General features: G+C 26.2%; 52 protein-coding genes, 2 tRNA genes and 1 other annotated feature (2 of these 55 running past the window's edge). Of the genes, 40 read left to right on the top strand and 14 right to left on the bottom strand.

What is annotated here, in order from left to right; genetic code table 11:
* From AC07E4_RS04980 to AC07E4_RS05000, 5 genes are all read left to right on the top strand, one after another.
* Positions 1 to 1,345: the 3' portion of an ATP-dependent nuclease gene (locus AC07E4_RS04980; RefSeq protein ID WP_478215848.1), read on the top strand. Its footprint begins 716 nt before the window's first position; 1,345 of the gene's 2,061 nt are visible here — the last part of the coding sequence; its start codon lies off the left edge, out of view; its stop codon occupies positions 1,343 to 1,345.
* A 2-nt stretch (positions 1,346 to 1,347) separates the two neighbouring features.
* Positions 1,348 to 3,294, top strand: a complete 1,947-nt coding sequence (locus AC07E4_RS04985) for a UvrD-helicase domain-containing protein (RefSeq protein WP_478215849.1) — start codon at positions 1,348 to 1,350, stop codon at positions 3,292 to 3,294.
* Positions 3,295 to 3,667: 373 nt separating this feature from the next.
* Positions 3,668 to 5,494 (top strand): hypothetical protein, encoded by a 1,827-nt coding sequence (locus AC07E4_RS04990; RefSeq protein WP_478215850.1) that lies wholly within the window; start codon positions 3,668 to 3,670, stop codon positions 5,492 to 5,494.
* Between the two features lie 137 nt (positions 5,495 to 5,631).
* The gene (locus AC07E4_RS04995) at positions 5,632 to 5,775 is read left to right on the top strand and encodes a GMP synthase (glutamine-hydrolyzing) (protein ID WP_478215851.1); all 144 of its coding nucleotides are present in this window, start codon (positions 5,632 to 5,634) and stop codon (positions 5,773 to 5,775) included.
* Positions 5,739 to 5,954 carry a hypothetical protein gene (locus AC07E4_RS05000; protein WP_478215852.1) on the top strand — a complete coding sequence of 72 codons (216 nt, stop codon included), beginning with the start codon at positions 5,739 to 5,741 and terminating at the stop codon, positions 5,952 to 5,954. The genes AC07E4_RS04995 and AC07E4_RS05000 overlap by 37 nt, the downstream gene beginning before the upstream one ends.
* Before the next feature lie 137 nt (positions 5,955 to 6,091).
* Here the strand turns inward: AC07E4_RS05000 and AC07E4_RS05005 are convergent, their stop codons facing one another.
* Entirely contained in the window at positions 6,092 to 6,991 is a 900-nt protein-coding gene (locus AC07E4_RS05005; protein WP_478215853.1) for an AraC family transcriptional regulator, read from the bottom strand.
* Positions 6,992 to 7,272: 281 nt separating this feature from the next.
* Between AC07E4_RS05005 and AC07E4_RS05010 the strand changes: the two genes are divergently transcribed.
* From AC07E4_RS05010 to AC07E4_RS05045, 8 genes are all read left to right on the top strand, one after another.
* Positions 7,273 to 8,157 (top strand): Rpn family recombination-promoting nuclease/putative transposase, encoded by an 885-nt coding sequence (locus tag AC07E4_RS05010; protein WP_478215854.1) that lies wholly within the window; start codon positions 7,273 to 7,275, stop codon positions 8,155 to 8,157.
* A 287-nt stretch (positions 8,158 to 8,444) separates the two neighbouring features.
* Positions 8,445 to 9,335, top strand: coding sequence for an alpha/beta hydrolase (locus AC07E4_RS05015; RefSeq protein WP_478215855.1), 891 nt, complete (start codon positions 8,445 to 8,447; stop codon positions 9,333 to 9,335).
* Positions 9,336 to 9,479: 144 nt separating this feature from the next.
* A complete protein-coding gene (locus tag AC07E4_RS05020; RefSeq protein WP_478216029.1) occupies positions 9,480 to 10,658 on the top strand; it encodes an AI-2E family transporter in 1,179 nt (392 codons plus the stop codon).
* A gap of 159 nt (positions 10,659 to 10,817) precedes the next feature.
* Positions 10,818 to 11,636 (top strand): histidinol-phosphatase HisJ family protein, encoded by an 819-nt coding sequence (locus tag AC07E4_RS05025; RefSeq protein ID WP_478215856.1) that lies wholly within the window; start codon positions 10,818 to 10,820, stop codon positions 11,634 to 11,636.
* A 501-nt stretch (positions 11,637 to 12,137) separates the two neighbouring features.
* Positions 12,138 to 12,551, top strand: coding sequence for an NUDIX hydrolase (locus AC07E4_RS05030; RefSeq protein WP_478215857.1), 414 nt, complete (start codon positions 12,138 to 12,140; stop codon positions 12,549 to 12,551).
* Between the two features lie 65 nt (positions 12,552 to 12,616).
* Entirely contained in the window at positions 12,617 to 14,404 is a 1,788-nt protein-coding gene (locus tag AC07E4_RS05035) for an ABC transporter ATP-binding protein (RefSeq protein ID WP_430829057.1), read from the top strand.
* A complete protein-coding gene (locus AC07E4_RS05040) occupies positions 14,404 to 16,224 on the top strand; it encodes an ABC transporter ATP-binding protein (protein WP_478215858.1) in 1,821 nt (606 codons plus the stop codon). Before AC07E4_RS05035 ends, AC07E4_RS05040 begins: the two co-directional genes overlap by 1 nt.
* The gene (locus AC07E4_RS05045) at positions 16,214 to 16,789 is read left to right on the top strand and encodes a GNAT family N-acetyltransferase (RefSeq protein ID WP_478215859.1); all 576 of its coding nucleotides are present in this window, start codon (positions 16,214 to 16,216) and stop codon (positions 16,787 to 16,789) included. Before AC07E4_RS05040 ends, AC07E4_RS05045 begins: the two co-directional genes overlap by 11 nt.
* 20 nt (positions 16,790 to 16,809) lie before the next feature.
* Here AC07E4_RS05045 and AC07E4_RS05050 read toward each other — a convergent pair whose 3' ends face one another.
* Both AC07E4_RS05050 and AC07E4_RS05055 read right to left on the bottom strand, forming a co-directional pair.
* The gene (locus tag AC07E4_RS05050; protein ID WP_478215860.1) at positions 16,810 to 17,310 is read right to left on the bottom strand and encodes a hypothetical protein; all 501 of its coding nucleotides are present in this window, start codon (positions 17,308 to 17,310) and stop codon (positions 16,810 to 16,812) included.
* Between the two features lie 23 nt (positions 17,311 to 17,333).
* Positions 17,334 to 17,813: a hypothetical protein gene (locus AC07E4_RS05055; RefSeq protein ID WP_040327656.1), complete on the bottom strand. Its 480-nt coding sequence runs from the start codon at positions 17,811 to 17,813 to the stop codon at positions 17,334 to 17,336.
* Positions 17,814 to 18,477: 664 nt separating this feature from the next.
* On the opposite strand from AC07E4_RS05055, the gene AC07E4_RS05060 reads away from it, so the two are divergent.
* The 3 genes from AC07E4_RS05060 (at position 18,478) to AC07E4_RS05070 (ending at position 20,049) form a co-directional block, all read left to right on the top strand.
* Complete coding sequence (locus AC07E4_RS05060) at positions 18,478 to 18,969, top strand: NUDIX hydrolase (protein ID WP_040327658.1); 492 nt, start codon at positions 18,478 to 18,480, stop codon at positions 18,967 to 18,969.
* Between the two features lie 355 nt (positions 18,970 to 19,324).
* Positions 19,325 to 19,558 carry a DUF6199 family natural product biosynthesis protein gene (locus tag AC07E4_RS05065; RefSeq protein ID WP_040327660.1) on the top strand — a complete coding sequence of 78 codons (234 nt, stop codon included), beginning with the start codon at positions 19,325 to 19,327 and terminating at the stop codon, positions 19,556 to 19,558.
* Positions 19,559 to 19,575: 17 nt separating this feature from the next.
* Positions 19,576 to 20,049, top strand: coding sequence for a GNAT family N-acetyltransferase (locus AC07E4_RS05070; RefSeq protein WP_242838405.1), 474 nt, complete (start codon positions 19,576 to 19,578; stop codon positions 20,047 to 20,049).
* A 217-nt stretch (positions 20,050 to 20,266) separates the two neighbouring features.
* On the opposite strand, the gene brnQ is transcribed toward AC07E4_RS05070, so the two are convergent.
* A complete protein-coding gene (gene brnQ, locus AC07E4_RS05075) occupies positions 20,267 to 21,562 on the bottom strand; it encodes a branched-chain amino acid transport system II carrier protein (RefSeq protein ID WP_040327664.1) in 1,296 nt (431 codons plus the stop codon).
* Positions 21,563 to 22,049: 487 nt separating this feature from the next.
* On the opposite strand from brnQ, the gene AC07E4_RS05080 reads away from it, so the two are divergent.
* From AC07E4_RS05080 to AC07E4_RS05095, 4 genes are all read left to right on the top strand, one after another.
* Positions 22,050 to 22,934, top strand: coding sequence for a metallophosphoesterase (locus tag AC07E4_RS05080; RefSeq protein WP_478215861.1), 885 nt, complete (start codon positions 22,050 to 22,052; stop codon positions 22,932 to 22,934).
* Between the two features lie 197 nt (positions 22,935 to 23,131).
* Positions 23,132 to 24,334 carry an HD-GYP domain-containing protein gene (locus tag AC07E4_RS05085; RefSeq protein ID WP_478215862.1) on the top strand — a complete coding sequence of 401 codons (1,203 nt, stop codon included), beginning with the start codon at positions 23,132 to 23,134 and terminating at the stop codon, positions 24,332 to 24,334.
* 158 nt (positions 24,335 to 24,492) lie between these two features.
* On the top strand, positions 24,493 to 25,281 hold the full coding sequence (locus AC07E4_RS05090) for a response regulator (RefSeq protein WP_478215863.1): 789 nt from the start codon (positions 24,493 to 24,495) through the stop codon (positions 25,279 to 25,281).
* 68 nt (positions 25,282 to 25,349) lie between these two features.
* The gene (locus AC07E4_RS05095; protein ID WP_478215864.1) at positions 25,350 to 25,784 is read left to right on the top strand and encodes a hypothetical protein; all 435 of its coding nucleotides are present in this window, start codon (positions 25,350 to 25,352) and stop codon (positions 25,782 to 25,784) included.
* An 84-nt stretch (positions 25,785 to 25,868) separates the two neighbouring features.
* On the opposite strand, the gene AC07E4_RS05100 is transcribed toward AC07E4_RS05095, so the two are convergent.
* A complete protein-coding gene (locus AC07E4_RS05100; RefSeq protein ID WP_478215865.1) occupies positions 25,869 to 26,777 on the bottom strand; it encodes a polysaccharide deacetylase family protein in 909 nt (302 codons plus the stop codon).
* 120 nt (positions 26,778 to 26,897) lie between these two features.
* Entirely contained in the window at positions 26,898 to 27,764 is an 867-nt protein-coding gene (locus tag AC07E4_RS05105) for a 50S ribosomal protein L11 methyltransferase (RefSeq protein ID WP_478215866.1), read from the bottom strand.
* A 382-nt stretch (positions 27,765 to 28,146) separates the two neighbouring features.
* Here AC07E4_RS05105 and AC07E4_RS05110 point away from each other — a divergent pair, with 382 nt between their 5' ends.
* Positions 28,147 to 28,971: an Mrp/NBP35 family ATP-binding protein gene (locus AC07E4_RS05110; protein ID WP_040327671.1), complete on the top strand. Its 825-nt coding sequence runs from the start codon at positions 28,147 to 28,149 to the stop codon at positions 28,969 to 28,971.
* Between the two features lie 55 nt (positions 28,972 to 29,026).
* Here AC07E4_RS05110 and AC07E4_RS05115 read toward each other — a convergent pair whose 3' ends face one another.
* Positions 29,027 to 30,619, bottom strand: coding sequence for an RsiV family protein (locus AC07E4_RS05115; protein ID WP_051540163.1), 1,593 nt, complete (start codon positions 30,617 to 30,619; stop codon positions 29,027 to 29,029).
* Positions 30,620 to 30,811: 192 nt separating this feature from the next.
* On the opposite strand from AC07E4_RS05115, the gene AC07E4_RS05120 reads away from it, so the two are divergent.
* Positions 30,812 to 30,949, top strand: a complete 138-nt coding sequence (locus AC07E4_RS05120) for a hypothetical protein (RefSeq protein ID WP_158644464.1) — start codon at positions 30,812 to 30,814, stop codon at positions 30,947 to 30,949.
* A gap of 48 nt (positions 30,950 to 30,997) precedes the next feature.
* Here the strand turns inward: AC07E4_RS05120 and AC07E4_RS05125 are convergent, their stop codons facing one another.
* Positions 30,998 to 31,444, bottom strand: a complete 447-nt coding sequence (locus AC07E4_RS05125) for a hypothetical protein (protein ID WP_478215867.1) — start codon at positions 31,442 to 31,444, stop codon at positions 30,998 to 31,000.
* A 63-nt stretch (positions 31,445 to 31,507) separates the two neighbouring features.
* Positions 31,508 to 32,380 carry a hypothetical protein gene (locus AC07E4_RS05130; protein WP_040327673.1) on the bottom strand — a complete coding sequence of 291 codons (873 nt, stop codon included), beginning with the start codon at positions 32,378 to 32,380 and terminating at the stop codon, positions 31,508 to 31,510.
* Between the two features lie 266 nt (positions 32,381 to 32,646).
* Here AC07E4_RS05130 and AC07E4_RS05135 point away from each other — a divergent pair, with 266 nt between their 5' ends.
* The 4 genes from AC07E4_RS05135 (at position 32,647) to AC07E4_RS05150 (ending at position 36,050) form a co-directional block, all read left to right on the top strand.
* Positions 32,647 to 33,075, top strand: coding sequence for a flavodoxin (locus AC07E4_RS05135; protein WP_478215868.1), 429 nt, complete (start codon positions 32,647 to 32,649; stop codon positions 33,073 to 33,075).
* A 21-nt stretch (positions 33,076 to 33,096) separates the two neighbouring features.
* Positions 33,097 to 33,705 (top strand): DUF3793 family protein, encoded by a 609-nt coding sequence (locus tag AC07E4_RS05140; RefSeq protein ID WP_478215869.1) that lies wholly within the window; start codon positions 33,097 to 33,099, stop codon positions 33,703 to 33,705.
* A gap of 541 nt (positions 33,706 to 34,246) precedes the next feature.
* Positions 34,247 to 35,233 (top strand): C39 family peptidase, encoded by a 987-nt coding sequence (locus AC07E4_RS05145; RefSeq protein ID WP_478215870.1) that lies wholly within the window; start codon positions 34,247 to 34,249, stop codon positions 35,231 to 35,233.
* A gap of 259 nt (positions 35,234 to 35,492) precedes the next feature.
* Positions 35,493 to 36,050 (top strand): 5-formyltetrahydrofolate cyclo-ligase, encoded by a 558-nt coding sequence (locus AC07E4_RS05150; RefSeq protein WP_478215871.1) that lies wholly within the window; start codon positions 35,493 to 35,495, stop codon positions 36,048 to 36,050.
* Positions 36,051 to 36,253: 203 nt separating this feature from the next.
* Here the strand turns inward: AC07E4_RS05150 and AC07E4_RS05155 are convergent, their stop codons facing one another.
* On the bottom strand, positions 36,254 to 36,853 hold the full coding sequence (locus AC07E4_RS05155; RefSeq protein WP_478215872.1) for a hypothetical protein: 600 nt from the start codon (positions 36,851 to 36,853) through the stop codon (positions 36,254 to 36,256).
* A 384-nt stretch (positions 36,854 to 37,237) separates the two neighbouring features.
* Between AC07E4_RS05155 and AC07E4_RS05160 the strand changes: the two genes are divergently transcribed.
* Positions 37,238 to 38,524, top strand: a complete 1,287-nt coding sequence (locus tag AC07E4_RS05160) for an L-cysteine desulfidase family protein (RefSeq protein ID WP_034439728.1) — start codon at positions 37,238 to 37,240, stop codon at positions 38,522 to 38,524.
* Positions 38,525 to 38,728: 204 nt separating this feature from the next.
* Here the strand turns inward: AC07E4_RS05160 and AC07E4_RS05165 are convergent, their stop codons facing one another.
* The gene (locus tag AC07E4_RS05165; protein WP_478215873.1) at positions 38,729 to 40,159 is read right to left on the bottom strand and encodes a Sapep family Mn(2+)-dependent dipeptidase; all 1,431 of its coding nucleotides are present in this window, start codon (positions 40,157 to 40,159) and stop codon (positions 38,729 to 38,731) included.
* Positions 40,160 to 40,475: 316 nt separating this feature from the next.
* On the opposite strand from AC07E4_RS05165, the gene AC07E4_RS05170 reads away from it, so the two are divergent.
* Positions 40,476 to 42,260, top strand: coding sequence for a methyl-accepting chemotaxis protein (locus tag AC07E4_RS05170; protein ID WP_478215874.1), 1,785 nt, complete (start codon positions 40,476 to 40,478; stop codon positions 42,258 to 42,260).
* A gap of 46 nt (positions 42,261 to 42,306) precedes the next feature.
* On the opposite strand, the gene thrS is transcribed toward AC07E4_RS05170, so the two are convergent.
* Positions 42,307 to 44,244, bottom strand: a complete 1,938-nt coding sequence (gene thrS / locus AC07E4_RS05175; RefSeq protein WP_478215875.1) for a threonine--tRNA ligase — start codon at positions 44,242 to 44,244, stop codon at positions 42,307 to 42,309.
* Between the two features lie 124 nt (positions 44,245 to 44,368).
* Positions 44,369 to 44,574, bottom strand: a binding site (T-box leader).
* A gap of 220 nt (positions 44,575 to 44,794) precedes the next feature.
* On the opposite strand from thrS, the gene AC07E4_RS05180 reads away from it, so the two are divergent.
* The 10 genes from AC07E4_RS05180 (at position 44,795) to AC07E4_RS05225 (ending at position 54,653) form a co-directional block, all read left to right on the top strand.
* Complete coding sequence (locus AC07E4_RS05180; protein ID WP_478215876.1) at positions 44,795 to 46,102, top strand: SH3 domain-containing protein; 1,308 nt, start codon at positions 44,795 to 44,797, stop codon at positions 46,100 to 46,102.
* 91 nt (positions 46,103 to 46,193) lie between these two features.
* Positions 46,194 to 46,727 carry a phosphatase PAP2 family protein gene (locus tag AC07E4_RS05185; protein ID WP_051540002.1) on the top strand — a complete coding sequence of 178 codons (534 nt, stop codon included), beginning with the start codon at positions 46,194 to 46,196 and terminating at the stop codon, positions 46,725 to 46,727.
* Positions 46,728 to 46,771: 44 nt separating this feature from the next.
* Positions 46,772 to 46,990, top strand: coding sequence for a hypothetical protein (locus AC07E4_RS05190; RefSeq protein ID WP_034439738.1), 219 nt, complete (start codon positions 46,772 to 46,774; stop codon positions 46,988 to 46,990).
* A 164-nt stretch (positions 46,991 to 47,154) separates the two neighbouring features.
* On the top strand, positions 47,155 to 47,889 hold the full coding sequence (locus AC07E4_RS05195) for an ABC transporter ATP-binding protein (RefSeq protein ID WP_430829037.1): 735 nt from the start codon (positions 47,155 to 47,157) through the stop codon (positions 47,887 to 47,889).
* Positions 47,873 to 49,078 (top strand): ABC transporter permease, encoded by a 1,206-nt coding sequence (locus AC07E4_RS05200; RefSeq protein ID WP_478215877.1) that lies wholly within the window; start codon positions 47,873 to 47,875, stop codon positions 49,076 to 49,078. Before AC07E4_RS05195 ends, AC07E4_RS05200 begins: the two co-directional genes overlap by 17 nt.
* 641 nt (positions 49,079 to 49,719) lie before the next feature.
* Positions 49,720 to 51,237 (top strand): lysine--tRNA ligase, encoded by a 1,518-nt coding sequence (lysS, locus tag AC07E4_RS05205; protein ID WP_034439745.1) that lies wholly within the window; start codon positions 49,720 to 49,722, stop codon positions 51,235 to 51,237.
* 71 nt (positions 51,238 to 51,308) lie between these two features.
* Complete coding sequence (locus tag AC07E4_RS05210) at positions 51,309 to 51,620, top strand: DUF1540 domain-containing protein (protein WP_478215878.1); 312 nt, start codon at positions 51,309 to 51,311, stop codon at positions 51,618 to 51,620.
* A 200-nt stretch (positions 51,621 to 51,820) separates the two neighbouring features.
* Positions 51,821 to 51,895: transfer RNA gene (locus AC07E4_RS05215), tRNA-Glu, on the top strand.
* A 118-nt stretch (positions 51,896 to 52,013) separates the two neighbouring features.
* A complete protein-coding gene (locus AC07E4_RS05220) occupies positions 52,014 to 52,967 on the top strand; it encodes a transposase (RefSeq protein WP_478215879.1) in 954 nt (317 codons plus the stop codon).
* 387 nt (positions 52,968 to 53,354) lie between these two features.
* A complete protein-coding gene (locus AC07E4_RS05225; RefSeq protein ID WP_478216030.1) occupies positions 53,355 to 54,653 on the top strand; it encodes a DEAD/DEAH box helicase in 1,299 nt (432 codons plus the stop codon).
* Positions 54,654 to 54,904: 251 nt separating this feature from the next.
* Here AC07E4_RS05225 and AC07E4_RS05230 read toward each other — a convergent pair.
* Positions 54,905 to 54,980 (bottom strand) — tRNA-Met (locus AC07E4_RS05230).
* Positions 54,981 to 55,538: 558 nt separating this feature from the next.
* Here AC07E4_RS05230 and AC07E4_RS05235 point away from each other — a divergent pair.
* Positions 55,539 to 55,841, top strand: coding sequence for a hypothetical protein (locus tag AC07E4_RS05235; protein ID WP_040330659.1), 303 nt, complete (start codon positions 55,539 to 55,541; stop codon positions 55,839 to 55,841).
* A gap of 83 nt (positions 55,842 to 55,924) precedes the next feature.
* On the opposite strand, the gene AC07E4_RS05240 is transcribed toward AC07E4_RS05235, so the two are convergent.
* A complete protein-coding gene (locus tag AC07E4_RS05240) occupies positions 55,925 to 56,386 on the bottom strand; it encodes a DUF3887 domain-containing protein (protein ID WP_430829032.1) in 462 nt (153 codons plus the stop codon).
* A 351-nt stretch (positions 56,387 to 56,737) separates the two neighbouring features.
* Between AC07E4_RS05240 and AC07E4_RS05245 the strand changes: the two genes are divergently transcribed.
* Positions 56,738 to 57,671 carry the 5' portion of a histidine kinase N-terminal domain-containing protein gene (locus AC07E4_RS05245; protein WP_478215880.1) on the top strand. 839 nt of this gene lie beyond the right edge of the window, so 934 of the gene's 1,773 nt are visible here — the first part of the coding sequence; its start codon is at positions 56,738 to 56,740; its stop codon lies off the right edge, out of view.

The following is a 57,671-nucleotide window of genomic DNA, read 5'->3' on the forward strand; positions in this document are numbered from 1 at the left end:
TATGGGAAGTAGTTATTCAGAACAGGGGTATTCACCTAAAGTAACAATAAGCCAAAATCAGTTAACTAGTATATTAAGAAAATTAAGTTTGGTAATTACAGATAATAAAATTGGACTTGGTTCATTAAATCAATTGTTTATAGCACTTGAGTTATTACTATTTGATATAGAAGATAGTTATAATTTGGCTCTTATTGAAGAGGTTGAGGCACATTTACATCCTCAAGCTCAGTTGAGATTAATTGAATACTTACAAGAAAGAATGGAAAATAAAAAATTACAGTTTATTATAACAACACATAGCATAACACTAGCTTCAAAAATAAAGTTGGATAATTTAATTTATGTAAAAAATAATTTAACATATCCATTAGATTCAGGGAATACAGGATTAAGTGCTGGTGATTATAAATACTTAGAAAGATTCCTAGATGCAACAAAATCAAATTTATTTTTCGCAAAAGGTATTATATTTGTTGAAGGAGATGCTGAAAACTTAATTGTGCCAGTAGTTGCAAAAATTATTAATTTTCCATTAGAGAAGTATGGAGTATCAGTTGTTAATGTTGGAAGTTTGGCATTTTTGAGGTATGCTAACATATTTAAAAGAACTGATGGAACAGTTATTGATATACCTTTATCTATAATAACTGATTTGGATATTCGACCAGATTGTTACTATTCAGAGAAAAGTGAGATAAATACTAATACCTTTATAGTAATTCAAGATGATTTATCTGATTTAGAAGAGAAGTATAAGTTAGAACTAAAATGTATTAAAGATAAATACTTCTTAGATAAAGATGAACTATTTTGTGAGATTAAAAAATCAAATGGAGTGGAAAACTTTAATAGTCATAGAGGGTTTAAAGCAGCTTTAGAAGGAAGAATGAAAACAGTTATTGATACAAAACGTTTAATGGGAATAAGGAAGAATATAAAGGAAAAAAAATATTGTACTGAAAAAGCAAAATTATATACTAATGATTGGACTTTGGAGTATGATATTGCATTAAGTGGATTAAGGGAATATCTTTATGCATCTATATGTATAGCGAAAAAATTAAAAGTGGATGAAGAAATAAGTATAGATGTTACAGATGAAGTTAAGTGTGCCAAAGAAAATATTAAAAAGTGGAGTGAAAGTGGTGATCATGATGATTTGATTGCCTATAAAATATATAAGGATTTGCTAGATAAAAATGCATCTAAAGCAATAGCAGCACAATACTTTGCAGATATGCTAGTAACTAATAGTAGTTCTGTTAAACAAATTATAGAGTCTGATACACATTTATGTTATTTAGTAAACGCAATAAAACATGCTTGTAGACAGGAGGAATAGTTATGGGGTTAGTACAGTTATCTGATAATGATATTTCTTATGCTGAAAAACTATTGATAGGAGATAAAAAGTTTGATATAGATGAGAAAATACCAATAATTAAGTGTATGGATAAATCTATAGATGTTATGGCATGCCCAGGGAGTGGAAAGACAACAACTTTATTAGGAAAAGTTATAGCATTACTAAACCACATGCCACTACAAGACAGTAAAGGGGTATGTATTATTACTCATACGAATGTAGCCATAAATGAGATAAAGAATAAGTTAGGAAACAAAAGTGATGTATTGTTTCAGTATCCTAATTTTATTGGAACCATTCAATCATTTACAGATAAATTTTTAGCAGGACCTTTTATTAAGCTGAACTATGGAAAAAGTATTTCATCTATAAATGATGATTTTTATTATAAAAATATGTTTTCTAATATGGAATATATAATGACATTAAGAAAATTCGCATATGGAAAAAGAAAAAGTCAATTAGGAAATGGAATTAGTTGGGCAGAGCAAAATAAAATAAAAGATGAATATATTAAATCAATTAATGTTAGAAGAGTAGCTGGAAAGTTTGATTTCTTTTCAGGTGAAGTATCATTAAATTTAAAAAATCCAAAAACAGAAACGTATAAGGCACTAAATGGTCTATTCATAAATAATTTATTAGAACAAGGCATCCTTAGATATAGTGATACCTATTTATTAGCACAGATGTATATAGAGAGATATCCTATGATATCAACATATTTTGCTGAACGATTTCAATATGTTTTTATGGATGAAGTCCAAGATAATAGTTGGATTCAAAATGATATATTTAGTAAAATTTTTTCTTCAGATAAAATTATTGTTCAGAAGTTTGGCGATTTAAACCAAGCGATTTATGAGGATAATAATACAAATAATCCAGATAAAGAAGTATTAAAATTCGAGATATCACATAGTATGAGGTTTTCTCAATCTATAGCTAATTTTATTGGAAAGTTTAGAGTAGAAAAATCAGATAAACCGCTAATTGGAAATGGTTCTAGTAATTCTATAGTACCGCATGTTCTAGTATATGAGCCAGAAAAAATTAATGAAGTAAAAAATAAATATATAGAATTAATTAAACAATATAGCTTAGACAAAGAGAATGATATTTTAAAATGTTGTGGTTGGGTTGGATATAAAGAAAAAGATGAACAATTATCTGTAAAAAGCTATTTTTCGGATTATCAATCTAATAAGGACAAGAGTGAAAAATATAAGGGACTTAGTCTGAAATCTATTCTTTCTGAGAATATTAAATCTGGGATATCAGTTAGATTAATATATAAATCCGTAATAGAATGCATGTCTAGATTTTTGAATTTAAATGGAGTAGAAATGGACGGCAAGAAAATTAATGTCACTATGTTAGAAAGATATATGGTTGAGAATTTACAAGATCAATTAAAATTATTAAGGATTTGTGTTGTAAAACAAGTAAAGGAAATAACTTTATATAATAAAAGCGCATTTGTTGAAATTGGAAAGTGTGCTTATAGCTTAATAAAAGAGATTAGCGCAGATATTACTGAAGAGAATTTTATAAAATTATTTGAGTTACAAGATGGGGATAAAGTAATAAAAGATTCTTTATTAAATAAATATAATAAGGATGGAGTAACTATACTTTTTGATACAGTACATGGAGTAAAAGGTGAAACACATACATCAACTTTATATTTAGAAACATATTATAAAAATAAGACAGATTTAATGAGGATTTTTAAGTTTATTACTAAGGATAATATTGAGATAAAAAATGAAGATGATAGAAAGTCATTAAAAGTTGCATATGTTGGAATGAGTAGAGCAACAGATTTATTATGTATTGCTACATGTGAAGATACATTTAAAAAGAATGAAAAAGATCTTATTAACTTAGAGGGAAGTGGAATAATAAAGATAGTTCAAGTATAAGTATTAGTTGTTGTAATTAATTTATAAATAAAAGAATGGTTATTTCTTAAGAACATAAAGAACAAATTAGTAAAGCTAATTCTCTTAAGGTAGTATGCTTAGAGAATCGTGATGGGCTTACAATTTTACACGATTAAGTAAGAAATGCAAGTAAGATTGTGGGAGTTCATATTTCAACTATGTCCAAGGCATGTAAGGGTGTAAATAAGACAGCAGGTGTATTTTAATGAATATCAAAAGTGTCAAAATAGTAATACTGCGTAAATTAGAATAGAAAGGTTGTTTTTTAAAATTAACATATTTATAATTTAAGATAGAGTTAGGAAAATATGTATAATTGGATATCTAGGATAGAAAGGGTGGGAGAATAAAATTGAGCGATTTAGAAGCACTTAAGGATTTCTTAATAAGTACATATGGAATACAGTTTTTCTTACAGTATCTAGGTGGTAAGGCTATAGATAAATTAACTGATTTAAAGGTAAAGAAAAAGTTAACTATTGAGGAAAAATGGTTACTATTATTTGATAGAACTTTAGAATGTTTATGCCAAAAAAGAGAATGGGAATATGATGATAATGCCGTAAATACTTTTTTTAGTAATGAAGAAGTATCATTTGATAAATTAAATGATAGGAAATATGCATCTGAGTGTTTATGCAAGTTATTGGGAAAAAATTATATGCTAGATTATGGTGAGGGTATTGTAAGTGATTGGCAAAATTGTATGCAGGAATGCCTAGTTCAAAAAGAATTTGATGCGTTGTTTAAGAACTATGGATTGACCAAATTAAGTGAAATAGAGGATTTTAATAAAGAAATATTAAAATTTAAAAATGATGTTTTGAAGAAAATAAGTACATTAGAAGGTGATAAAGATAGATGGAAAGAGAGGGAAGAGTATAGAATAGCTAAAGAAAAGGAAGAAGAATTACAAGTTGCTTTGCAGGAAGTAGAAAATGGAGAATATGAAAAAGCAATAGAGGGATTAAAAAAAGTTAATGTGTGGACTAAAGATCAGGGTATAAAGTATACTTGTTATTACAAAATTGCATGTTGTTATTGGCACTTAGCTAGAAATACAAGTGACTATAAAGCCGTAATTAAGTGGTTTGAAAAGGCCGAAAATATTAGTGATCCTGAGAGGGATGATGTAGTATTGTTGTATAGAAATATTGCACTGTCATATATTGATATTGGTATGGATGAGAATAAGATTTATAATTACAATAAGTCTAATCAATATATGAAGAAAGCACTACAATTTTTATCAGAAAATGATCAATATTTTTTTAACGATATAATTATTCATATTGCAAGAAACTATATGGATATGTGTGATGAAATATCTGTAAATAAGGTTAATGAATATTTAGAAATAGCAATGGCATTAATGTCTAGTATATTTTTAAATTCTGACAAACTTACAGAAGGACAAGCATATATTTTATTTCATAATATGGCTAGAACTTATTATCATAAGGGAGAAAAAGAAGGGAAAAATGAATATTTTAATATGGCACAAGAGCTATATTTATCAGTTTTAGATATGGATTTTGCAAAAGCAGATAACTTAAGATTAGCTATGGTTAATGTAAATATAGCTATGTCATATCAATATGACAATTCAGATTGGGAAGGAAATAAGCGAAAAGCAATTCGCTATTATAAAATTGCTAAAGGATTGTATCAGAAAGACAAGTATCATGATTGTAAAAGTAATATTGATAATATAAATCTCGATATAGCGTCTGCATATGAAGGATTATATAAATTAAAGAATATTTATGAGGATTATAAAGAATCAGAAAAGATACTTGATAAGCTAATAGAGCAACTTGATTATATGCCTAAAAATTCATTCCCTATTCGAGTTTATTTAGAAAAAATGCATTTAAATATTACAGGGGCTATGATTAATTTTGGAAATAATAAAGAATATATAGAAAAAGCAGAAGATAGTAAAGAAATGTTAGAAATTTTACTTAATCAAGTAAGTTATGAAAAATACAAATATACATTTGAAATTTTTAAATGTGAGCTAAAATTACTGCAAATTAATGAAAATACAAAGAGATATGAAATAGAGGAAGTTATTGATAAGTTAGAAGAGATTAAAAGTGCAACTAAGACTGGCAATGTAAATATCTCAGAATATGCTGATGATTTACTTAACGAGTGTCATGAAATATTGGAGTAATAGAAGATACTTGAATATAGTTATTACTATTTATTGTAATATGAAAGCCACTAATAGAAATAAAGAGCGAGTGGCTACCTACTAAAAGAATGAACTATTAATTATATAGAAATATAGTGAAATTAAAAGTTAGAGCAGTGCTTACAAGTGATTTCATGATAGCAGAATCTGCTGAGCTTCCATGGAAAGTTCTTGGAAAAATAACAACTAGAATGGTAAATGAAGTTAACCGTGTACTATATGATTGTACAATGAAAATACCTGCAATATTGAAAATTTAATTTTAGAAATTGATAAACTGACAAGTATTGTAGTTACCCATAAATTAAATGCAACACTGTTAAAGAAGTATGATGAAATAATAGTAATGTCAGATGGAATTATTGCTGAATATGATAGTTTTGATAATTTAATAAATAAAAAAGGATTATTTTATAATTTATATAAGTATGGATTATAAAATTAAATGATATAAAGAATGAAATTTAAAACATTTATTAGTTGTTTTAATAGAAGTTATTAAATATATTTAAAGAATATACTTTTGAAGAACAATTGAAAGAACCTTCTGAGCAAGAAGGTTCTTTTTATAACTTTTTATTTTCTTATAATGGGTGCGTAAATTTGAATTTTGGATGTTTCATCTTTAAAGTTAACATCATAGACTTCAAAGTTAGGAAGTTTTGTATAGATATTTTTATTTTTGGTACAAATAGATTGAGGTTGTTTTAGATTTTGTTCAGATAACCATGTTTTATAAAAGTATCTCCAAAATTCTCCGCTAGTTTCCATATCTAGGGTAGTTTCAAATACAGCATATTCGAAGGTGTCAAATTTACGAGCAATGAAGCCAGAAGGTAAGTTTTTTAATGTGGAAACTTCTACACCAATCATATATTTTGCTGTGTCATTTTCATCTGATTCATGAGTCATTCCATATACTACTGGATAGTTTATTTGATCAGGAATTAGTTCTACTAAATTTTCATTATTCCATTTATCATATAAATTTCCTATATTATTAGTACCTAGATTATAGTCAATGTCAGTTTCAATTCCTACTACTAGGAAACTTTCCTTTGTGATAAATTTTACATTTTCAAAGCAGTGTTTTAAATCCATAATTATACCTCTTTCCATGAATATATTTTCAGGAGGAAATGGATTAATAGGTGGATTTATTTTTCTGAAATGTGCTGGTGGAAGTTTGTATTGTTTTACAAATTTTTTTGTAAGTGCTTGTTGAGATGAAAATCCCGACTCAAAGGCTATAAAGATGATTTTTTTATCAGTTTCTTTGAGTGCAATTGCTGCTTTGTATAAACGATATTGATTTAAATACTCTTTCACAGTATAATCTGTAATAATTCTAAAAACCATTGAAAAATAAGATGGTGAAAGATATACATATTCAGCTATATCAACAACTAAAATATTTTCAGTATAATTTTGATGAATAAACTCTGTTGCTTCAAGTATAGTATTTAGATAATCCATGTTAATCCCTCCTTCCAATATTATATTACTATATTTTGTATCAAGAAGTTTTGTCAAAATCAACTAACTTATAAGTTAAAATTTAGCATAAAGCATTAAACACTAGCTTAGTGACAGTCATTATGTATATTTTATTTATTGTTATAAAAATATATTTTAGGATATAATATATTTAAGTATATAATAATTTAAAGGACGTGAAAAATTTGAATAAACAACATGATTTTGATGCCGCATGAAAATCTATACTAGAAGCATTCGAGGTAGAAATCACAGAATTATTGTTTCCAGAACTCTTTGATAAAATAGCATGGGAATTAGGCACAGAATCTTTAGATAAGGAATTACTAGAAATACAAAAAGAAATTTTTGATAAAGATAGTAGTGAAAAAATAATATCAGATAAAATAATAAAAGTAAGATTAAAAAACAATGAAAATAAAATAATATTTATTCATGTAGAAGTACAAAGTTATAGTAGTGACAAGGAAGTATTTGGAGAACGAATGTTTAGATATTTCTACAGAATATGGGATAAGTTTAGATATAAATACAACGATAAATCAGAAATAATAGCAGCAGCTATTTATACATATAAAGGTAGTAGAGGAAAAGATAAAAGTTACATATATAAACTACCAGAGATAGAAAAAGAAATATTAACATATAATTTTAAAACTATAGATGTAGAAACATTAGATTTAAATAAGATAAGTGAAGAAAATCCATTAAAATTAGTTTTTAAAATGGCAAAAATTTTACTTGAAACAGGTGCAAAAGATGAGGACATATTTAATGCAAAAATAAACTTGGCAGAAGAATTAAAGGATTATGATAAAGTTAAAAATAATGAGCAAATAAAAGCACTGGTAGATTTTCTAGAATATCTATTTCTGATCAATGATGAAGAATTAGATGAAAAATATAATGAATATAAAAGAATAAGTGGGGGTGTATATAAAATGACAATAGAAGAAATAAGAAAGAAATATTATACACAAAAAGGAAGAGAAGAAGGAATAGAAAAAGGGAGAGAAGAAGGGATAGAAAAAGGAAAAATAGAAATGGCAATAGAAATGCTAAAAGATGGAGAGCCAATAGAGAAAATAGTTAGATATTCAAAACTTACAGAGGAAGAAGTAAAGGAACTAAAGAAAAACTTATAGAAATATATATTAGCAAGGGTTAAGTAAGTATATATAATTACAATAGAAGAAATGAGAAGGAAGTATTTTATATAAAAAGGAAGATAAGAAAAAATTTAGAAGAGAGTTTGAGACAGGTAATTAACCTGTCTTATTTTTATATCAAATAAAGATTAATAATAAATTACATTTAAAGAATAATTTCACCATACATATATTTACAAAAATAAGTAAAAGAGTATGATAAAATAAATAAGAGATTTTAGAAGAGGGAATTGAGTTTAGAATATAAGATAGGGGACAATGATATGGAAAAAATAATCGATATTGGAGAAGGAAAAATAGAAGCTTGTATTAAAGGAAGTGGAGAAGTTACAGTAGTTATTGAATTGGGGATATGTACTCATTTTAGTGATTGGGATATTGTAATAGATGAACTTTCTAAAAAAATTAGAGTAATTGCTTATCATAGAGCAGGCTATGGAAATAGCAGAAGTGAATGTAAAAAACGTACGGGTAGACAAATTGTAAAAGAATTAAATATGTTGTTAGAAAAAGAAAATATTGAAAAAAACATTATATTAATTGGTCATTCTTTTGGTGGTTTATGTGTTCAACATTTTGCTCAATTATATCCTGAAAAAGTAATTGGAATGATTTTAGTAGATCCAAATACAATTTATCAGAAAGAAATGGACAAGTTACCAACAATTAAAGAAAAATTTTCAAGAAGCAAAGATATTAAAAATTGGGAGCAATTATCAAAGAAAAACAAAGAAGAACTTATATTAGAAATTAATCCTAAAATAAGCAAAGAGCAAATGATGTTATCAAAAGAATCAAAACAAAGAATTTTGGATTTTTTAGTAGAGCCACAAACATACAAAACAATGATGCTAGAATACTACAGCCTTGATGAAACTATTAATGAGATAAGAGCTTTAGAGAGAAAGTATAAATGTCCAGTGATAGTAATGACAAGAGATAAGGAATTAATGATTTCAAATTTAATAAAATGTGGAATTGAAAAAGAAGAAGCTATAACCATGGAAAATACATGGCAGAAGATAATTAAGGAAATTGCTGAAGTATCACAAAATGGAACATTCATAGAAGTTAAAGGGGCTACACATTGTATATATCGTTTAAAACCAGAATTGATAGTAAATGAAGCATTTAAATTAATAAAAAATATCTAAAATAAAGAGATTAAAGAAATATATATCATTCTTAATTTAAATAAAATATATAATTAAATTTACCTTAAGTATTTGTTTATAATTTTATTAAATAATGGGAACTTTAAAATTAAAGATATAGACAAAGGTGGATAGGTGAATGAGATGATTGAAAGATTAAAGAAAGATAATAGATATATTAAATATGGAATGATTATATTTATAGCTATTGTGGTTGTTTTAGCAGTTAAAGCTATTGCATATGGTGATGATATTTTGGCATGGTTATTTTTTCAGTTAAGAAGATTTATTAAGGTTATATCACCAATAATATATGCAATAATAATTTCATATTTGTTATATAAACCGATTAAATGGATTGAAAGTTTGATTTATAGAGGCTTAAATTATGTGTTAAAGAAGAATGATGCAGATAAGTATAGTAAAACAGTTAGAGTTATTAGTATATTTATTTTATTTTTTATGATTATATTAGGACTTATAATCATATATAAATTTTTAGTGCCACCACTTATGGAGAACTTTAACGATATAATAGATGCACTACCAATGTTTCAAGCGAAGTTAAAGCAATGGGCAATTAATATAGCTGAGAAGTTTGATATTAAAAGTATACACTTTGAAAATACTAATAAGATATCAATAGATATTATGAATAAGTTAAAAAATGTACTAGAAGGATTGTTAGCAAAAATTATAATAACACTTAGCAATATATCTTCATTTTTATTGAATTTTATAATGACAATGATATTAACAGCATATTTTCTAATTGATAAGGAGAGAATTGTAAAACAGGTAAAAGAAATTATAGATGTGTTATTACCTAAAAAGGCATCAAGAGCTTTAAAAACATTTTTTTATGATGTAGATTATGTAGTTGGTGGATATATAGTTGGTGAATTGCTGGACTGTATTATTGTAGGAATAGCATCAACTATATTGTTAATGATAGTTAAGCACCCTTATGCAGTAATAATAGGAGTTATAGCAGGTGTCACAAATATAATTCCATATGTAGGTCCAATAATTGGGGCTGTCTTAGCTTTTTTCTTTGGAATGTTTACAAGTCTTTCTTTAGCAATAACAGGAACAATACTGTTATTAATATATCAACAAGTGGATGGAAATTTTATTCAACCTAAAATAGTTGGAGATAAAATAGGTCTTTCAGCGGTTTGGGTGTTTATTGCAGTTCTTATTGGTGGAAGTTATTTTGGAGCATTAGGAATGGTAATATCAATACCGGTAGCTGGACTTGTAAGAGTATATTTTAATAGATATAAAGAATATAAAAAATTAAAAAGTGAAAATGACATATGATAAAAATGGAGCCGTTGAACTAAATAGTTATTGCACAGCTCCTTTTTAATATAACATAAAATAAATAATTTACGTGGATTTTACATGACCTTAATTTAAGCATTACAAATATGTATTAATATATAAATATAAGATAAATAAGAAAAGTGAGGAAAAAATATGAATATATTAGACAATCATGTACACACACATTTCTCAAGTGATGGGAAGGATAATATGGAGGATGTTATAAAAAGAGCTATACAAATAGGTGTTAAGCATATTACATTTACAGATCACTTAGAGTATAACACAGACAGATTTAGTCTTAATTGCAAGGAGTACTGTGACACTATCTATAGATATAAAGAAAAATATAAAAAGGATATAGAAATATTACTAGGTGTGGAAGTTGGGTATCAAAACCATGTGAAAGATGAAATTGAAGAGATAGTAAATTCTAATCCATTTGATTTTGTATTATGTTCAACACATTCAGTAGATAAAATAAATGTACCAGATAAAAAATACTTTGAAGGATATACTAAAAAAGAAGTATATACAAGATATTTTGAAAGTATGTTAGAAACTACTAAGAACTTTAAAAACTTCAATTCTTATGGACATTTAGATTACATTATAAGGTATGGAAACTTTGAAAACAATAAAGTAATATATAGTGATTATAAATGTATTTTAGATGAGATACTAAAGAATATTATAAACAATGGAAGTGGAATAGAGCTAAACACATCAGGATATAGATATGGTTTAGATACAATACACCCTAATATGGATATTTTAAAAAGATATAAAGAATTAGGTGGAGAAGTTATAACAATTGGTTCAGATTCTCACAGAGCAAATGATGTGTGTAAGGATTTTGATAAAGCATATGAAATGTTAGAATATGTAGGATTTAAATATGTATGTATATTCAGAGATAGAAAGCCCGAATTCATATGTATAGATGAAAAACAATTTAAAAAAGTTATATAATTAATGTTAAGACTCATTGAAATATAAAGCATATTCAATGAGATTTTGTGCTTTCAGTGTTTATAAAGTTGTACATATATTTAATTTTCAGCTTAGGAATACAGTAATATAAAGTATAATTAAAATTTAAAAAAAGTAAATGTGTATAACTTTATGAATATATATGACAAAGTTTTAAATAGATTTGTGACAAATATTATTTGTTTACAAGTCATAAAAATAAAAGTCTAAATAAAATTTTTGTAAAATTGAAATTAGATGATAAAAAAATAGTGCAAGTTAAAGAATTTGCTAATAGTTGTATAGATGAGGAAATGATAATTTATTTAAATGAATTAGCAATAAAAAATAATTGTAAAATAAAATCAAATTTATAATTGGAATTTTAAAAACACATTAAATTTTAAAGAGTTTAATGTGTTTTTTAGTTAAAATTTTAGAAAAAATGTAAGAGGAAAAGTAATGAAAATGAAGAATTTATAAATCTAAGGTGGTGAATTTATGAAAGGTTGTAATGTTATAGCAGTATACGATAAAAATTGTGAAAAAATTTTAATGTGTAAAAGAAGAAAGAATCCATACAAAGGGTTAATTAATTTTGTTGGTGGAAAAATTGAACTTAATGAAAAGGGTGTAGATGCAGCTTATAGGGAATTGAGAGAAGAAACAGGAATTTCAAATAGTGACATTATATTAACTCACTTTATGGATTTTACTTACTATACTTATGATTGCTATGTAGAAGTTTATGTTGGAAAGTTAAATAATGATATAGAAGTTTATGATTACGAAAATGAGTTATTTTGGAGTAATTTAGATGAAAATTTTTTTGATGTCAATAAATATGCTGGTGAAGGAAATCTAGGACATATAATTGAGCATATAAAATTGGCTAAAGATACACTTCTAAAATGATATCTATATTTATGAAATGATTTAATAAATAATAGAAGTATTATGGTTTATAGTGGGTGGTTTTAATGAAACTTGAGAAGAAAAAATATAATATTTTAGATATAATAAGAATTCCACTAATATATTCATCAAGAGAATCAATCTTAGTAGGCATAAAATATATTTTAGATGGAATAATTCCAATTTTACAAGTTCTAGTAACGGCTAAATTTTTAGATATTGCTATTCAAATATTTAATCATAAAAAGCAATTTGATGATATTATTAAACCAATAATATTTATGATAGTTTTATTATCATATATATGGTTTTCAAAAAATATATCAGAATATTTGGAAATATGTATGAGCAATAAACTTAGGAGAACATTTAGGGTTGATTTAATTGAGAAGGTAGCATCTTTAAAATACAAGTATATAGAAAATGAAAATAGTTCGAATTTAATTTCAAAAGTTATGAAAGAGCCAGAAGTCCAATGTAGTGATGCATATATTTTAATTTTGGATATGGTTCAATTGATAATAGAAGTAATGGGAATATTAATTATTCTATTTTCCAAGGTTTGGTGGTCAGCTGTATTAATAGTTTTAATTTCTATTCCATTATTTAAGTTATCGTTAAAAAGTGGAAGTGAAATTTATGAAACTAATAGAAAAGTAGAAGGAAATAAAAGAAGAGCAAAATACTTACTGGAAGTTTTAAATAATAGAGAATTCGTAGAGGAAAGAGAATTATTTCAGTACTCTAAGGATATAAATAAAGATTGGTTTGAGCAATTTGAGATTTCTAGAAAGTCAGAATTAAAAGTAAGTGTAAAATGGTTTATAAATATGAAACTAGGTGGGGCTATTATATCGATACTTTCTATAGTAATAGTTTTTATATTAATATTTCCAGTTGTTGAAGGCAAGATTACAATTGGATTTTTTATTTCTATAGTCAATAGTATTTTTAGTTTAATTAATTATATGGCATGGACACTTCCACAATATGGTGATAATTTAGCCCAAAATAAAGAATTTTTAGCAGATTTAAGTGAGTTCATGTTTTTAGATGAAAACCCAGAATACCTATCAATACCGAGCAAAGAAAGAGTAAATCTGAAAAAATTAGAGTTTAAAAATGTTTTTTTTAAGTATCCAGGTACTAAGAATTATATTTTAAAAGATTTATCTTTTGTTATAGAAGGTGGTAAAAATTATGCGTTTGTTGGAAGTAATGGAGCTGGAAAGACAACTATAACAAAACTTATAACAGGTTTATATGAGGAGTTTGAAGGTGAGATTTTAATTAATGATCAATCAATAAAGATTTATAACCAGGAAGAATTAAAATCCATGTTTTCTGTGGTATATCAAGATTTTGCAAGATATTATATATCAGTTAAAGATAATATCTTATTGGGAGATGTAAGTAATGATATAAGTTTAGAAAAACTTTATATAGCAATAAATAACATGGATTTAAATGAAAGTATAGAAAATCTAAATAATGGATTAGATTCAAATTTAGGTAAAATTAAAATTGATGGAGTAGATTTATCAGGTGGACAATGGCAAAGAATAGCAATGGCGAGATCAATAATTAATTGTGCATCTTTAAGAATTCTAGACGAGCCTACAGCTGCATTAGATCCAATAAGTGAAAGTAATATTTATGAAAAATTTCATAAAATAAGCAAAAATAGTACAACCATTTTTATAAGTCATAGGTTAGGATCAACTAAACTGGCTGATAAAATTTTTGTTATGGAAGATGGAAAGATAGTAGAAAGTGGGTCTTATAAAAACTTAATAGCAAATGATGGAGTTTATGCAAAAATGTATGAAAGTCAAAGGAGTTGGTATAAATAATGAAAATCAATTCAAAAAATACATCTTTTGTAAAGATAGTTAAGATAATAGTACCAATGTTTTTTAAAGCATGTCCTAAACTTATAATTTTAATGATATTGCTAAATATCTTACATGGAATATCATTAGGAATTAATACTTTGGCTATTCAAAAATTTTTTGACTATACTACATTGATGATAAAAGAAGAGAGCAATATAAAGATGGTATTATTAAGCTTAACTTTGTTATGCATAGCCATATTATTTAATCAAATTATGAATGGTCTAGCAAACTTTATGTCTAGTAAGCTTGTAACCAATAAAGCTATTGGCATATTGGGAAAAATTTTAAATGAGAAAAGTAGTAAATTGAATGCAATTGATTTTGAGAATACTAATATTTTAGATGATATAAACAAGGCTCAACAAGGACTTGAAAATAGCATATTTATTAACATAAGAATAATATCAATAGCAACTTTTTATCTGCCATATTTCTTATTTATGGGTATATATTTATATAAGTTAAAGCCAATATTATCAATAGCTATAATATTAATATTTGCACCAATAACATTAGGGCAAATAGTTAAGGTGAAGCTATTTGGACATTTAGAAGAAAAAATTGCGCCAGTTAGAAGGGAATATGAATATTATGAAAGATGTATTATAGATAAAGAATTTTATAAGGAGACACGATTATTAGGGGCATTTCAATATTTCAAGAAAATTTATAAAAGCAGTTTATTAATTATGAATAATGAAATATTAAGAGTTGAAAAGAAAACTGGACTAATTGAAATATTTATGAAAAGTTTAACTTTACTAGGATATGTTGCTGTTTTAATTTTATTAATTAAAGCACTTTTAGATGAATCTATATCAGTAGGGGCTTTTGGTGCCGTATTTACATCTATAGGAACAATGTTTAAATTGATGGAAGAAATAGTGTGTAGGCACATAGGAAGAATAAATAAAAGATTGGGAACTGTAAAAAATTTTATTTTCTTTTTAGATTTGGATGAAATAAGTGGAGAAAATATTGAGATAAATGAATCACCAGGTATTGAGATAAAAAATGTAGATTTTATATACCCTTGTTGTAAAAATTTATCTCTAAAAAATATAAATTTAAAAATCAATAAAAATGAAACTATTGCAATAGTTGGAGAAAATGGTTCAGGTAAAAGCACTTTAGTTAAACTGATTATAGGGATGTACAAGCCAATTAGAGGAGAGGTTTTAGTTAATGGCATAGATACTAAAAGTATAAGTAATAAATCTTTATATAAAAATATATCTGGAATATTTCAGAATTTTAAAAGATATAAAATGACGTTACGGAACAATATATGCATAAGTGAAAACTTGCATTGCATAAATAATGAATTGTTACAAGAAGCAATTACAAGAGCTGATTTTAATATAGATAATAGTAAATTATTAAATGGATATGATACTTTTTTATGTCGTGAATTTGATGGAATAGATTTATCAGGAGGACAATGGCAAAGAATTGCTATTGCGCGTGGATTTTATAAGAAAAGTAATATGATTATTTTGGATGAACCAACAGCATCTATTGATCCTATAGAAGAAACAAAGATTTATAAAAAATTTCAACAATTATCAAACGAAAAAACATCTATAATTGTTACTCATAGATTAGGGTCTACTAAACTAGCAGATAGAATAGTTGTACTGAACAAGGGAGAAATAGTACAAATAGGAACACATGAAGAATTAGTTAATGTTAAAGGGAAATACAGAGAAATGTATAATTTGCAAAGCAAATGGTATAGTGATGATGGATGTGGGGGAATAGTTTATGAATCATAAAGGTACAAGTTTAATAGAGACAAAGAGATTGATATTAAGAAAGTTTAAGATATCAGATGCAAATGATGTTTTTAAAAATTGGGGAAGTGATACAAAGGTAAATAAATATTTATCATGGAAAATACATGAGTCTGTTAAAGATGCGGAAGAAATTATTAATTTATGGATATCACAGTATGATGAAGACACTTATAATTGGGTTATAGTGTTAAAGGATATTAATGAGGCTATTGGAAATATATCTATTGTAAAATTAGAGGAGAAAAATGAAGCGTGTGAAATTGGCTATTGTATTTCAAGTAAATATTGGAATAAAGGCATTACAACGGAAGCTTTTAAAGCAGTAATAAAATATTTATTTGAAGAGGTTAAGTTAAATAGAATTTGTGCTAAACATGATGTTGATAATGTAGCATCTGGAAGGGTAATGCAAAAGTGTGGAATGACATATGAAGGAACTTTAAGAGAAGTTCAAATTAGAAATAATAGAGTTTGCAGTCTATCAGTATATTCAATTTTAAAAAGAGAATGGATTGATAATGAAAAGCAAAATGGATGCTATTAGGCATCCTTTTTTTAGTGGTATTATTTGTTAAATAAAGAATTTATATAGTCATAGTCTATTGAACCATTAACAACTTCATAAGTACATGAATTGACACGTTGATGAGGTGGATCATGATGTTCTGTTGTAATTAAAATATGTGTATTATCAAAAAAATTTATAACTATAGAATTAGCATAGGTAAAGTTTTCAAGAAATATAGAATCAAAAGGATTATCATCTGCATATGAATAAGAAGTTTTACTTTCAACTAATTTTAAGCTATTCATGTATTTAATAAACTTATCAAGCTTAATATCATCTTCAATAAGATTTCTAGAATAATCACAATTATGCATTGAATATATAGAAATATATTCAATGCTTTTATTATCACCAAAAGCTTTAGAAACTATATCCTCAAATGATTTTTTATAGGTGGATAAATGATATATTGAAAATAACATTAATGGTATTATAATAATAAAAACAAGCCATTTTTCATTTTTCTTATTAAATAAATTTTTAAAAATTAAAAACACCTCCAATTAGAATAATAAGAAGTCTAATTAAATAAAGAATTGATGTACTCATAATCGATAGATCCATTAACAACTTCATAAGTACATGAATTGACACGTTGATGAGGTGGATCACGATGTTCCGTATTAATTAGAATATGAGTAGAATCAGAAAAGTCTATAAAAACTGAATCAGAATTTGCATCATTCATTAGTAGAATAGAATCAAATGGCAGATTATTTGAATGAGTAGAAGATTCACTGTTTTTATGTAGTTCAAGATTATTCATATATTTAATAAAGTCATTAATTTTATTTTCATCGTCAATAGAATATTTAAAATTATGTAAATCATGAATAGAGCCTATTGAAATAGAAGTAAATGTTATATTGTCATCAAAAAAATTTGAAATTATATCATCAAATGATGTTTTGAAGCTATGTAATTTGTAGATAACACAAATTGATAAAATGATTATAGCAATAGAAATAATCCACTTTTTCTTACTTTTTATTAATATCATTTTAATTCCTCCATATAAATACTATTTATACAATATTATACACTAAGATGCAAAAACAGTGTATATCAAAAAGTATAATGGTGATGATATATATGATAAAATTAAGATAAATATAGAAAATAAAGAAGCTTTAAGTAAAAAAGAAATATTAGAACTAACATTTCTTACTATAATGTAAAATAGTGTAGATAAAGAACTGAGAAGTCTTGAAATTATAGAATTAGAAGAGAAGATGATAATGAAAAGTTGAAATTGATATCAATGTTCTATAATTTGTTGAGAAATTTAACTCGAAGTTTTAATCTATATTTTTAAAATTGAAAATGGAAAATTGAAAGTTGAAAGTGAATGTAAAAATTGGATTTCCAATTTAAAAAATATAAAAGCGTAGTTTTTATATATTTCCATTTCAAATATTAGGAATGAAATGAGTAATATTAACCATAACTATTCACTTTTTACTCTTAGTTCTTAATTGGTTTCAATCATGCTATCAGAATAAACTGTAAGATTAGTAGTATCATTTGAGAAAGCTAGTATTTAAAATTTTAGCTTGGAACCCTATAGAAGGATATTTTAAAATTGATTATTATTTTAGAATATCTTTTTTATAGAATAAATTATTAGAAGTATAAAAAATGTGTAATTGAGGTGTAATAATAAAATGGAATATTGGGATATATATGATTTAAATGGTAATAAAACTAATAAGATAAGAAAAAAAGGAGATAAATTAGAACAAGGTGAGTATCATTTAGCAATGGAAGCATGGATTGTTAATTCTAATGGAAATATATTAATTCAAAAACGTTCAGAAAAATGCGAAATTTTACCTGGTGTGTGGGGATTAACAACAGGAAGAATGATATCTGGGGAAAATACAATTGAGGGATGTATACGTGAAGTTAAAGAAGAGATAGGTTTAAACATTTCAAAAGAAGATTTAAATTTTGTAAGAAGAATTTTTAGAACAGATTTAATTTGGGATATTTACTTAATAAAAAAGGATGCTCAAATAAATGAATTAAATCTTCAGGAAAATGAAGTTTCAGAAGTTAAATGGGTTTCAATTGATGAATTTAATAAAATGTTAGATGAAAAATTATTATTCAAATACCCTGAGATACAAGAAATACTTTTACATATTCAAAAATAGAAAATAAGCAGATGTTACAAATTTACTTTTGTAATATCTGCTTATTTTTTATAGGAATAATAACTATAATACCTAATTCAATTAAAACATATTTTTACAAGAAATAAAGGAGGTACATGTGTAAAGATAGAAAATATTAATTTATGTAAGATTAATATAAATATATTAGAAAGGTGTTATTATAGGCAAAATTATATTTTGGGATTTTCAAGGAGTGCTAGCATATAATAATTTTATGTTTAGTAAATTGTTATATAATCTTATGAATAAATTGAATATTGGTTATAAATGAAAATAAATATAACATAAAGAATTAGAGGTTTTTTATAAGTATAGTGTAGGAGGAGATGAATATATGATTATGGAGTTAATTATCATAATTATAATTATGATACCACTAATAGCATATTGTATATATGCTATTAAAAATCCAGAAGAAACATTAAGGCAAAGCTTGAGAGAAACATTAAAAGATAGAAATGCAGAAATCAGTGATTTTGCAATAAAACGTCAAAAGTTTGGAGCTATAGGCAGTTTAGTAATTATTATAATAACAATATTAATAATTGTATTAGAAATATTGTTATAACTTATGGAGGAATAATAGTGAAGATAGTTAGTATAGATGAATTTTCAAGAAATGCAATAATGAAATTCATAATAAAAAGTTGGGAATCAGATATAATTGTAGTAAAAGGAAAAGTTCATAACATGAGTAAGCTTTCAGGTTATGTAGCCATAGAAAATAATGAAATAGTAGGACTTATAACATATTGTATAGAAAATAATGAGTGTGAAATTGTTTCACTTGATAGTATAAATGAGAACAATGGAATTGGTAGTAATTTGATAGATAAAGTTTATGATATGGCTGTTGATAAAAAGCTACAGAGAATATGGCTTATAACAACTAATGACAATATAAGAGCTTTAAAATTTTATCAAAGAAGAGGATTTAATATGAAACAAATATATATAAATGCTGTGAATGATGCTAGAAAAATAAAGCCTAATATATCACTTGTAGGATATTATGATATTCCTATATTACATGAAATAGAATTTGAAAAAGAGTTGTAGTTTAAAAGCACATGATAAATTTCATGTGCTTTTATTATATATTTAAATAGTAAAAATGTGACAATTATCTTTGTCACATTTTCGGGAATTTTAAGGAAAAAGTATAATTTTTAATGAGATGTGTGAGTTAATTTAAATATATCATAAAATTAAGAAAAATTAAACAAAATAATTGTAAAATTTATAAACAATTTGTCAACAATTTAAATTACACAAATCATTGTTTAGATGGCTTTCTTTCAAAGAAAATCATACCAAGTACAAAGGCTATAATGGATGGTAAAATCCATGCGAAGCCAGCATCATTTAGTGGTATAAATGATAAAATCTTATTTACAGCTGTTATGTTTCCGTTAGTTTGAGTGTCAACAGTAGTAAAGAAGCTAACAAAGAATGTAGTATATACAGTAAGTCTTACAACAGTATTATTTTTTACTAAATTACCTAATAGTGTAATTATTATTAATACTATTACAATAGGATATAAAACATTTAAGATTGGTACAGCAAGTTTAACTAAATCATCAACACCACCAGTTGCAAGTAATGCACTTACTACACTTATGATAATTGCAAAGGTACCATATGATACTTTTCCACGAGATAGTTTATTAAAATAAGAAGCACCTGTTGATATAAGTCCTATAGCAGTTGTTAAACAAGCAAGACCTACTGAGATTCCAAGAATGACAGTTCCTATGTTACCAAAAATACTTTTTACTATTTCAACAACTAAAGCAGATCTGCCTATATCACTAGAAATTACTGTAGAAGTTTGACTTCCAAGAATCATAAGCCCACCATAAACGAAGGCTAAACCTACTACAGAAACAAGTCCTGATTTAATTGTTAGAGATATTATGTCTTTTCTTGATGTATAGCCCTTATCCTTTATAGATGAAAGAACTATTGAAGAAAATATAACGGATGCCATAACATCCATTGTTTGATAACCTTCTAGAAGTGCACTTGGAAATACACCTTTAAATCCTGTATTTACTACAGGTCCAATTGGAGATATAATTCCTTTAATTATTATAGTTCCAAGAGTTAAAAACAAAATAGGAGTTAAAATTTTTCCTATATTATCAATAATAGATGAAGGTCTCAAAACAAAAATCAAACATATAAGGAAATATATTGCTACAGATAATGATGGACCGACACTTGGAAAAATAGGGTGTACGGCTAATTCATAAGTTGTAGCAGCAGTTCTAGGAATGGCAAGCATAGGGCCAATTGCTAAAACTAGTATAGTTGTAGCAAATACAGAAAATACTTTTCCAACTCTTTTAGAAATATCTGAAAAGCTGCCATTGATTTTAGCGCAAGCAATTATTCCTGTAAGTGGTAAACCTACACCAGTGATTAAAAAACCGAGTATAGCTATGGGTGTTTTATCACCGACCAAGTTTCCCATGTAGGGAGGAAAAATTAAGTTGCCAGCACCGAAAAACATTGCAAAAAGTGCAAAACCAATAACTATAAAATCTTTTGCATTATTTTTTTTCATTCATTCATCCCCTTAATTTTTATTGGTATGTATACAATTAGTATTGTAATTATTAGAAATTTAATACGTAACAATGAATTATTTTAATAAATAAAATTAATTCTACGAATAGTGTTTTTCTACAATGTAATAATTGTAAAAAAATATGAAAAATGTGGATTTGGAATAGGATAAAAATGTATTTGATTTCATATTATTATATTATAAATTTTATGGAAAAACAGTAGGTTACTTAGTATGTTCACATTTAATTAATTTTTTTATAAATTTACAAGTTCATAAAATAAATAAATAAATTTAATAACTTCGCTATATTCAAGATATAGACTAGTTTAGAATAATATTTGTAGCATTTCATGTTTAAATAATTTTAGAAATATAGTTATTTATCAAAGGTTTTGTCAAATAGAAAAAAATATATAGGTAATAACAATTTTAATGTAGATTTATATAATAAATATAGGTTAGAAATTTTAGGAGTAAGTATATGACTGTAAGTATATTAAATAAAATATTTAATAATGTTCCAGAACTTTATATTGATGATAAATCTAAATTTGTATTTATAAGTGATTGTCATAGAGGTGATGGAACTTGGAAAGATGATTTATTACCTAATTTAAATATTTATACAGCTGCATTAAAGTATTACTATAAAAGAGATTTTACACAAATAGAAATTGGTGATGGAGATGAACTTTGGAAAGTATCAAAGATAGGTACTATATATGATATATATCCAGAAGTTTTCAATATTTTGCTTAAGTTCAAAAAAAAAGACAGATTTTATATGATAGTTGGCAATCATGATGAAATAAAACATAGTAGAAAATTTAGGCGAGAAATAGAAAAATATAAATTTGATAATTCAAGAAAAGATTTATATGATTTATTTCATGAATTAACTATGTATGAAGGATTAAAATTAGTTTATAAGCCTAATTGTACTAAACTTTTTATTATACATGGACACCAAGTAGATTTTATAAATTATCAATTAGGAAAAGTAGCATGCTTTTTAGTAAGATATATATGGTCTACTATGGAACAAGTATTTGGATTTAGAAATCCAACAAGTCCAGCAAAAAAACACTCTAAGCGAACTAAAGTAGATAAGAAATTAGAAAAATGGGTAAAGGAAAACAATCAACCAATGATAGCAGGTCATACACATAGATCCATATTAAGTGTTGAAAAAAATTTAAAATATTTTAATGATGGTTGCTGTGTATATCCATATTCAATAACATGCATAGAATTAGAAAAAGGAGAGTTAAAATTAATAAAATGGCAAACAACTTCTTTAGAAAATGGAGTTCTATGCGTTAGACGTGATATTATAGGTGGACCAGTAAAAATTGAATTACTTTAACTGATATATTTTTTATGGTTTTCATGGTAATCATAAGAATAATTTATTAACTGATAATTATTAAAACTTGAAATAGAAATGATAATAAAGTAAAATTTAACTATAAATGAGCATTATTCACAAAGATATTCATTTATAACTGTAATGTGTAAAAGTATTAGATATATAAATATTTTAGTTGTGGGATGGAGAAAAATATGATATTTAACTTAAATGAATTTTTAACATCAGTATCGTTTGCATTAGATTTTATGGAAATGGACGTTTTAGGGGCACCATCAAATCATGGTAGAAGAATAGCATATATTTCATTAAAGATTGGACAAGAATTAGGAATGAGCTTAGAAGAACTTCATGATATTGTTGCTCTTGCTATTTTACATGATAATGGTGTAGGAGAAAAAAGCTTATATGAAAAATTAAGAGTAAATGGAGAAGTATCATTAACTAACTTAGAAAAATCTAGAGTTCATTGTTCAATTGGAGAAGAGAATATTGCAAATTACCCATTTTTAACAGATGTAAAAAATGTAATAAAGTATCATCATGAGAAGTATGATGGTACAGGTTTTTTTAAATTGAAGAAGGATGAGATTCCTATAATGTCACAAATAATACAATTTGCAAATGTTGTTGAGATGAATTGTAACTTGATACAATGTGATAGAAATAAAATCTACAAATTTGTAGATGAAAATGATGGAATAGCTTTTTCATCTAAAATAGTTATGGCATTTAAAAATGTTTCTAATTGTGATGAATTTTGGAGTGAGATTGCTAGTAACGATATAGGTGAGATATTAAAAAGGGATATGCCTAAATATAGCTTTGATATATCATTTGAGAAAATACATGAAATAACAAGTGTATTATCAAAGATAATAGATAGTAAATCTGAATATACACAGAGACATTCAACAGGATTATCAAAAAAAGTTGAAATAATGTGTGAGTTTTATAAAATAACTGATGATGAAAAGATGAAATTAATAATTGCAGCAGATTTACATGATATAGGTAAGTTGGCAGTTCCTAATGAAATATTAGATAGTCCTAAGAAGCTTACAAAAGAAGAGTTTGAAATTATAAAGAAACATCCATATTATACAAGAACAACATTAGAAAGTATTAGTGGATTTGAAAAAATTACTGAATGGGCATCTAATCATCATGAGAAACTTAATGGAAAAGGATATCCTCTTGGATTATATGCAGAGGAATTAGACTTTAACTCTAGACTTATGGCATGTCTTGATATATATCAGGCTATAACAGAAGATAGGCCATATAGAAAAGCATTAAGTCATGGTGAGGCTATGGAAATACTAAATACAATGAAGCATAATGGATATATAGATGGAAAAATAGTTTCAGATATTGATTATGTTTTTAAGGATTAAAATTTTACTATCATAAAGTAGAAAATGAATTCTATTTTATGATAGTTTTTTTATATAAAAATATTTTTTACATTTAGTAACATCAAAATAACTGAAAATCATTTAAAAATTTCTGAATAATACGATAATACAAATAAAAAACTAGGGAGCGTGTATAGATGTTTAAGATTTTGCATATAGAACAAAGTGATTTTTTTTGTAAAATAGTAAAACAAATGTTAGTGGAAAAAGGATTTTCATATATATGTACAGATAGTTTTGAAGATGCATATGAAATTTTAGAAAATGAAGATATAGATTTAGTTATAAGTGCTTTAGTAGGTAAGGTTGGAACTATTGAAGAGTTTTTAAAAAAAATAAATGTAAGTAATAAAAGTGAAATACCTATATTTGTAGTTAGTGGGAATAATATAGATGACAAAAAGAAAGAATTATTTGATTTAGGTGTAACTGATTATATTTTAAAAGAAAATTTAGAGAAAGATATAATGAAAAACATATCTATAGCACTTAAAGAAGATGAAAATTTATTGAATCTTAGACATATACAAATAGCAGTTGTTGATGATAGTCAGCTTGAAAAAGAAGTTCAAAAAGGTTTATTTGGAAAATATAATATAAATAATGTGGATTTTTATAATTCAGGTAATGAACTTTTTAATAGTAAAAAAAGATATGATATGTATTTAGTAGATATAGTTCTTCAAAATGAATTTGGAAAAGACTTAATAGAAGAAATAAGAAAAAGCAATAGAAATTCTATAATAATTGCAGTCACATCTTTAAATAATTCTAAAACATTATCAAGCATATTAAATAGTGGTGCTGATGATATAATAAATAAGCCTATAGACGAAGAATTGTTTATATCAAAGCTAAAATCTAATGCTAGAATTTACATATTAAATGAAAAAATGAAAAAGGTTATAAAAGAAATGGAAAAATAATTTTTTTAAATATCATGGCATTTTAAAAATGAGATTTATTGGATATAATGGGTAAAAGGGGGAAGGTAATGGAGATGTTTATGATAATATATTCTATATTTTTAGCTATATATTTAGCAAGAATATTCATTAAGGACTTTTTTATACATTATAACTTAAGCGAAAATGGATTTAAAAATGTATTGTATGCAGTATTTATTGTGGCTGGATTATTTTGCTCAATGGTAATGTATAAGGCATCTGATAATGTTGATGATTTAAAGGCTATGAAAGAAGCAATAAATTTAAGCCAAAGTATATCTGATGAAGAAAAAGATGAAGAAAATGATTGGATATATCAGGAGGTTGAATTTTATAAAAATGAGTGTAAAAAAGCAACTATCTACAGTTTTATTGATTTGGGACTGATTTTAATTATAAGAAAAAATATAAAAAGAGAACATAAAGATTTAAAAAATAAACCTAGGAAGAGATGGAGTGATAAAAAAGTAGAAAAATTATAACTTGAAAATTTTAAATTATAAATATACAGTAAAAAAATAAATAGCTCAAAATACTTTTAAGCGTATTTTGAGCTATTTATTTTTTTATTCATAATTAGGATTTGTAACTCTATTTATGAATTCATCTAAACTATAAAAATCACTCATGTATACTCTTGGTACAGCATAAAGTGGCGACTTGCCAGTAGCAAATCCACTATCAGTAGATAAACCAAGTTTATATCCAGCTTTTTCAGAAAGCAATTTAGTTTCTGTGTTATAAGAACCATAAGGGTATGCTATGTATTCTACGGGTCTTTTAACTATGGCTTCTAAATTAGACTTTGAACTTTTAAGTTCATTTTCTTGTTGCTGATTTGTAAGTGTTGCCAGTTCAGGATGAGTTGAACTATGACTTTCAACAAATAAATTACCTTCATCGCATTGAGTTAATAGATCGTTAGTTAAGAAATTTTCATTTCCTAAATAATCAGAAATCATAAATACAGTTCCATCATAACCATATTCCTTTAGTATTGGAAGTGCATTGTTAAAATTATCTATATAACCATCATCAAAAGTTAATACTATAGAATTTTTAGGAACTGGTTTATTAAATTTTAGATGATTATATAATTCATCCATAGTTAATGATACATAATTATTATCTTTAAGCCATTTTAGATGACTTCTAAATGTATCTGGATTTAACATAAGCTCATTTGTTCCACTAAGTTGAATTGAATGATAATATACAACAGGAACACCAATAGAATTATCTTTTAGTTCATGACCCTTATATTTTTCATCTATATTGATTTTAGAATAGATACTACTAACTTGAGGAGCTTCTTCTTTATTATCATTTTTTGTATCATTTTTATTTTCCACTGTTGAAGATACATCGACTTTAGTTGATGTTGGATTGTTAAACAATTTAGATTTAAATGCTATAGTTGAAAATAGAATTAGTGCTAAAACAACTAATATAATATAAAACTTTTTATTTTTCATTATGATTACACCTTTTCAATTTATTTTTTTATATAAAAAAAGCAATATTAAGAATCAATTTCAATATTGCTTTGTCTTATAATTATATCAAAGATTTACTATAATTTTAATAAGAAAGTATTAAATTTTTCTAAGTAATGCTGTACACCATTCATTAGTTTGAGATTTAGATGTTAGCTCAAACCCATATTCTTTAATTTTATCTATAACAAGGTCAAAAGTCCATTCAACAAGTCCAGATACTAAAAGTGTACCATTGGATTTAATGTGACTATTTATAAATTCCATGAACATTTGAGTTTCTTCACCACCAATATTGATAAAGACAAAATCAAATTGCGTATTTATTCCTAAATCATCTTCTAATGCATTGCCAACATAGATATCAATGGTATCAATATCATTTAATGATGCATTAAGATTAATTTCCTCATTTACATCACGAATATCCAAACTAGCTACTGAAGTAGCATTTTTTATAGCAGCAGCAATAGATAATATTCCAGACCCCGTGCCTATATCAAGTACAGTTTTATTTTTAAAATCTTTTTCAAGTATGTATCTTAAACAATCTTGAGTAGTTTCATGAAGACCAGTACCAAATGCCCCTTGAGGTATGAATTTAATAGTTTTTTTATTATTAGCATCATATTCAGGTGAACATATAACCCAACCATTATTTAAATCGATAGGTTCCATAGTTTCATTAAGTTCAATGTTTTTAATTTCTTCAACATTTAAATCTTTGATGCATAATGTTTTTGATATTAAGTCTTTTTGTGAATTAACAAAATTTATGTCATCACTTTCAATTACAATATTAAAATCAACTATTTCATCCTCATTTTCATAATAACCATAACCATAATCGGTAGTAGTTATTGTTACAGGGCTTTCATAATATATGTTGTATATGTCTATTAAATAGAGTTTTTCTGTTATTTCATCTGTTTTACATAATGGAACTTTAAAAGTAATTTTAAACATAAGTACCTCCTAAATAATGTCTTTATCATTAGTATTGACTATAAATTTGAATTAATAACATATTATATAGCATTGAAGTTTAGTTTTTCAATTATATGATAAAAAATAGAACTTTTCTAAAATTTCAATAAAATATAATAAAATCTGCCAATATCACTTAAAATTTAATAGTTTATAGCATTTGCAAATTTGAAAGGTAAGAAAAACTGATATATTATATAGAATATAGAAGAAAATTAAACTTAAAGTTGTTTAGATTTTAATTTCATAATCTGATTAATGTTTTAGCAATGAATAGTTTAAAAGCTGCGTTAAAAAATAAAGTTTATTGTTAAAATAAACTTTATACAAATTAAAAATGTTTATATGGGAGGGATTTATTATGGGTTCAAATTGTAGCACATGTCCAAGTAAAGGAAAGTGTAATAGTAGTGAATCAAGTTGTTCAATACAAAATAATCCAAATAACAAAATAAAAAATGTTATAGCTGTCATGAGTGGAAAAGGTGGAGTAGGAAAATCTACTATGTCAACTATGATAGCTAAGAGACTAAATAAAAAAGGTTATAAAGTTGGAATTTTAGATGCTGATATAACAGGTCCGAGTATTCCTAGATTGTTAAATATAAAAGAAAATGAAGTTTTTGGAACTGAAGAAGGAATCATACCTATAAAGTCTGAAGAAGATATTTCAGTTATGTCAATAAACTTTTTAGTTAAAGATGAAGAGGCTCCAGTAATATTAAGAGGACCTGCAATATCTGCAACAGTTAAACAGTTTTGGACAGATGTTTTATGGGGAGAATTAGATTATTTAATTATAGATATGCCACCAGGAACAGGTGATGTTCCATTAACTGTTATGCAATCTATTCCTATAAGTGGAGTTGTTATAGTTACAACACCTCAAGATATGGTGTCAATGATAGTTGCTAAATCAATAAACATGGTAAGAAAAATGAACATGAATGTTATTGGTGTTATTCAAAATATGAGTTATTTAATATGTCCAGATTGTAAAACTAAAATTAGAATTTTTGAAAATGAAGATTTTGATGAATACATAAAAAGAATGGATACAACACTATTAGGTGAAATGCCTATGAGTATGGATATAGCAAAACTTTCAAAGGAAAAAGTTAATCTTTATTCAGAAAAAGTAGAAGAAGAAATTGAAAATATTGTTTCAAAAGTAGAGAATTTTTAATAATATTGTAAATATAAAAAATAAGAGGAATTTTTAATTCCTCTTATTTTTTATATTAAAAAAACATATCAGTATTTGTGAATTGAAGTTTATTATCTTCTACTATTGGCTTATCAGGATTAGTTTTAGTATTATTTTTAGACGTTACTTGATTTATAGGACTTCCAGGATAAAGCATTCCTTCTAAGTCTTTATAAGGAATTATTATAGGTAAAATTTCTAATGAACTTGGATCGTAGTCAGACGCATTTAGATATATTACAAGACCATCATCTGTTAGGAAAAACTTTTGATTATTATTAAATCCTTTAAAATTAGCAACAGCAGATGAATCTTGTTTTTTTAGATAATCTAGTGCTAATTCGTTTAATCTAGGAAGATAATTATATTTTGGATTAAATAAATCTTTTAGTTCATAAATTTCTCCAGTCATATAATTTATATTTAAAGATTCATATGAAATGGATTCACTAGTATTTACACCATATGAATATAGATAAAATATAAAACTAGCTATATTTTCAGTTTGCAAAGATAAGGTGTATGAGCCGTAAACTGTAACATATTCCTCAGGTCGTATAGAAAATAACTGTTTTCTAATTAATTCTAAATATTTATCAACAATTAGTTGATTATCTGTAACTTCAATTTCTTTGTTTAATAAGCTTCTAAAATAAGGATATATTATTGTAAAATCTTTAGGATTTATAATTTCATCTTTAATATATCTTCCATAAGGGTTTAAAGATGAAATTGAAAATTTCATATTAGGAATATTAGCTCTAGTAAATGACTTGAAGCAAGATATTTTATAAATTGAAATAGAAAAATATACCCAAGTATCATTTTTCCATCTATAACCGCAAACATGGTCATTATTAACTTTAGTTAACCAAGACCAAAATTCAGCGCCATTAGCTAACCATAAATATAGATGTTGATGAGTGCATTTACATAAAATTTCAGGTTTTACTAAAACATCAGAATTAGGTTTTTCAGGTGTTGCCTGTGGTGCATTAGTTGTTGGTTTTTCATTATTTTTTAAAGTGTCAGTATTAGATTTAGTTTCATCTAAAGGAACAAACATTACATTATTATTTTTTTTAGTATCATCATAATTTGAATCGTCTGATTTATATGATGAATTTATATGTTTAAACTCAAATTTTTCAAAATCTCTAGGACGAGGATTTTTTTGATACCACCAATTAGAGTTATTTGGTCCATAGCCAAAACATTCAAATTCATCAATTTTATTTAAATCAACACCGAAATAAACCCATCTATTACCTACCCACTTAAATCCATATGCAGTTCTATTATCTACACCTGTAAGCCAAGCCCAAAACTGATTACCATTAGTAAGCCATAAATATATATTTTGGAAAGTACATGGTCTTATTGAATTAGGTGAAACAGATTTTACGTTAGCACCTGGAGCAGATTTTGAACTTTTGGGGTTAGGTACAAAACTTGGTGGTGCTGAATTAGGTGGTTGCATTGCCGTTGCATCAGCAGTTACTTTTAAAGGTTCAAATAAATCATCTATTGATTTAGTATCATAAGAAAATGTATCTTCAGAATCAGTGAATTTCATGACAGAATCAATATCTATAAAATTATTTTCATAAGGATAGCGAATATACATAATACACCTCTATAATATTTATACAATAATATAATATGTTTAAATGTTGACAAAAGTTACATAATTTAACAATACAGTTATGAAGTAATAAGAAAATTGCCAAAACATTACTAGTTTTCTATTTGAAAAAGTGTACATACTATTTGTATTAAGAAATTTAAATACATCATATTTACAGAGGAGGAGATAACTATGAAAAGAAATAGTAGTACAAAAAAAATAACAACTAAAGCAAAAAGAGAAATGAAAAAATTTGCAGCTGAAATGGGAAAAGACATGTCTGTAATGATGAAAAATATAAAAAGAAATATAAAAAAGAATATGAAATAAGATATAGTAAATTAAAGCTACTAACAAATTTTGTTAGTAGCTTTAATTTTATAAAACTAACAAATCTGATCTAAGCCAAGAAGTATAATTTTTCAAAAAGCTTAGATAGATATAAAGTTCATTTAAATAAATTGAATAGTATGAAGAGGGAGTATTATAATTATTTTTAAGTCTCAATAAAGTATTAATACAAACATCAATATAAGTAAAGTTTGAGTTAATCGAAGTCTTGTAATATACAGGAGTAATTATATTAAGAGATTTACTTTGAAATTCTAACTTCTTTATATCATCATTATTAACACAATCATTTTTTATAGAGAGTGTGTTAATAACTTCTTTTAATGTAGATGTAATATTATCTTTACTATTAAATAGAAAATTAAAATTATTGTTATTTAAGTTTTTCAATAAATTATTCAAATTATTTTTAAGCTCAGATAAGTGTAAGTCTAACATGTAATTTTCAGTAGCATTGCAAGAAATAAAATCCATAATAATATATTTCCTCCTATAATTACGATTTAACTTGTAATAATAAATTTAAGTATTCAATTACTAAGAAAACTTTAAATAAAAATTATTATTATCAAATGTAAATCCATTTCTTTTATAAAAATCCTTGGATGAATTAAAATCATCGTCAATACAACTATTAGTATATACAGTAATTAATTTATTTATTTTAGATTTATTTTCAATTTTTAATTCATGTATTAAATTGTTTAATTCAGGAATTAAAATTTCAGATAAAAACTTAATACATAAATCACCATAATTAGAATTATTGCAGAATAAAAATTTTTTTAATGCTAAGCAATTAGGAACATTGTGATTATATTCTAAAATAAGTTCAATATAATCATTTAAATGGTTTAAAGAAGTATAGTTTCCAAATAGCCCATAAATATTAAAAGAAAAATCATTTGTATATATTAAGTCAGTGTTTATATCACATAAAAACACAATAGGAAATCCTTTGTTATCTTTAAAAAATTTAAAATAAGGATTGGATACATCAGCACTATTTATATTTGAATCACATAAAAATAGCTTAATATCTTGAATTATATTAACATACTTATTAAACATTATGCAGTTTTTTTCTATTGACTGAACTAGTGTATTACTTATAAATAATTGTTCAATTATTTTGTCGTCACTTGGATAATTTATATTTATTAAATGTATGTCATCTAAGATGTATGGATCTATTAAATCATTTATATTTAATTTAGAAGCATTATGCTCTAAAAGAGCAGATAAATTTTTAGCATTTAAACATAGACATTTTAGTCGGTTAAGATTTGCTGATAAATCTTCTTTTATTGCTGAAAGTTTATCATTATATTCCTTTAATGAATTAAATAATTGTTCATTAGTATTTTTATATACTAGAGACATAAAAATATTTTTAAAATTATATCTCATGGAAAAACTCCTTTCATAATATGAATAGGTTTTATTAAATTGTAATAACCTAAACATGAAATGTATTAAAGATTAAAAATTAAAATAATACATTTGAATATCAATAAAATATATGAATTTAATAAGGGAAATATGATAGTACATAAATAAAGAAAATAAATGAGAATGATTTTCAAAAAAACTATTGACAATATTAAAAACAGATAATATACTAGTATTAAAGATGAAAGTGATAATCAATATCAATTAGAAAGAGGATGGGGAAAATGAAAAATATACTAGTGGTTTATTGGAGTGGCACAGGAAATACAGAAAAAATGGCTAATTTTATAGGGCAAGGAATATCAAGTGGTGGAGCTAATCCGATAGTTGAAAGTGTTAGCAATGTAAATGCTAATGAAATTGATAAATTTGAAGTTATTGCATTAGGTTGTCCATCAATGGGAAATGAGGTTCTAGAAGAATCAGAAATGGAACCATTTGTAGAATCAATAGCACAAAAAGTTAATGGCAAAAAAGTAGCACTTTTTGGTTCATATGGATGGGGAGATGGACAATGGATGAGAGATTGGGTAGATAGAATGGAGTCTTATGGTGCTGATGTTATAGAAAATGGACTTACAATAAATAATGAGCCAGATAAAGATGGCGAAGAAGAGTGTATTACTTTAGGAAAAGAATTAGCAAAAATTTAAAGATAAGAGAGGAGCATAACAGTGAAGTTGGCAGTTAAAGCATTTAGAGAGAAGATAAGGTATTTTAATGATTTAGATTACTTAGTTAATGTAATAGCGTTTAATATAGCGCCTACAATAAAAGGGCTTAAGGCTGCCACCACTGTAACTCTTTGTAATAAAGATAGAAATATGCTTGAAAACTGGAAAAAGTATAAAATAGAAGTATTAAATAGGTTAAAAGTAAAGGCTTTTGAACTGAAGGAAACAGATAGAGCGATTATTGTATTATTTTACAAAGAAGATATATTAAAAAGTAGCTTAGAAAATGAAGTTACAGAATGTTATTTAAGTAAATTTGGATATGCATCCAATATGAGTATTGATAAAAAGTTAAAATTATTAAAAGAAAGATATCAAAACAATATTTGTCCACATGAACTTGGATTATTCTTAGGATTTCCTTTAGAAGATGTAAAGATGTTTATAGAATATCCGAATATAGAATGTTTAATATGTGGTTATTGGAAAGTTTATAATGATGAAAATGGTGCATTAAAGAAATTTAAAGATTTTGATGATGCTAAATTAGAAATAATAAATAAAGTTTGTAAAGTTTCACCTAGTGTGGAAATTTTAAAAATAGTTTAGAGAATGTATTTAAAATTTTATTAAATGTTTTATACTTTTCAAAGTATGAAAAGTAATTAAATTTATAAAATTATAACTTTGTTAAAGCAGTAAACTAATTGCTTAATGTGCAGTTTGTTTGCTTTAAAATAAATGACAAATTTAACATCCAAATCCTTTCATAATATATATATGTTTTCAACTGTTGAAAACATTAAAATCCAAGTTATAACTTGGTTCCTTACAATATAATATTTTTTTAAAACGCAGTATAACAAAAGTTCATTAAATTGAAGCAAAAAGTGTTGGTTTTTATACCAACACTTTTTGTTTTAAATAAATTTAAATTATTAAAATAGAATATATAACTAATAAATGATAGAATGTTTATTAATAGATAATTAGTATGGTTATAAACTTAAATATTTAAATATTATTTATAAATATATTAAGTTTATATTAACTTAATTGATTATGTTTCGTAAATTATATTAGGAAGTAATATATATTCTAAAAAGATATAGCTAAATAAATATGAGCGTTATAGATTGGAGAGAATAACTTGAGAAAAAAAAAGAGAAAAAGCGGACTACCTATAATAACTTGTGCTTTAGCTATGATACTTTTATTTATTGGTTGTTATAGTTATATAAATAGTACGACAAAAGCTAGTGCTTATGAACAACATATAAAAAATTTAAAAATTCAGTCTGGACTTGGAGAAAATTATTTAACAGAAGTTGAAAAAGAACAGTTAGAAAAAGAAAGAGCTAAAGAAGAAGCAGCAAAAAAGAAAGAAGAAGAAAAAATAGCTAAAGAACAAGAAGCAAAAAAGAAGGTAGAAGATTTAGCTAAAAAACAAGAAGCAGAAAAGGAAAAAGAAAAAGAAGAACTTTTAGAAAAACAAAAGGAAGAAGAGAAAGCAAAAAAGAAGAAAGAGGATAGTGAAAAAGATAAAGAAGTATTAATAGATGTAAAATTAGTTAAACAGATGCCAGAGCTTAAGAATGGATGTGAAGTAACTTCACTAGCTATGATGTTAAGTCATGCAGGAATAAACATAGATAAAGTTGCATTAGCAAGACAAGTAAAAAAAGATACTACGGAAATAAAGTATAATGGTAATGGAACTATAGCTACATGGGGAGACCCAGATGTTGGATTTGTAGGAGATATAACAGGTATTACAGCAGGATATTCTATAAATCCTAAACCACTTTTAGAATTAGTAAATAAATATGTTAAAGGTGTTAATTTAACAAATTTAGATTACTCGTATATAGAAAAGGCATTAAATGAAAAGAAGCCAGTATTAGCTTGGGTTACTAGTGAATTTACTACTCCAGAAGTTAATAAGACTTGGAAAAGTGGTGACAAAATAATTAAGGCATATTTTAATCAACATGCAGTACTTTTAACAGGATATGATTCTGAGTATATTTATTATAACGATCCTTTAAAAGACAAGCCTAATCAAAAGGTTAAAAAAGAAGTATTCAAAAATATATGGAAAAGTACAGGTCAAAAAGCAATAACATACGAAAAATAAAATATAAATAAAGACATAAAAAGCTATGATTTTAACTTTATAATCATAGCTTTTTGTATGTAGTGCTTCAAAAAGAGTAGAGTATTACAACTAACACAAAATTAATAACTTAGGTTTGTTAAAGAGTATTGTGAAAATATGATATATTTAAATTCAAAACTATTATTTTATAAGGAGGTTGTTTGAGTTTAAAAAGTTCATATATAGTGTATGGTATAATAATATTGGGGATTATTTTATGAATATGGGGGGAGATATAGTGGAAAAAAAGGAATTAAGAAAGAAGATTTTAGTATTAAGAGATGATTTAAAAAGTGACGAAAAAGAAATAATGGATGATATTATATTTTCAAAACTAATAAAAGAAAAATCATTTATTGATGCAAAGGTTGTATTTTTATTTGTAAGTTACAAAAGTGAAGTAGATACACATAGAATTATAAGGTATTGTTTTGAAAATGATAAGGTAGTGTGTATACCTAAGGTTATAAACAAAAAAGATGGTATGAAAGCTTTAAGAATAACATCATTTGAAGATTTAAAAGAGGGATATAAAGGAATCTTAGAATGTGATGATGATTTAGAGGAAATATCTACATGTAATATAGATTTAGTTATAATGCCTGGTGCAGTTTTCGATGTAAATTATGGAAGAATAGGATATGGCGGTGGGTTTTATGATAAATTCTTAGGTAACTTAGAAAAAGATATATTTAAAATTGCATTATGCTATGATTTTCAGATAGTAGATGAAGTTCCAATAGAAAATCATGATATAAAGCCAAATAAAATAATTAGTGATAAACGAAGAATATAAAAACTAGTTTTTATATTCTTCTATTTTTACATATTAGGAACAAAGTAAGTAATAGCTACCATCACTTTTCACTCTTACTTCTTACTTGGTTCCCAATATAAAAATAGCAATAAACTTTAACCCTAAGAGTATCATTCAACAAAGATGTTATTTAAATTTTGATATTGAAATACTATATGTTAATTGTATTTCAATATCAAAATTTAATTATTATCAAGCAATTTATGACTATTCCATAGTAAAATTAAAAAATTTATCTGAATGTATAAAACAAAAGTAGCAAAAAGAATTGTTAAAATTGAAAGCAATAATGTTGATACAAGAGATATAACTGGAGATATTAGTAAAAAAAATACAAAGGTAACTAATGTTTTTTTATAAATTTCTGCTTGTTTTTCAGCAGTTGATTTTAATGAATATAAAAGATTTTTTATACATAAATCACTTATACCAAGAGAAGTATTTATAAAAAAATATATATCAGCAAGTAATGTAATAAGTGAAAGAATTAAAGAAAAAAATTTAAAAGGAGTCATAGTTTGCATATTACCATGAGAAGTTGGGAAAAATAAATTTAAAATACCTATTAATATAACTAGAAATAGTAAATCAAAAGATTTTTTGAAATTTTCATTTTTACATTTTAAATTCTTAAAAGATATAAGCATTACAATCATAAGTATTAAAGATATAATATTAGATAAAAAAGATGTATTTAGTAAAAACCATTTATTAACTAAATTTAAAGCTGTTCCAAAAATCATATTTAAAAGACTACATAAAAATATAATAAAAAATTCCATAGGCTGCCCCCTTAAATAAAATGTATTTATAATTAGATTATATTGGAAAAACAAGGATTAAACTGTTAACAAATAGTAAAAAGAACAAAAATATTGAAAATTGCGAAAAAAAGACAATAAAAATATAATATAATTTAAAAAATGCATAAAAGAAAGGAATTTTGAGAAAAACTTCGATAATCTTCGCTAAAACTCTTTAGAAGTTCTAATTTAAAAAAGAAAATTACTTGTATTTATATATTTTTTTTGCTTTAATTATTTGTGTAAACGATGTTAAAAATAAAAGTTGTTTACATAATATAAATTAGTACAAATTATGAATGTTTTGAAATTTAATATAAATTTATAAACAAAAAAATCTACAAAATGTAGGGGGAATTTACAATGAATTATAATGAAATTACAGAATTATTAAAAGTAGAAGTTGTACCAGCACTAGGCTGTACTGAGCCCATAGCAATAGCAATGGCTACTGCTAAGGGCGCGAGTTACTTAAAAAATGGAGTTGAAAAGATAGAGTTATTTTTAAGTACAAATATTATTAAAAATGCTATGTCAGTAGGAATTCCTGGAACTGGTGCAAACGGAATAGATATAGCAGCAGCATTAGGTGCAGTTGCAGGAAATGCCGACTTAAAATTAGAAGTTTTAAGAGATTGCAATCAAGAGGACGTAGCAAAAGCTAAAAAAATGGTTGCTGACAAAAAAGTTTCAGTTCAAAAAGCTGATAGAACAGAAAAGCTGTACATAGAAGCAATTTGTATAAGCGGAGATGAAAAAGCTAGAGTTGTTATAAAATACAAACACACAAATATAACATTAGTAGAAGTTAATGGTGAAATTATATATGCTAATGAAGATACACTAGATGCTCCAACTGAAGATTCTAAAAATAATAAGAAAAAATTAGAACTTTCAGTAGCAAAAATATATGAATATGCAACAACTGTTCCATTTGAAGATATAAAATTCTTATTAGATGGAGCTGAAATGAATAGCAAAGTTGCTGAAGAAGGATTAAAAAAAGAGTATGGACTAAAAATAGGAAAAACTCTTATGGAGCAAATAGATAAAGGTATATTAAGTGATGATATAATGTCATTTACTATGGCATTTACAGCTGCAGGATCAGATGCTAGAATGTCTGGATGTCCATTACCAGTTATGAGTAGTGCTGGAAGTGGAAACCAAGGATTAACAGCAATATTACCAGTAGTTGCTGTTAGTAAAAAATTAGAGTGTAGTGATGAAACTTTAGCAAGAGCACTTGCAATAAGTCACTTAACAACTTACTATATAAAGAGCTTTTTAGGAAGATTATCAGCACTTTGTGGATGTGGTGTTGCAGCATCAATAGGAGCAAGTTCAGCAATGACATACATGATGGGCGGAAAATTAGAAAATGTATGTTATACAATTAAGAATATGATAGGTGATGTATCTGGTATGATTTGTGATGGTGCAAAACCAGGTTGTGCATTAAAATTATCAACAGCTGTTAGTTCTTCAGTAAAATCAGCAATATTAGCAGCTCATGGAATAGAAATTTCAGATAAAGATGGAATAGTTAGCAAAGAAGCTGATGATTCAATAAGAAACTTAGCAACTATAGCTAATAATGGTATGACAAATTGCGATAATGTAATTTTAGATATAATGATTTGTAAATAATTTATATATTAGAAAATCCGTAGAAATATATTAATATTTCTACGGATTTTTATTCTTATTCTGAGGGGAATAAAAAAATTAAGGGTTTGGGTGATTAGAATACATTAAGAAGTATAACCAAAAGAGTTTTTTTATATACATATAATAGAAAAATTTTTAAATAAAAAAAGAGATTAATATTAAAAAATATTAATCTCTAAAAAATTATATTAAAGAATCTTTAGATTCTACCATTCTAGCTAGTGCTACAGAATAGATATGAGTAGCTCTTAATAATTTTTCTAATGATATATATTCATTTGCTACGTGACAACACTCATCTTCATCATAGAAAACTGGACCCCATGCAACTGTGTTAGGCATTGCTTTTGCATATGAAGTTCCATGTCCTAAAGTGAAATCATTTTTTAATCCATCACTTAATTCATCATAAGTATCTGCCATTATTTGAAGGAAAGGCTTTTCCTTACTAACAAATATAGGAGCTAAGAAATCTAATATCTCATATTTAGATTTACTTTCAGCTGAAACTTTTGCAAAAGTTTCTTCTAAGCCTTCAAGAGTTGTACCATATACAGGTCTCATATTTAATATAACTGTACAATCAGAAGCGTCATCTTTAACTACTGTAGGTGAAATTACGTTTCTGTGCATGTATTCACCTTCGAAATATTCACTTTCACTATACACACCTAAGCCTTTTCCGAAGTAGTCATAACAATTTTCTGCTACAAATTTAATTGCGTTGCTTTTAGCATTTCCTTTAAATGTTAATGTGTTTAAGAATTTACCAAGCATAACAATTGGGTTTACACTAAGGTGAGGGAATGCAGAGTGTCCAGAAACACCTTCAGCTGTAACTATTAGTATGTCTTCATTTTTATTTATTGTGATTTTAGAATCAGTATTTTCTTTTAAATATGCATCTAGAATAGTTTGAAGTTTTTCAACATCTCCTTTTAACTTAGCAACTGCTACAGCTGGTACAGAGTTTGTTGCATTACCGCTTGAAAAATTAATTACTTCAAATTCACCATCTTGATTATTAGAAGATGTAAATTTAAATGCTATATCAGCATAACCTTTTTCTTTATTGCATATAGGAAACTGTCCATCTGGAGTAAATCCATAGTCAGGAAGTTTAAATTCTTTTATATATTGATTCATATCAGTCCATTCAACTTCTTCTTGAGTACCAACAATAAGTTGAATTTTTTTATTTATAGGTAAGTTAAGTTCTTTTAATGCTTGCATTGCATAAAGAGAAGAAACTATACAACCCTTATCATCTAAAACTCCACGTCCAAATAAAACGCCATCTTTTTCAACTACATCAAATGGTTCGGTGTTCCATTTTTCAGGATCATCTACAGGAACTACATCAATGTGAGTTAAAACTCCAATTGTTTCAGTTCCTTCGCCCATTTCAATTATTCCAATTGAATCATCTAATACAGAATGAGCATTAAAACCCATTTTTTCAGCTTTAGAAATTAATAATCTTAAACATTCTTTTACTTTAGGTAAATCTTCTGAAACGCTAGGTACCTTAACTAAATCTTTTATATCTGCTACGATGTTAGCTTTGTTTTCTTCTAAATATTTTTTTATGTTTTCTATTACAATATTATTCATAAGTGCCTCCTTGAGTAAAAACTTTTAGATAATAAAAATGTATATCTATAAGTGTAATTGTAACATTATTTTTAATTTTGTACAATATAATTAAAATTCAGTATAATATTTGAAGTATTACATAACTCATTCAAAGAATGTGTTTACGTAGTATTTGTAATTATTTTGATTCATATTTAATAATATTTTAAAAAAGTATAATTTGTTAATAAATTAATATATTTCACATAAAATGTAGTATAAGAATTGTTGCTTTATATATGTATATATTTTACACTTATTCCATAGAGTTAAAAAAATATATAGGAGGAGTGCTATGAAAAAACTAAGGCACAAGATTTTATTTACATTTCTAATAACATCTTTAGTGCTAATTATGCTTACAGGAAGTTATAATATTAAAAATCTTGTTAGACTGAATAAAAATGAGATATCAAATTTTGAAAAAGTTTTATTTGATCAATATGATGAAATGATAAAAAATGAGGTAGAAACATCTATAACGGTTTTAAATACATATTATGATTTTTATAAAGCTGGAAAACTAAATGAAAATCAAGCTAAAGAAGAAGCTAAGAATATGGTTAAATCTTTAAGATATGATGTTGATGGGTATTTTTGGATAGACACTACTGATGGAATACTTGTAGCTCATCCAATGATAGCAAAAGATGAAGGTAAGAATAGAATAAATGAAAAAGATCCTAATGGTGTAGAAATTATAAAAGAACTTATACAAGCGGCTAAAAATAATACGGATTCAGGATTTACAGATTTTATGTGGGCTAAACCACAAGACGTAGAAAGTAATAAATTGAGTCCCAAAAGAGCATATTCAAAACTATTTGAACCATGGAACTGGGTTGTAAGTACTGGAAATTATGTGGACAATATAGATGAACAAGTTATAACTAAAAAGGCTGAGTTAGATAACAACTTAAAAAGAAACATTACAGCTACAGTAATATTTATGATTGTGGCATTAAGTGTAGTTAGTGTAATTTCATTAGTTTTAAGTGATAAAATATCAAATCCAATAGTAAAACTTGTAAATGCATTTAAGAAAGATGAAAATGGACAAATTATAATGCAGGAAGTTAAAGTTAACTCTAGAGATGAAATTGGATTATTAGCTAAAACGTTAAATGAGATGTCAGTTCAGGTTAGAGAATTTATAAATGGAGTTATTTTGGAATCTGAAAGTGTTCAGAAAAGTGTAAATAGTGTTAATGAAGATATGTCTTTTCTAAATTCTGAAATTAAAGAGATATATTCAATTATTGAAGAATTGTCTGCTGGAATGGAGGAAACTGCAGTATCTACAGAACAGATAAGCAGTGTTTCAGAAGAAATTGAAGTTAAAGTTCAAGATGTATCAAATAAATCACAAGAGGGTGTGGTTTCAGCTAATGAAATAAGTAAAAAAGCAATTTCATTAAAGGAAACATCTATAAGTTTACAAAATGATGCAAATGAAACTAGAATTAAAATCAAAAATCAAATGGATATAGCATTAGAAAAGATAAAAGAAGTAGAAAAAATTAAAACGTTAGCTGATGCAATTTCAAAAATTTCAGCACAAACTAATCTTTTAGCATTAAATGCATCAATTGAAGCAGCAAGAGCTGGTGAAGAGGGTAAAGGATTTTCAGTAGTTGCAGAAGAAATAAGAAAATTAGCAGAGCAATCAAAAGAAACTGTAGATGAAATTCAGCATACAATATTAGTTATATTTGAAGCAGTAAATAATCTAAAGGATACATCAACACAAACATTAGAATACATTGAAACAAAAGTTGTAGATAGTTATAAAGAAACAATAACAGTAGGAGAAACTTATGATAGTGATGCAAGTTATATACATAACTTTGTGGAAGATTTAAATAGTATATCTAGAGAATTATCAGTATCAATGAAAACAGTATCTGAATCAATTAATGAAATATCTAAAGCTAATAATGAAGGTGCTATAGGGGCAAGTAGCATTGCTGATAAAGTTTCACAAATAAAGGATAGAGCAAATCAAGTAAAAGATGAAACACAAAATGTTAAACAAAGTGCAAATAATTTAAAAGAAAATATTTCTAAATTTAAAATATAAAAAAATTAACTACTATGTATATAGTAGTTAATTTTTTTGTATAAAACTATTTTTCTTTAGTCTCTATTTCTTTTACTATTCTTTCAATGAATGAATCTAGAGCTACAGCACCTTCATCTCCATTTTTTCTGCTTCTTACAGCAACTTCTCTGTTTTCAGCTTCTTTTTCTCCAACTACTAGGATGTAAGGAGCTCTTTCATTACGAGCTTCTCTTATTTTGTATCCTATTTTTTCAGCTCTATAGTCAGTTTCTACTTTTATACCTCTATTTTGAAGAGCTTTAGAAACTTCTTCTGCATAATCGTGATATTTTTCAGAGATTGGAAGAATTTTAGCTTGAACTGGTGCAAGCCAAGTTGGGAATGCTCCAGCATATTTTTCTATAAGCATAGCTAAAGTTCTCTCATAGCAACCAAGTGATGTTCTATGGATTACATATGGATATTTTTCTTTTCCATCTTTATCTATATAAGTCATTCCAAATCTTTCAGCTAGAGAGAAGTCGATTTGAACTGTGATTATAGTATCTTCTTTTCCATGAACGTTCTTAAACTGTAAGTCTAATTTTGGACCATAGAATGCTGCTTCGCCTTCAGCTTCAGTATAATCTATTCCAAGGTGATTAAGAATTTCTCTCATTTTATCTTGAGTTTCTTCCCACTCTTTAGGTTTATCTATATATTTAGCTTTATTGTTTGGATCCCATTTAGAGAATCTATAGCTTATATCTTCTCTAATACCTAATGTATCCATCATAAAGTTTATTAAATCAACAACACCTTTAAATTCTTCTTCTAATTGGTCAGGTCTAACGATTAAGTGACCCTCAGAAATAGTGAATTGTCTTACACGGATAAGACCATGCATTTCACCAGAAGATTCATTTCTGAATAATGTTGAAGTTTCGCCATATCTTAATGGTAAATCTCTATAGCTTCTTTTCTTAGCTTTGTAAGCCATGAATTGGAATGGACAAGTCATTGGACGTAATGCAAAAACTTCTTCATCATGTTCTTCATCACCAAGAACAAACATTCCATCTTTATAGTGATCCCAGTGTCCAGAGATTTTATATAAATCACTCTTTGCCATAAGAGGTGTTTTAGTTAATAAGTAACCTCTTCTTTCTTCTTCGTCCTCAACAAATCTTTGAAGAGTTTGAACAATTCTAGCACCTTTTGGTAATAATATAGGTAATCCTTGACCAACAGGTTCAGCAGTTGTGAATAACTCTAATTCTCTACCTAATTTGTTGTGATCTCTCTTTTTAGCTTCTTCAAGAGCTTCTAAGTAAGCATCTAAGTCAGCTTTTTTAGTGAAAGATGATCCGTAAATACGAGAAAGCATCTTGTTCTTTTCATTACCTCTCCAATAAGCACCAGCTATTTTTGTTAATTTGAATGCTTTAATTGGTTTTGTTGACATAAGGTGAGGACCAGCGCATAAATCCACAAAGTCTCCTTGCTTGTAGAAAGAAATGATTTCATCTTCTGGTAAGTCGTTAATTAACTCAACTTTATAAGGTTCACCTTGTTCTTCCATTAATTTTAAGGCTTCAGCTCTTGGAAGTTCAAATCTTTCTATTTTTAAGTCCTCTTTAACTATTTTTTTCATCTCAGCTTCAATTTTTTCTAAATCTTCAAAAGTAAATGGTCTTTCTACATCAAAATCATAGTAGTAGCCACTTTCTATTGAAGGCCCTATAGCAAGTTTAGCTTCAGGAAATAATCTTTTTACTGCTTGTGCAAGTATATGAGATGTTGTATGTCTAAAGGCATCCTTTCCTTCTTGAGTATCGAAAGTTGCAATACTTAAAGTGCAATCTTTGTCAATAATATAACGTAAGTCTACAACGGTGTCATTAACTACTCCAGCCAATGAAACTCTAGCTAAACCTTCTGAAATGCTTTTTGCAACATCTAGAACTGATATTGGATTTTCAAATTCTTTTATTGATCCATCTTTTAAAGTAACTTTTATCATATAAAAAACTCCTTTCACTTTTTGATATATTATAATGAAATATGCTTAAGCATTAATTTATTTATCAATATGTAAATATAAAAATATATAAAAAAACTCGTCTCTTTTTTATATAATCATATAAAAAAGGGACGAGAATTACACCCGTGGTTCCACCCAAATTGCCTAAGAATAGGCCACTTTCAAATAACATTTAACGGCGTTAACCGGACTTTATTAGAGTCACTCAGAGGTGGTTTTCAACTAAACTCCATTTAAGAATACTTACAGCTAATGTATTCTCTCTCTGAAAATGTACATAAAGTTTACTGTCCTCATCAACGTTTTTAAATTATTATAACATTAACAAATTGTATGTCAATATTAATTAAAAATATGTTAGAAATTTGTAAATTCATAATTTACAAATACATTATATAACGTAAATGATAAAAACGCAAAGGAAAATTATTATAATTGATATTAAAAAAAGTTTGCAACATATAGTATATAGAGAGAAAATATATACATAAATAAAATAATAAAATAGGATGTATAAGGGGGAGTTCGGATGGCAGGTTATTTTAACAATACTTTTCCTAAGATAAGGGAGGAAATGTTAAATTCAAATTTTTGGATAGAGAATTTAAATTTAAATCTAAATGAAATTGCAAGTTTGAATGAAATTTTAGAATTTAATAAGAAAAATATTGAATATGGATATATAAGAGATATTTTTAACACAAAAAATTACGATAAATATTATGTTGATAAAATAATAAAATCAATAAGCAAGAAACATGAAGAAAAAAGATATGTAAATGGACGGCAAATAGAAGAAGATTATTTTGAAAACTTAGAAGGAGATTTAAATTTAAGTAATGTAAAAAATATAATTCAATATGGTATGTGCATAAGAAGAACAATTATAAAATCATATCCTACAGAAGATAGGATATTTAAAAATTGTGATGACTACTCTTTAGATAGATTTATGGAATCAGCTATAAATGTTTGTGAACCATGTACTGTTTTACATGAAAGTTTAGATGAAAAATGGATATTTATAGAGACATATAATTGCATGGGATGGGTAAAAAAAGAATATGTTGCATTAGGAAAAAAAGATGAAATTGAAGATTATTGTAATTCAAAAGATTTTATAATAGTTACAGGTAAAAGAATTACAACAGGATATAATCCTTTGGAAAAGAGAGTATCACTAATATCCATTGATATGGGAGTAAAGATGAAACTTTTAAGGAATAAAGAAACTATTTATGACATGGATACTACCACTGGATATGTAGCTTTATTTCCAATTAAATCAGAACTAGATCAAAGTTTAGAGTTTAAGGAAATTGTTATTCCAAGAAGTGAAGATGTAAGTGTTGGATTCTTACCATATAATTCAAAAAATATTATAAAACAAGCATTTAAATGTTTAGGTGAGAGATATGGATGGGGTGGAGAATTCTTTGCTAGAGATTGTTCTAGTTTTGTTTTAGATGTACTAAAAACTATGGGAGTATATATACCGAGAAATACTGGAGAACAAGAGAATAGAAGTTTTGGTGAAGCTTTGAGTTTAGAAAATAGAGAATTTGAAGATAAGAAAAAAATACTTGATAGTGCTTTACCGTCATCTATATTATACATGAATGGACATGTAATGATTTATTTAGGAAAATATGAAAATGAGTATTATATAATACATGATACAGTAGGTTTTTATATATCTAGGATATGTGACAAAAAGGAAGGAGACTTAAAGTATATAAAAGCTAATGGTGTTACAATAAGTCCTATGAGTATAACTTATACAACGGATGGGGAAAACTATATAAGAAAAATAAAAACAATAAAGATATTTAAATAAAATTTCTAGAAAAGTAAAAATTCTTTTGATATAATAAACAAACAAAAGAGGATTTTAATTTTGAAAAAATGTACAAACATAGGAGAAAAAAATGATTGATACTATACATTCTATTGATAAAGCAATAATAGATTTTGTTCATAAAAAACTAAGTAATCCTATATTTAATTATACTATGCCAATGATAACTCATTTGGGTGATGGTGGTTTTATATGGGTTCTTATTTCGGGATTAATGCTTTTAAAATCTAAAGACAGAAAATTAGGAGTATTATGCTTGATTGCATTGGCTGTAAGTACATTTTTTACGGAAGGTGTAATAAAAAATATAGTAGAGAGAGTAAGACCTATAATAAGGTATCCTATAGAGAAACCTTTAATATCAATACCAAAATCTTATTCTTTTCCATCAGGACACACATCATCATCTTTTGCAGTAGCAACTATATTATTTGTAATGATGCCACATTTTAAGATTATACCTATAGTTTTGGCTGTATTAATTGGTTTTTCAAGAGTTTATTTGTATGTTCATTATCCTACAGATGTTTTTGTTGGTATGATTATAGGAATACTTAGTGCAGTTATGGTTTTAATTGGGTATAAGTACATGGTTATAACTTAATTATTTAGAATTTAAAACAGAGGGGTAAAAAGAGTTAATTAAATATGAATAGAGATAGAAACAGAAGTAGAAATATAAATAAAACTGTAAATAACAATATTAATAAAAGTACGAAAAAATTTTTTAGAATTGTTTATTATATATTAGCTTTAGTAAGTTTTTTAGTTATAACTCAAGCTGCAAGGAAAAACAACGTAGCAGTAGTTTTAGTGACAGCAGTTTGCTTTTTGCAAGCTACAAGACAACGAAAAAACTTCTTTTAAGCTTTATACGAAATATGAAAGTTAGTAGATAAAATTTTATTTACTAGCTTTTGTTTTTTTTATAAAGAAAGTATTAAGAATTGAATTATCATATTGACTCTTTGTTAAAATGAAAGATAGAATTAAATTATTGATGGAAATTTATTCAAAAAGGAGGGGATTATATGATAAAAGTTAAGAATTTGACTAAGACTTTTGGAAAAGTAGAAGCAGTAAAAAATATAAATTTTGAGGTAAATGAAGGAGAAATTGTTGGACTTTTAGGGGAAAATGGAGCAGGTAAAACTACAACTTTAAGAATGATTGCTACTATGCTAAAACCAACAGAAGGAACATGTAGTGTAAATGGTTATGATATTTTAAAGGAAAGCGCTAATGTGAGAGATGAAATTGGAATATTATTTGGTGGAGAAGTTGGTCTTTATGATAGACTAACTGCAAGAGAAAACATAAGGTACTTTGCTATGTTAAATGGACTTAGTAAAGAAGAAGCAGATAAGAACATCAATGATTTGTCAAAACTTTTAGATATGGAAGAATATATAGATAGGAAAGTCGGAAAGTTTTCACGTGGAATGAAGCAAAAAGTTGCAATTGCAAGGTCAATTGTGCATAATCCTTCTGTTATGTTATTTGATGAACCAACAATAGGATTAGATGTTACATCATCAAGAATAATTCAAAACTTTATATTAAAGTGCAAAAGAGAGAAAAAAGCTATAATATTTTCAAGTCACAGCATGAGTGAGGTAGAGAAAATATGCGATAGGATAATTATAATAAATAAAGGTGAAGTTGTTGAAAATAGCACAATTGAAAAATTGAAAGAAAAATATAATGATGATAACTTAGAAGATGTTTTTGTTGAATTAATAGGGGGTGATGTACTTGAACTTTAAAGAAATAGGATTAATTTTAAAAAAAGAATTGTCAGATTTATTTAGAGATAAGAAAACAATGATGACAAGTCTTTTAGTACCCTTAATAATATTTCCGTTAATGTTTTATTTTATGAATAGCGCAATTCAAAATATTGTTAAAAAAGAAGAATATAAGATAGCTGTAAATGATAAATCCAATAGTTCCATAATAGAGTTTTTAAACACAAAGGATGATTTAAATATATCAATAATGGAAAAGGAAAAAGCGGAGGAAAAAGTTAAGGAGGGAGAATATTTAGTATATATAAATATTCCAGATAAATTTGAGGAAAGTGTAAAAGATAATAAAGGTGTGGATATAGAAGTTATGTATGATAACTCAAGTCAAACATCTAATATGGCATATTCAAAAGTTAATCAATATATAATGGAGTTTTCAAAAGAGATAGTTGCAAAAAATTTAAATGCTAAAGGCATTGACTTGAGTATATTAACACCTATAAGTGTTAAAGAAAATAGTATTGTAGAAGATGAAAAAGGCGTAGGAATGATGATTATGTCCATGATTATACCACTTTTTATAGTACTATATTGTGTAACAGGACCTATGCCAGCGGCTATAGATTTAGGAGCTGGAGAGAAGGAGAGAGGAACACTAGAACCTTTATTAACTACGAAAGTTGGTAGAATGTCTATTCTTTATGGAAAATTATTTGCGGTAACTATAATGGGCATATTAACAGCTGCGGCTGCAATAATAGGACTTGTAATATCTATTAAAATAAATCCAGAGATGTTTGGTGGTGGAGATGGAGCTGGTGCCGTTGGGATGATGTTATCTGCAAAAAGTATAATTATAATATTTATATTTACAGTATTAACATCTATGATTTTTGGAGCGCTTCAGTTAGCTATAAGTATATATGCTAGGTCATTTAAAGAAGCACAAACATATACTACTCCACTAACAATTTTAGCTATTATACCAACGTTTTTAATGTATATGGTAGATATTAAAAATATAGATATGATTTATTTTCATATACCAATAGCAAATGTTATGGCTATATTAAAAGAGGTAACATTAGGTGTTATAAACATTCAACATATAATGATTGTATTTGGATGGTCTATTGTATATATAGCAATATCTATATTTGTAACAAGACATATGTTTAATAAAGAAAATGTAATATTTAGAACTTAAAGTTATTTTGCTCCCATGATTATGGGAGTTTTTTTTATTTAAGAATATATTTCTTGATTAAGAAAAAGAAGCAGTAAGGCAAAAAAAAGATACAAAATAATGATAAAATTGTAGCTTTATCAAAAAAAATGAGTAATTTCATAGTGAAATATTAGGGTGAAAACAAGTTAAACTTAGTAAAATCAAGGGCTGGGGCTTATTGTTAAAAAAATAACAATAAGATGGAGTGAAAAAGGATGAAAATGAAGGGTTGACATCAAAAGAAAAAAGATTTAGAATATTTTAAAATAAATGATTTAGCGATGATGAGAAGAGTAGCTGAATAAGCTTTTTTAAAGAGAACTCCGTAAGGTGAGAGGGAGTATTAAGTTGTTTAGTGAAAAAAGCCTCTGAGCTTCACACCGATCTTATGTTTAGTATATAGGGGAGACTGTGACGGGATATCCCGATATAGGTATAGAGTATAAACATTATTAAATGTCGTACTTGAAGAGGTCCCCATGGTGACATGAGGGATAAACTGGGGTGGTACCACGAAATGTAGCTTTCGTCCTCAAGATTAAATATCTTGGAGGTGAAGGTTTTTTTTATTGCGTTAAAAGGCATATTTAAAAATTAAAATGAAAAGGTGGTATTAAATTATGTTTGAAAAATATATAGAGATGGAAAATTTAAAAGAAATAATGGCTGATGCTAATGAATATGTAGTGGAGAGGATTAAAAAGCTAGAAAAATTAGAAGAGTTGGGTGTGAATCCATATCCATATAGTTTTAAGGCTACAACTCACACAAAATATATAATAGATAACTTCAGTAATATCAAAGAAGATGAACTTTTTACTTTAGCTGGAAGAGTCATGCTTATAAGAAGAATGGGAAATGCAACATTTTTAGATTTATGTGATCAATATGGAAATATACAGGTATTTATAAGCAAAAAAGTTGTAGGAAAAGAACAATATGATTTATTAAAATTAATTGATGTAGGAGATATTGTTGGTATAGATGGTTCAGCTTTTAAAACAAAAACTGAAGAAATAACTATAAGGTGTGGTGAATTAAATATTTTATCAAAATCTATAAGAACATTACCTGAAAAACATCATGGAATAAAAGATGCAGAGCTAAGGCAAAGACATCGTTCATTAGATATGATAATGAATCCAGAAGTTAAAGAAAGATTTATAAATAGAGCAAAAGCAATGGCTACAATAAGAGAGTTTATGAATAATAGAGATTTTATAGAAGCTGAAATACCTATACTCGATACTAAGTATGGTGGTGGAGAAGCAAAACCGTTTAAAACATTTGTAAATGCATTGGATTGTGAAGTGTTTATGAATGTTTCACCTGAATTATATTTAAAAAGACTTATGGTAGGTGGTATAGAAAGAGTGTATACTATAGGTAGGTCATTTAGAAATGAAGGTATAGATAGAACGCATTATCCTGAATTTACTTTATTTGAATGCTATATGGCATATGCAGACTATAATGATATGATGAAACTTATGGAGGAGCTTTATGAGTATGTTTTTACAAAAATAAATGGTTCAACAAAAATTGTGTATGATGGCATAGAAATAGACTTTAAAGCACCATGGAAAAGAGAAAGAATGTGTGATTTGGTTAAAGTAGAAACAGGAATAGATGTAGAATTTATAAAAAAGGAAGAGATATTAGAACAAATAAAAGTAAAAGAATTAAATATTGAATGTGATGATGAATTTAATTTAGAGGATTGTACTAAAGGAGAATTAATATTAAAGCTTTTTGAGACTTATTGTGAAAAGAAATTGATGAATCCTACATTTGTAATTGATTTTCCTATAGAGTCTTCTCCGCTTTGTAAAGTTCATAGAAAAAATGGTGAATTAATTGAAAGATTTGAACCTTATGCTTATGGGGTAGAACTTGGAAATGCTTATTCCGAATTGAATGAGCCTTTAAGACAAAGAGTTCTTTTGAGTGAACAAGCGGCTAAATTAAGAGCAGGACTTGAAACAGCAAGTCCAATGGACGAAGAGTTTGCAGTAGCAATAGATACAGGAATGCCACCAGCAGGGGGACTTGGAATAGGCATTGATAGAATGATTATGTTTTTAACAAATGCTTACTCAATAAAAGATGTCATATCATTTCCTCTTATAAAAAGATAATAAATAACAAGTATAAAAAATAGATATTAACTCATAATAAATATGAATTTATTATGAGGAGGTAAGATTAAATGCCAAAATTAGGTTGTTCAGCAGAAAATTGTGCAAATAATAATCAAAATTATTGTTGTATAAGTAATATAAAGGTAGCTGGAAAAGAGGCTATTGAGTCAAGTTCTACATGTTGTCATAGTTTTGTAGAAAAAAATGATTCATTTACTAATTGTACAACAGAGCCTAATCCAAATGTTGATGTAGCATGTAAAGCAACTAATTGTGTTCACAATGCAAATTGTAGATGTGGTGCTGAAAGTATAGACATACAAGGCCAATCAGCTTGTAATTGCAACGAAACTGAATGTTCAACATTTTGCTGTAAGTAAATATAATATAAAAAGTCAAAATCTATTATAGTGGATTTTGACTTTTTATTTTAATTATCTGATTTAAATAAAAAGTCATAGGAATATGTATAGGAAATTCAAATAGAAATTAACTGAACATTTAGAAAAACCAATAAAAGAATTAAATGTAATATATTGAAATAAAAATAGTTAAGGAGTATAATTATAAATGTTCTTAGGGCTCATTGGTCAAGCGGTTAAGACACCACCCTCTCACGGTGGTAACAGGGGTTCGATTCCCCTATGAGTCACCAAAGCTATTAACAAGTTTTGTTAATAGCTTTTTTCTATATATGATAAGTTTTCTGTTTAAATAAAACTCTTTTGTCAATATTTATAAATAAGTATAAATATAAAAAAGGAGCGATTGTTTTGTCACGTCAAGCAAGAGTAACAGATTTAAATGGAATATATCACATAGTAATCCATGAATCAAAATCAAAACCATTATTTCCATCAGAATTAGATAAAGAAATGATGATGGAAAAAATAAGAGAAAGTCAAATAAAATATCAATTTAAAATCTATGCATATTGTTTAATGGACACCCATGCACACTTCATAATAGACTCAAATGGCGAAGAAATTAGTACAATAATGAAAAGTATAGGACTTAGGTATGTAAAATACTATAACCCTAAATATGACACAAACGGATCACTACTAAAAGAAAGATTTTTTAGTGAACTAATAAACACTGATGAATACTTACTAAAAGCATCACTATACATACATGCTAACCCAAAAGATATATTTGGCTATAGTGAAATGCCTGAAACATACAGATTTTCAAGCATGCGTTGTTACCTCGGAAATGAAGATGAATTTGGAATATTAGACACAGACTTCATACTAAGCATATTATCAATAAACTCAAGATATGCAGTGGAATCATATGTAAAACTATTCAAACACACATTAATACAAAAAGTATCACACTTTAAAGAACTCGACCTATCAACCACACTAACAATCAACAACAGAAAAATAGAAATAAAAATAAACGATAAGAAATTTGGAATAACAAGAAAAATACTAAAAAGAAACTTTGATGTAGAGCAAATAATAGACTTCGTAGAAAAAGAAACAGGAATAACAAGAAGTTCATTCCTAACCAAAGCAGATCATGGAGTAAAAACACCAAAAGCACTATTCATACTACTAACAGGAATATACACAGAAAAAACAACATATGAAATTGGACACATATTAGAAGACATGTCCATAGAAGAAGTAAATGCCCTAAGCAACGAAGGCATTCACTTAGTACTACATGAAGATAAATACAAAAACATAATTGAAAAATTTTATAGTGAAAACAAATAACAAAAAATTTTTGATAAAATCACTATGATATAAATTTTTATATGGGAAGTGGACAAGCAATTAAAAAACTCAATATTATGTATAAAATTAGTCTAAAAACCATGATTATATCTAAAATAATTAATTAAAACTATCAATAAAAGTGACGGTCATCAATAAGTAGTGACAAAACAATTGACAGTCATAAAATAAAATTGAAAAAGTATAGAATAAATATGACTGTCACCTTTATAAGGGGATTTGAGTGAAAGTAAAGTTATTTTTAAATGTATGCTTTGGTGTGGTATAATTATATTTTATGATATGAGCGTATTAAAAAAGATAAGAATAAACAAATTGCGTATTAGAGAGCAAAATATTAAAATGAGTTACTTACGAAGGAGAAAAATGTTATTTGAAAATTTAAATATAATAGAACCAATAAAAAGGGCATTGGAAGATGCAGGTTATAAGGAACCTACATTGATACAAGAAAAGTCTATTCCAATAGGTTTAAAAGGATTAGATTTATTAGGTTGTGCACAAACAGGAACAGGTAAGACGGCAGCATTTGCAATTCCTGTGTTACAGAACATAATTAATGAAACACAAGAAAAAGATACAAATAAGAAGAGTATAAAGGCATTAATATTAGCACCTACTAGAGAATTAGCTATACAAATTGGAGAAAGTTTTGAGATGTATAGTAAATACACGAATGTGAAGAGTGCAGTGATTTTTGGGGGGGTATCTCAGAATCCACAAGTAAAAGTATTAAAAGAAGGTGTTGATATATTAATTGCAACACCAGGAAGACTTATAGATTTAATTAATCAAAAATTTATTAAGTTGGATAACGTAAAACACTTTGTTCTTGATGAAGCTGATCGTATGCTTGATATGGGAATGATACATGATGTAAAAAGAATAATAACTAAGATGCCAAATAAAAGACAAAACATGTTATTTTCAGCAACTATGCCAAAGGAAATAAGAAATTTAGTAGAGTCTATTTTAAAGGATCCAGTTAAAGTTGAAGTTGCTCCAGTTTCATCTACAGTAGATACTATTTCACAAGGTGTATATTTTGTAGCAAAAAAAGATAAGAAAAATTTATTAATTGATATACTTAAGGATGAGTCAATAAAATCACTTTTGGTATTTTCAAGAACAAAATATGGAGCTAATAATATAACAAAACAACTTGCAAAGGCTGGTATTGAAGCATTAGCTATACATGGTAATAAGTCTCAAAATGCTAGACAAATTGCATTAAATAGTTTTAAAGATGGAAGTATAAGAGTGTTAGTTGCAACGGATATAGCTGCTAGAGGAATTGATGTTGAAGATTTATCATATGTAATAAATTATGACTTACCAGAAGTGCCAGAAACTTATGTTCATAGAATTGGACGTACTGGAAGAGCTGGACATAATGGTGCTGCATTTTCATTTTGTGATTCTGAAGAAAGAAAGTACCTTAGAGATATTGAGAAGGTTATAAAACAATCAATACCAGTTATAGAGTCGCATAAATACACAGAGGAATTACCTAAAGAAGTTAGAGAAATTCCAAAAGTAGAAAGAAATAAATCAGAAAGAAGTCACAATAATAATAGTAAAAATAACAAGAGTAACAAAAATGGACGAATTGGAAGAAACAATTGGTCACATAAAAGAAAATCAAAAAATAAATCCAATAATTAAAATAATTATATAAATAAAATATAGCAAATTTCTAGTTATAGAGAATTGCTATATTTTTTTAATTATTATTTGAAACCAAATTTCAACCTTTACAAATTAATGGAATGTATTTAATTAGGTTATCTAAGTATATTAAAAAAGAAGAAATGACAATAGTTTTAGTTAAGAAAAAATAAATTTGTTTGTTGAAATGAATAATTAGTGTTTTTAAGCATGAAAAAAGATTCTATATAAATTATAGAATCTTTTTTTGGTTGCGGGAGCAGGACTTGAACCTACGACCTTCGGGTTATGAGCCCGACGAGCTACCAACTGCTCCACCCCGCGATATTAAATTCTTAAGGGATTTCCTTAAGCTATGTTGTAAGTATAGTCGTATTATATATATAAGTCAATGGTATTTAGAAAAATAAAATTATATTTATTTTTTAAAAAGATAATTTGTAAATATTAGGGAAATATATAGGCGTATATAACTGTTAAAAAACTATTTTCTTAAACCAACTTTTAGATATTCTAACTTTATTGGGCATTTTAGCATCATGTCCAATACACTGAATTTAGTAAGATAAGACTATAAACTTTAATTGTGAAAGAAAATGTAACAGTAATAAAAGTAAGAAGTTAGAATTGATTTATGCAGCATGAGATTTCAAAATATAATTAGAATTTTTTAAATTTATAAATTTGTGCACATTTTCAGAAAAATTATCCACAGTATTTATGATAAATATAACTTTTATATAAATACTGTGGATAATTTTTGGGGATTTATTAGATTATGTAGATAATAAATATGGTTATGTAATTTAATAATATAATGTATAATTCAAAGTGTAATGTTTAAAATAAAAAAATGAGTACAGTTTATAAGGACGTGAAAAAATGGCTAAGAAGAATAGTATAAATAATGATTTTTTAAAATCAGTTAGGAATAATCTGTCACCCAAAGTATATGATTTAGTATTGAAACTTGTTAATGAGAATAGAGAAGATATGGCTAAAATAGTGCTAAAAGTAGATTATCTTTTAGAATATACTAGTAATTGTATTAAAGCAAGAGATTATGATGAAGCAAGAGAAACTTTAGACGGTGCTAGAAAAAGAATCGACATGTTAAAAAATGAGGGTGAAGATGTTTCGTATCTAGAGTATTTATATGAAGGTATAAATAAAAAGTGTAAATAAAAAGTGTAAATAAAAAGTGTAAATTAAAGTCCAGTGACACATGTTACTGGACTTTAATTTTACGATATATTAAGTAAAAACTCTTATTTTTTATTTTCTTTTTTTAATTCTTTTGCTGCTTTTTGAAGTCCTTTAGATTGATATAAAATGCCTTCTACTTTATGATTTTCATCATTTTCTTTATAAACTACTGATATAAGAACATTATTTTCTTTTGCAAAATTTGCTTTATATAATGCACGAACATATCCATCTTTAGTTTCACCTTTAAAGAATTCATGAGATTTGTAAGCACCAAGAGTATTGGAAATTAAAGTTGCTTGCTCATCAAAAGTTTCCTTAGAAAAGGTCTTTTTCATTTCATCGCTAAAGTAGGATTCTATTTTGTTATAATCTTTTTTATCCATAGCAGTTATAACCTTACTAGCTATGTCATTAGAATAGTTTTGTAATGCTTCTGTATCCACTTTTTCTCCACAAGCAGTAAGTGAAAGTGTTATTAAAAAAGTAGAAAGAATAATTATAGATTTTTTAATAAATTTCATTATATACACCTCTAATTTCTATTAAAATATTATATAAATTAATATTTTATATTATTTAACAAATTTATATTAGCTATTATAAGATTAATACAAGTGTTTTTATTATGGTCAAATTTACTAATATATATAAATAAATATAATTTGAATTAGAAAAATTAGACTATTTAATTTATTATAACAAAATTTAATAAATATTACCTTAATAAAATTGGAACATAATTCAATAAAGACAGTTAAGATATTCAAATTAAGAGGAAATTAATAAAAGTTATGGATAATTGAATATATAACTGGTGTTAGGTATAATTTAGGAGAGAATTATAAATATTTTTATGGATAAAAGGTGGAAATATGAATTTAGAAGAGTTGTTATATAAAGCTAAAGATATTATGAGTAAAAATGTTGTAAAGGTTTTTACTCATGATAATGTTAAGTACGTTTGTAATTTAATGGTGAAAAACAATTTGGATGAAACAATAGTTATAAATGAAGTTAATAAATTAGAAGGAATTTTTACACGTAATGATTTAGCAGAGGTAGAAAGAATTTTTGCAAAAAAAGGAGATAAGTCTATATTCAATGAAAAGATTATAAATTATTGCACTAAAGATGTAATAACAGTAAGTCCTAATGATTATGCAAGAGATATTCGGGATATGATGCTTGAAAAAGAAATAGGACGTGTACCAGTTGTAGAAGATAATAAGGTAATTGGTGTATTAACAAGCAATAATTTAAGAGATAGTTTTTATTTAAAAATAGATGAAATGTTTACTTTGCAGAATAATATTTTAAGCAATATTCATGAAGCCATTTGTATATGTGACACAAAGGGTAAGGTTATGTATTGGAATAAAAGTGCAGAGAAGTTATATGGTTTAAAGGCGGAAGATATAGTTGGGGAAAGTGTTAGAAAGCATTTTAACAACCCAATTATACCTAAAGTTTTAAAAGAAGGTAAAGCTATTGAAAATATTGAACACCAGCCTATGAGGGGGAAGTCAGTAATTTTAAGTGTTGTACCTATATTTAATAATCAAAATGAAATGATTGCTGTAGTGTCAACAGATAGAGATGTTACCGAAGTGGTTTCATTGTCTGAAAAATTAGAAAATGCAAATGCAAAAGTTGAGGCATTAAGTAAGGCTTATAGTAAGGAGTTTTCTAATAATTATACTTTTTCATATATAGTTGGGAAAAGCAAAAAAATAATGGATTCTATATTATTAGCGCAAAAAGTTGCACCAAGTACAGCATCGGTTTTAATAACTGGTGAAAGTGGGA

The sequence above is a fragment of the Clostridium amazonense genome (assembly GCF_056431285.1).

Excerpts from the sequence above, each read along its gene's own strand:
- AC07E4_RS04985 (WP_478215849.1), top strand. The coding sequence starts at position 1,348 with ATGGGGTTAGTACAGTTATCTGATAATGATATTTCTTATGCTGAAAAA.
- AC07E4_RS05005 (WP_478215853.1), bottom strand. The coding sequence starts at position 6,991 with ATGGATTATCTAAATACTATACTTGAAGCAACAGAGTTTATTCATCAA.
- AC07E4_RS05015 (WP_478215855.1), top strand. The coding sequence starts at position 8,445 with ATGGAAAAAATAATCGATATTGGAGAAGGAAAAATAGAAGCTTGTATT.
- AC07E4_RS05020 (WP_478216029.1), top strand. The coding sequence starts at position 9,480 with ATGATTGAAAGATTAAAGAAAGATAATAGATATATTAAATATGGAATG.
- AC07E4_RS05025 (WP_478215856.1), top strand. The coding sequence starts at position 10,818 with ATGAATATATTAGACAATCATGTACACACACATTTCTCAAGTGATGGG.
- AC07E4_RS05030 (WP_478215857.1), top strand. The coding sequence starts at position 12,138 with ATGAAAGGTTGTAATGTTATAGCAGTATACGATAAAAATTGTGAAAAA.
- AC07E4_RS05035 (WP_430829057.1), top strand. The coding sequence starts at position 12,617 with ATGAAACTTGAGAAGAAAAAATATAATATTTTAGATATAATAAGAATT.
- AC07E4_RS05040 (WP_478215858.1), top strand. The coding sequence starts at position 14,404 with ATGAAAATCAATTCAAAAAATACATCTTTTGTAAAGATAGTTAAGATA.
- AC07E4_RS05045 (WP_478215859.1), top strand. The coding sequence starts at position 16,214 with ATGAATCATAAAGGTACAAGTTTAATAGAGACAAAGAGATTGATATTA.
- AC07E4_RS05055 (WP_040327656.1), bottom strand. The coding sequence starts at position 17,813 with ATGATATTAATAAAAAGTAAGAAAAAGTGGATTATTTCTATTGCTATA.
- AC07E4_RS05060 (WP_040327658.1), top strand. The coding sequence starts at position 18,478 with ATGGAATATTGGGATATATATGATTTAAATGGTAATAAAACTAATAAG.
- AC07E4_RS05065 (WP_040327660.1), top strand. The coding sequence starts at position 19,325 with ATGATTATGGAGTTAATTATCATAATTATAATTATGATACCACTAATA.
- brnQ (WP_040327664.1), bottom strand. The coding sequence starts at position 21,562 with ATGAAAAAAAATAATGCAAAAGATTTTATAGTTATTGGTTTTGCACTT.
- AC07E4_RS05080 (WP_478215861.1), top strand. The coding sequence starts at position 22,050 with ATGACTGTAAGTATATTAAATAAAATATTTAATAATGTTCCAGAACTT.
- AC07E4_RS05085 (WP_478215862.1), top strand. The coding sequence starts at position 23,132 with ATGATATTTAACTTAAATGAATTTTTAACATCAGTATCGTTTGCATTA.
- AC07E4_RS05090 (WP_478215863.1), top strand. The coding sequence starts at position 24,493 with ATGTTTAAGATTTTGCATATAGAACAAAGTGATTTTTTTTGTAAAATA.
- AC07E4_RS05095 (WP_478215864.1), top strand. The coding sequence starts at position 25,350 with ATGGAGATGTTTATGATAATATATTCTATATTTTTAGCTATATATTTA.
- AC07E4_RS05100 (WP_478215865.1), bottom strand. The coding sequence starts at position 26,777 with ATGAAAAATAAAAAGTTTTATATTATATTAGTTGTTTTAGCACTAATT.
- AC07E4_RS05105 (WP_478215866.1), bottom strand. The coding sequence starts at position 27,764 with ATGTTTAAAATTACTTTTAAAGTTCCATTATGTAAAACAGATGAAATA.
- AC07E4_RS05110 (WP_040327671.1), top strand. The coding sequence starts at position 28,147 with ATGGGTTCAAATTGTAGCACATGTCCAAGTAAAGGAAAGTGTAATAGT.
- AC07E4_RS05115 (WP_051540163.1), bottom strand. The coding sequence starts at position 30,619 with ATGTATATTCGCTATCCTTATGAAAATAATTTTATAGATATTGATTCT.
- AC07E4_RS05120 (WP_158644464.1), top strand. The coding sequence starts at position 30,812 with ATGAAAAGAAATAGTAGTACAAAAAAAATAACAACTAAAGCAAAAAGA.
- AC07E4_RS05125 (WP_478215867.1), bottom strand. The coding sequence starts at position 31,444 with ATGGATTTTATTTCTTGCAATGCTACTGAAAATTACATGTTAGACTTA.
- AC07E4_RS05130 (WP_040327673.1), bottom strand. The coding sequence starts at position 32,380 with ATGAGATATAATTTTAAAAATATTTTTATGTCTCTAGTATATAAAAAT.
- AC07E4_RS05135 (WP_478215868.1), top strand. The coding sequence starts at position 32,647 with ATGAAAAATATACTAGTGGTTTATTGGAGTGGCACAGGAAATACAGAA.
- AC07E4_RS05155 (WP_478215872.1), bottom strand. The coding sequence starts at position 36,853 with ATGGAATTTTTTATTATATTTTTATGTAGTCTTTTAAATATGATTTTT.
- AC07E4_RS05160 (WP_034439728.1), top strand. The coding sequence starts at position 37,238 with ATGAATTATAATGAAATTACAGAATTATTAAAAGTAGAAGTTGTACCA.
- AC07E4_RS05165 (WP_478215873.1), bottom strand. The coding sequence starts at position 40,159 with ATGAATAATATTGTAATAGAAAACATAAAAAAATATTTAGAAGAAAAC.
- AC07E4_RS05170 (WP_478215874.1), top strand. The coding sequence starts at position 40,476 with ATGAAAAAACTAAGGCACAAGATTTTATTTACATTTCTAATAACATCT.
- thrS (WP_478215875.1), bottom strand. The coding sequence starts at position 44,244 with ATGATAAAAGTTACTTTAAAAGATGGATCAATAAAAGAATTTGAAAAT.
- AC07E4_RS05180 (WP_478215876.1), top strand. The coding sequence starts at position 44,795 with ATGGCAGGTTATTTTAACAATACTTTTCCTAAGATAAGGGAGGAAATG.
- AC07E4_RS05185 (WP_051540002.1), top strand. The coding sequence starts at position 46,194 with ATGATTGATACTATACATTCTATTGATAAAGCAATAATAGATTTTGTT.
- AC07E4_RS05190 (WP_034439738.1), top strand. The coding sequence starts at position 46,772 with ATGAATAGAGATAGAAACAGAAGTAGAAATATAAATAAAACTGTAAAT.
- AC07E4_RS05195 (WP_430829037.1), top strand. The coding sequence starts at position 47,155 with ATGATAAAAGTTAAGAATTTGACTAAGACTTTTGGAAAAGTAGAAGCA.
- AC07E4_RS05200 (WP_478215877.1), top strand. The coding sequence starts at position 47,873 with ATGTACTTGAACTTTAAAGAAATAGGATTAATTTTAAAAAAAGAATTG.
- lysS (WP_034439745.1), top strand. The coding sequence starts at position 49,720 with ATGTTTGAAAAATATATAGAGATGGAAAATTTAAAAGAAATAATGGCT.
- AC07E4_RS05210 (WP_478215878.1), top strand. The coding sequence starts at position 51,309 with ATGCCAAAATTAGGTTGTTCAGCAGAAAATTGTGCAAATAATAATCAA.
- AC07E4_RS05225 (WP_478216030.1), top strand. The coding sequence starts at position 53,355 with ATGTTATTTGAAAATTTAAATATAATAGAACCAATAAAAAGGGCATTG.
- AC07E4_RS05235 (WP_040330659.1), top strand. The coding sequence starts at position 55,539 with ATGGCTAAGAAGAATAGTATAAATAATGATTTTTTAAAATCAGTTAGG.
- AC07E4_RS05240 (WP_430829032.1), bottom strand. The coding sequence starts at position 56,386 with ATGAAATTTATTAAAAAATCTATAATTATTCTTTCTACTTTTTTAATA.